Genomic DNA, 57,671 nt, shown 5'->3' with positions numbered 1-57,671 from the left:
TCGACCGTGCGGACAGTAAGAGCGCCATGGCGACGATGGGTGCCATCTCGCCGACTGCGCCGTGAATCATGACGGCGTCGCCGACTTTGGTGCCGGTGAGCCCGGCTTGTTTGAGCATGGGGGTGATGGTGCCCAGGGCGGTGGAGGTGACCGCGATAGCGAGGACGGCGGCGAGACCGAAGTCGAAGCGGTTGAACATGAAGTAGGCGGCGGCGATGCAGATGACTAGGCAGATAGCCCAGGTGGCGAGGGCGTGGCCGGCCTGCGCGCTGCGGAGGGACGAGACGTTGATCTCGAAGCCGGCGAGGAGGAAGAGGGCGCCGACGCCGATCTCGGAGAGCATGGCGACGCCCGGTCCGGCGTGCGCGAGGTCCAGAATCGACGGCCCGAGGATCATGCCGAGGCCGATGAGCAGGGGCACGGCGGGGATGCGCCAACCGGTGAGGTGGGACAGCAGCGGTGCCAACAGGGCGGCGCCCATGATCCAGGCGAACGATACGAGGGCGTCTGCGCCATTCGCGCTTTCCGACGCGAGCACGAGGGTTTCGGTCATTGTTTTCCTTAGTCCGAGGGCGGGGTTGGCGCGCCGGGGGTAGGTGGTGTTGGCGCAGCGGGAGCCTGTGGTGCGGACGGTGGTGTCGGCGCGGCGGGGGCTTGCGGCGCGGCAGGGGCTTGCGGTGCGGCCGGCACTGCGGGGGCGGCCGGCGGAGTTGGCGCTGCAGAGGGGGTCGGAGTAGCAGGCGCGGCCGGCGCCGGCGCGGTGGAGGTGGGCCGGATCGTGGGCTCGGCTAGGAACGCCTTAGTCCGGGGCGCTGGCAGCGTGCCGTCGACAAGCACGGAGTTGCGCAACATCACCGCGACGTCCGTCACCGGGGCCTCGGACCCCAGCGCCTTGGTACCGCCGGTCATCATGACGTTGCAGAACGGGCAGCCCGTCGCGATTTCTTCCGCGCCGGTCTCCAGCGCCTGTTCCGTCCGGAACTCGTTGACGCGGCGCCCAATCTTTTCTTCTTGGAACATCCGCGCGCCGCCCGCGCCACAGCAAAACGCCTCGTCGCGATTCTTATCCATCTCGTTGATCTGGACGCCCGTGGCCTCCAACAGCTCGCGCGGCGGGTCGTAGACCTTGTTGTGGCGGCCCAGGAAGCAGGGGTCGTGGTAGGTGATCGGCTTGCGGTTTTCCGGGCCGCGGGGGACCGGGGTCAAAAGGCCGTCGCGCACCAGGCGGTTGAGCAGCTGTGTGTGGTGGAATACGTCGAAGTGCCCGTCAAAGTCCGGGTATTCGTTGCGGATGGTGTTGAAGCAGTGCGGGCATGTCGTGATGATTTTCCGCTGCCCGTTCGGTACACCATCAAACGCGTCGTTGAGCGTTTCCACGTTTTGGGTGGCCATCATCTGGAACAGGTACTCGTTGCCCGCGCGGCGCGCCGGGTCGCCCGTGCATGTTTCCCCGGTGGAAAGCACGCCAAACTTCACACCTGCCGTATGCAGCAGGTCCACCACCGCGCGGGTGGTGGCGCGTCCTGCGTCGTCGTAGGCGCCGGCGCAGCCGACCCAGAACAGGTACTCGAAGTCGAAGTCGTCTTCGCCGACGATGGGGACCTCGATGCCGTCGGCACGCGCGTCGTCGATCCAGCTGCGGCGCTCCGAGTTGTTGCGGCCCCACGGGTTGCCCTTGGTTTCCAAGTTCTTGAACATGCCACCGAGCTCGGAAGGGAAGTCGGATTCCGCCAGCACCTTGTACCGGCGCAGGTCGGCGATGTGGTCGATGTGCTCAATGTCCACCGGGCACTGGTCGACGCAGGCGCCACAGTTGGTGCAGGACCACAGGACGTCGTCGTCAATGACCCCGGCCATGGACAGCACGTCTAGTCCCTCGTGCGGGTTGTAGTTGTCCACTGCCCCTTGGCGCAGGTCCATGACGAATTTCTTGGGCGAGAGCGGCTTGCCTGTATTCCATGCTGGGCACAGCTCCTGGCAGCGGCCACATTCGGTGCATGCGGTGGTGTCGAGGAGCATTTTCCAGCTGCCCGGCACCGGCTCTTCGTCCAGGTCCGGCGTTGGCACCTTGCCCAGTGCTTTCTCCCCGGACGGGTTGCGTTGGAAGAAAATGTTGAAGAACGCGATGAAGCGGTGCCACATCACGCCCCAGGTGAAGTTGCGAGCGATGAGCACGATGAACACCATGCCGGTCAGCAGCTTGACCAGTGCGAGCGCGCTGACCAGGGCGGGGGATTCCGGCAGCAGTCGCGCTACGTGCACGGAGACGAAGTCCGTGACCGCGCTGCCGCCGCCGTAGGTGGCAATCTTGGCCGCCTTGACCAGCAGCATGCCCAGTCCCTCAACGAATACGATGGCCTCCACCAGCCGTGCCGTGCCAGTCTGTGAGTTGTAGAACCGGCTTCCGCGGTCGGTGTCGCCCAGCCGCAGGCGGACCCCGATGAGGAACATGATGCCTACGACGGTGCCCACCGCCAGGATTTCCTCCACGAAGTGATAGACCGGCCAGTCACGCAGTACCGGCCACCCGGACGCGGGGTTGAACGCCTGGATATAGGACTCGAACCAGACCACCACGCCGAACAGGAAACCCACCATCACCAGCCAGTGCGCCGCGTTCACCAGGGGCTTGCCCTTGAAGTGAGAGTGCCCGAAGACCTCGACCAGCACGCGCCAGAGCCGGGCGCCGATATCGCCAGCGCGGCTGTCCCGGACCGGCCCGCCGGACCGGATGAACCCGACCAGCCGGAATACCCGGTAGAAGAAGTACAGCCACACCGGGATCGAGAGGATGAGGGCGAGGGGGCCGAACATGCACGCTCCTTGTCGTGTTGTTGCGTCGTCGGGTACTTAGCCTAAAGGGTGGGGGCGGAAAGTGGGGAGTTGCCCTGAATGTTAAGGCTGCGCGCGTTCCCCTGCTCCCTTAAAGTGGGAAGACATGACTGAAAGCTTTAGCCTGTTGGGCAAGGGGACGCGGGATGCGTCGCTGAGCCCTGAAGGCACCCACGATACGGAATCTTTGTCCCCGGACATTGCGCAGCGGAACGCGGAGTTGGTGGAGCGCTGGGCCGATGAGCTTTACGACGCCCCCGCGACCGACATCATGGCCTGGGCCGAGGAGCACGCCCCGGGTGCGCTGGCGGTGACCATGTCGATGGAAAACACTGTCCTGGCGGAGCTGGCGCACCGCCACTTGAACAACGCGGACCTGCTGTTTATTGACACCGGTTTCCACTTCCCGGAGACGCTGGAGACCGCGGACAAGGTGGAGGAGCGCTACCCGGACCTGAAGTTGGTGCGGGTCAAGCCGATCTTGTCGCCGGAGGAGCAGGACAAGATTTACGGCCCGCGCATGTATTCCTGGGATCTGGAATCCTATAACCGCATGCGGAAGGTGGAGCCGCTGAACATGGCACTGTCGCCGTACGTGGGTTGGGTGACGGGTTTGCGCCGAGCGGACTCGGGGCACCGCGCCACGGCCCCTGCACTGAGCCTGGACCGCACGGGGCGGTTGAAGATTTCCCCGATGATTACGTGGACGTTGGAAGACACGGATCGGTTTATCGCCGACGAAGCTCTCATCATCCATCCCCTGACTTTGAAAGGTTACCGTTCTATTGGCTGCGCGCCGTTGACGTTCCCGGTGGGTGAGGGCGAGGACGCCCGCGCCGGCCGAGTCTTTGCCAGCGACGCGGCAGAATGCGGGTTGCACTCATGACTCTTTCCCCTCACTTGCGCGATTTAGAAAACGAGTCCATCCATATCTTGCGGGAGGTGGCGGGCCAGTTCGACAAGGTGGCCCTGCTGTTTTCCGGCGGCAAGGACTCGGTGACGGTGTTCGAGCTGGCGCGCCGGGCTTTTGCCCCGGCGGCGGTGCCTTTTGAGCTGGTTCACGTGGACACCGGGCATAACTTCCCGGAGGTTCTCCAGTTCCGTGATGACCTGGTAGCTGAGACCGGCGTGCGTTTGCACGTGGCGAAGGTTCAGGATTGGATTGACCGCGGCGAGTTGCAGGAGCGCCCGGACGGCACCCGTAACCCGTTGCAGACGGTCCCTTTGGTGGAGACCATTGCCGACCGCGGTTACGACGCCGTGCTGGGCGGCGCCCGCCGCGACGAAGAGCGGGCGCGCGCGAAGGAGCGCATCTTCTCCGTCCGTGATTCTTTCGGCGGCTGGGATCCGCGCCGCCAGCGCCCTGAGCTGTGGGATCTGTACAACGGTGGCAAGCTGCCGGGCGAAAACATCCGCGTCTTCCCGATCTCCAACTGGACCGAGGCGGACGTGTGGGAGTACATCGGCGCCCGCGGCCTGAGGCTCCCGGACATCTACTTCGCGCACGAGCGTGAGGTGTTCGCCCGCGACGGCATGTGGCTTACCCCTGGCGAGTGGGGAGGCCCGAAGGACGGTGAGGAGCTGGTGACCAAGCAGGTTCGCTACCGCACCGTGGGTGACATGAGCTGCACGGGTGCTGTGGAGTCCACCGCATCCACTGTGGACGAGGTGCTGGAGGAGATTGCTGTGTCCACGCTGACGGAGCGTGGCGCCACGCGCGTCGACGATCGCCTGAGCGAGTCGGCCATGGAGGATCGTAAGAAGGAAGGCTACTTCTGATGGAACAGATTACTCACCGCGAGACGCTGCGCCTGTGCACCGCGGGCAGCGTGGATGACGGTAAGTCCACCTTCGTGGGCCGCCTGCTGCACGATACGAAGTCGGTGTTGGCGGATCAGCTGGCTTCGGTGGAGCGCACCTCTACTGACCGTGGCTTCGACGGCTTGGATCTTTCTTTGCTTGTCGACGGCCTGCGTGCCGAGCGCGAGCAGGGCATCACCATCGACGTGGCTTACCGCTACTTCGCCACCGACCAGCGCGCCTTTATCCTGGCGGACTGCCCGGGCCACGTCCAGTACACCCGCAACACGGTGACCGGTATGTCCACGTCCCAGGTGGTGGTGCTGCTTATCGACGCCCGCTACGGCGTCGTCGAGCAGACTCGCCGCCACCTCAACGTCGCGGCGCTGCTGGGGATCAACCACGTGGTGTTGGCCGTGAACAAGATTGACCTGGTGGATTTCTCCGAGGATAAGTTCCGGGTGATCGCCGAGGACTTTGAGATTATGGCGCAGCGCCTGGGTGTGGCGAACACGACCGTCGTGCCGATTTCCGCGCTGTTGGGTGACAACGTCGTGGAGCGTTCTGAGAACATGCCGTGGTACGAAGGGCCGACGGTGTTGGAGGTGCTCGAGTCCGTGCCGGTGTCCCGGGGTCGTGCCGACGAGCTCGATTTCCGTTTTCCCATCCAGTACGTCATCCGCGAGCACGCCTCGGATTACCGGGGCTACGCCGGTCGCGTGACGGCGGGCCAGGTGGCCGTGGGGGAGAGGGTGTCGTTGCCGGAGGGGCGCGAGTCGGAGGTCGTCGGCATCGATGGGCCGGACGGGGGCGTCGAGAAGGCGGAGTCCGGCGACTCGGTGACGCTGCGCATCGCCGACGACGTCGACTTGGCGCGCGGCGATCTCATTGCCTCCCTCAAGCGTCCGGCGGCGGTCACGGAGTTCGACGCCACGTTGGTGGGCCTGACGGACAAGGAGATCACTCCTGGCGCGATGGTGCACGTGCGCTACGGCACCTCGTTGGTGAAGGCCCGCGTGCAGGAGGTCTCCCGCACGCTGGACTTGGACGGTGTGGCGGACGACACGGCTCCGACCGGCGTTGGCCTCAACGACATCGCGCACGTCAGCCTGCTCACTCAGTCCCCGCTGCCCGCGGAAAACTACGCGGCGCGGGGCGCGGTGGGCGCGTTCCTAGTCGTCGATAAGGCCTCCGGCAACACCTTAGCTGCGGGGTTTGTGGGCAAGCGTCTACGCTAAGGATTTATGCCGCTCGCTTCCCTCGTGTTGGTCGCCGCCGCCGGCCTGGTGGCGCAGCTCGTGGACGGCGGGCTGGGAATGGGCTTCGGCATTACGTCGACGACCCTGCTCATCATGTTCGCCGGGCTCGGCCCGGCGCAGGCCTCCGCGGCAGTGCATGCGGCGGAGCTGGGCACGACGGTCGTCTCGGGTGTCAGCCACTGGCGCTTTGGCAACGTGGACTGGTCGGTGGTGCTGCCGCTGTCCCTGCCGGGGGCGGTGGCCTCGTTTGTAGGCGCTACGTTCCTCTCTCACCTGCCGCTGGACCGCGCCCGACCGCTGACCGCGCTGGTATTGGCGGCGATCGGGCTGCACTTGATGTGGCGTTTTTCCCGCGGCCAGTTGGAGCGCGTGGTCAAGGACGTGCCGCATACGAAAGTCTTTCTGGGCGGCCTGGGAATTTTCGGCGGATTCGTGGACGCCACGGGCGGCGGCGGGTGGGGCCCGATCACCAGCTCCACGCTGCTGGCCGCCGGACGCATTGAGCCGCGCCGCGTGGTGGGAACGGTGACTACGGCGGAGTTCCTGGTCACGTTGGCCGCGACGGCCGGTTTTGTTATCGGCATGTGGGACGAGCTCATCCCCAACCTGCTCATGATCGCCGCGCTGCTTTCCGGCGGTGTGGTGGCCGCGCCGCTGGCGGCCTGGCTGGTCACGAAGTTTAACCCGGTGGTTCTGGGCGGCATCGTGGGCACGCTCATTGTGTTCTTGAACCTCCCGGTGGCGCTGTACGCCTCGGGCGCGGTGGCGTGGGTGCTGCGCGCCATCATCGCGGTGGCCGGAATAGCATTAGGCTACAAGGGATTTAAGAACTACCGGAAGCGACAGCCCTACTCGAAAACTGTCGCACCTAGCTAGCAAAAAGGGGAGGAACCCATGGAAAGTTTCGCAGGACGCACGCTGTTTGTCGCGGCGGTGGATGCGGAGGCAGCCCACGTGCCCGAGGGCGCGCCGTTGCTGATCACGGGCATCGGCACGGTGCCGGCGGCCATCACCGTCACTAAGACTCTGGCGCAGGCGGCCGCCCGTGACGCGCTGCCCGCGCGCGTGGTCAACATCGGCACCGCTGGCGCGCTCGTGGACGGGCTGGCGGGCGTCTTCGAGGTTGACCGGGTGACCAAACATGACTTCGACCTAGAGACGCTTTCCGACGTCTCCCGCTACTTGTTGCCGGAAACGTACGAACTCGAGGTGTCCGGCCGCCTGCCCACCGCGGCGCTGGCGACGGGCGATAAGTTTGTGGGCGAGGAGGCGCTGCGTCGCACGCTGGCCCAGCACTCCACCTTGGTGGACATGGAGGGCTACGCTATCGTCGCGGCCTGCCGCGAGTTCGGCGTGCCGGTGACTCTGCTCAAGCAGGTCAGTGACAACGCCAACGAGGAGTCCTACGGTACCTGGGCGCAGGTCCTGGAGCGCAGCGCACGCCAGCTCGCGACGTCGATTAGCGACTTAGGGCTGTCCTAATCTCGTCCTTTTCTAAGGACTCCAGCTCCATTTCATCCGCCGTGATCTCACCGGCGCGCAGCGCCACGGTCTCAGCGTGGTAGCGGATGATGACGGCCACGGTGGCGGCCACGGGCACCGCGAGGAACGCGCCCAGGATGCCCGCCATCGCAGAGCCCACGGTGACCGAGAGCAAGACGACGGCCGCGTGCAGACCCATTGCCTTGGACTGCAGCATCGGCTGCAGCACGTTGCCCTCCAACTGCTGCACCAGGATGACCAGGCCGAGCACGAGCAGCGCGTTGGTGAGGCCGTTGGAGACGAGCGCGATGATCACGGCCAGGGCGCCGGCGATGAACGCACCAATGATAGGGATGAACCCGCCGAAGAACGTGATGACCGCCAGCACGAGCGCCAGGGGGACCTTCAGGATCATGAGGCCGCCACCGATGAGGATCGCGTCCACCAACGACACGGTCGCCTGCGCCTGGATAAACCCGGACAGGGTGTTCCAGATTCGGCTGCTGACCTCAGTGAGGTGCGAGCCAATCTTGGTGCCAGTGTAGCGGCGCATCCACGGCAAGAAGCTGTCGCCGTCCTTCAGCAGGAAGAACGTCACGATGAACATGATGACCACGGCCACCACCACGCTGCCGAACGCGGAGACACCTGTCCAGACCCCAGAGGCAATGTTGGAGCTTTGCTCCTTGAGGACCTTGGTGATGTCCTCCGTGTAGGCCTCCATCTGGCTGAGCTGGAGGTTCAGTGGCGGGCCCTGCAGGTAGTCCAGGAGCTTCTGGAGCCCCTCCTCGGTTTGGTTCACCAGAACGGGGACCTGTTTGCTCACTACCGGCGCCATCGCCACGATGACGCCGCCAAAAATGGCGAAGAACCCCAGCAGCGTGGTCAGCGCCGCCAGCGCGCGCGGGAAGCCGTGCTGAAACAGCCATTTGTTCACGGGCCACAGCACGGTGGTGACCAGGATCGCCAAAATGACGGGCAGAACGCCGTCCCAGACATAGGACAGCAGCTTGCCCGCCAAGGCAAGACCCAGCACCGTGAGGATGAACCGGAGTGACCAGGCGGCGACGGACTTGCCGTCGCGTGCCCACACCGCCGATTTATCCACGGGCTGGGTCTCGGTGGGAGTTAAGTCGGGCGTAGCGTCTGTCTCATTCGCTTCAGCTTTATTGTCAGTGCTCACCCGCTCAACTATGCCACAAAATTAACGCTCGATGTGACCCGTCTCGCGGATGATACCGAAGCGATGCATCGTGACGGATACGGCCTGCTCCAGCAGGTAGGGGAGCAGTTCGCGGCGGCCGTCGGCCAGCACCGGCTGGTCCAGGATGACCGAGTTGGACTCCACGGCCGCCTCGTAGACTGTGTCCTCCACCTGGCCAATGGCGCGCACGCGTGCCGACGCCGCCTTAGACAGTTCGGCAGCGAAGTCCTCGGCGCTGGCCTCACGGACGTCGAAGCCGGCCTCGCGCAGTTCCGCGGCGATGTCCGCCGGAGCATTGAGGTCGATCTCTACGCCGGTGGTCTCTGCGGCCAGGACCTGGCGCGCGACGTCGCGAAGCTTAAAGCCCGCACCCACTCGCACGCGGAGGTCTTCCAGTAGCGGCTTGTAGCGGAAGATGTTGGCCTCGGACAGCAGACCGGTGCGGTCGTGCTCGCGGCCGAATTCTTCCTGCCATGCCAGCTGATCCAGCTCGGCGGCGCGCCACAGCCAGCGCGCGTCCTCCTCGGACAGGCCCTCGCCCAGCGTGCGGAGCAGGAACTGGATGTTCGGCGCCAAGTCGACGTCCACGGGACCGAGGTCGCCGTCTGCCCAGGTACCCATCTGTGCCACGTAGTTCGGTCCGCCTGCCTTGGCGCCCGGGCCCATGACGGACTTCTTCCAGCCGCCGAACGGCTGGCGCTGCACGATGGCGCCGGTGATGCCGCGATTGACGTAGGCGTTGCCCACCTCGACGTTGTCCATCCAGTAGGCGACCTCGTCGTCATCCAGGGAGTGGATGCCGCCGGTCAGGCCGAAGCCGGTGGAGTTCTGCCACTCGATGGCCTGCTCTAGGGTCTCGGCGTGCATGATGCCCAGGACCGGGCCAAAGCACTCGTGCAGGTGGTACCAGGAACCCGGCTGCACGTTGTCGCGGATGCCCGGCGACCACAGCTTGCCTTCCTCGTCCAGCTTCTCTGGCTGTAGGAGCCAGGTCTCGCCCGGCTCGAGCTGGGTGAGACCGCGCAGGAGCTTCTCGCTCGGCGGCTCAGCCAGGCCGTTCATCGTGGTGGTGATGTCGTAGCCCGGGCCTACCTTGAGGGTGCGCACGGCGTCGAGAAGCTGGTTGCGCAGACGTGCGGACTCGCCGGCGGCGCCGACGAAGATGACCAGGGAGGCCGCGGAGCACTTCTGGCCGGAGTGGCCGAAGGCGGACAGGTAGAGGTCGTTGATGGCCAGGTCCGGGTCGGCGGCCGGGGTGATGATGAGCGAGTTCTTGCCGGAGGTCTCCGCCATGATGTTCATCTTCGGCTTCCAGCCGCGGAAGAGCTGTCCGGTCTCGGACGCGCCGGTGAGGATGACGGCGTCAACGTCATCGTGGGAGATGAGCGCCTTGCCTGCTTCGCCCTCGTCGGTGAGCACGAGCTGGACCAGGTCGCGGTCCAGGCCGTGGGCGTCGAGCGCCTCGTGGATAGCCTCGACGGCCACCTTGGCGCAGTGCACGACTTGCGGCGCCGGCTTGATGATGACGGCGGAACCTGCGGCCAGGGAGGACACGATGCCGCCGACCGGGATGGCTACCGGGAAGTTCCACGGCGGGGTAATAACGGTGACCTGGTTCGGGGTGAACTGAGAACGCGCGCTGTCGAGCAGTCGTGCGGACTGGCCGTAGAACACGCAGAAGTCGATGGCCTCAGAGACCTCGGGGTCGGACTGGGTGACGGTCTTGTTGGCCTCGTACGCCATGACGTTCATGAGCTTGCCGCGGTTGTCGGCGAGCTTGTCGGCGATGGTGTGCAGGACTTCCTCGCGCTCGGCGCCGGACTTGGCGGACCAGTCGGCGGCCAGGGAACGCGCCTTGGCGACGGCCGCGTCCACGGTTGCGGTGTCCGTGACCTCGGCGATGCCGTGCTCGCCCGGATCGTGGGCCACGATCTCGTTGGCCCAGGCGGAGTTAGCCAGCAGCGACGGATCGGTGTCTGGCTCGTTGAAGAAGCGGCCCAGGCGCGGGGCCTGGCGGCCGGAGCCGACCTCGGCGTTGCGGTCTTGGGTGCGCTTGGCGCCCGAGAAGGTGTCCCAGCGGTTCTCCACGGCCTCGCGGAAACGGCGCTCCTGATCCTGGATCGGGGTCAGCTGGTCCTCGCCCGGCTCGTCCGGGGCGAACAGTGCGTAGAGGAAGTTCTGGGAGGCAGAGTTCTCCTCCAGGCGGCGTACCAGGTAGGACACGGCAACGTCGAAGTCATCCATGTGCACCACCGGGGTGTAGAGGATCTGGCGGCCGAAGACGTCGTGGACTGCCTGCTGCTGCGCCGGGGACATGCCCTGCAGCATCTCGGAATCGAGCTGGCGGGTCACGCCGCGCTCAGCGGCAAGCTCGTAGGCCAGTGCCGCGGTGTAGAGGTTGTGGGAGGCGATGCCCAGGTGCACGCAGTCGGCGTACTCCTCACGGATGATGTAGTCCAGCAGGCGGAAGTAGTTGGCATCCACGTCCGGCTTGGTCTCGTACGGTGCCACGGCCCAGCCGTGGGACTCGCCCTGAACGTGCTCCATGGACAGATTCGCGCCCTTCACCAGGCGGACCTTGATCTTGGCGCCGCCATTCGCCACGCGGTTCTTGGCGTATTCGGCCAGGTGCACGAGGGCGTCGAAGGTGTCCGGCAGGTAGGCCTGCAGCACGATGCCGGCCTCGAGGTCCTTGAACTCCGGCTCATCCAGCAGCTCGGTGAACAGGCGGATGGTCAGGTGGAGGTCGTGGTATTCCTCCATGTCCAGGTTGATGAACACCTGTGGGTTGCGGCGTACGGCCTCCTGGTAGAGGGGGCGCAGGCGGTCCTTAAGGCGGACCAGGGAGCCCTCGAAGTCCCAGTGGTTGAGCTGGGCGCACAGGGAGGAGGCCTTCACGGACACGTAGGTCACGCGCGGGTTGCGGATGAGGCCCAGGGTGCGTTCGGTGCGGGAGCGGGCTTCGTCCTCGCCCAGCACGGCCTCACCCAGCAGGTTGAGGTTGAGCTGCTCGCCCTTTTCTGCGGCCTTGTCCAGCAGCTTGTTCAGCGCGTCGGACTCGGCGTCCAACACGAGGTGGCCCACCATCTGCTTCATGCGCATGCGAGCCAGCGGCATGACGAGGTTCGGCAGGATGGGGCCGAAGAAAGCGCCCAAGCCCACGAGGGTGGCGTTGATGGGGCCCAAGAACTTCGGGTTTTCGGTGATCTGGGACATGGCGTGGGCGGCGACTTTGTCGTCCTCAGGACGCATGACGCGGTCCACGAAGTCCATGGTGAAAGATACGCCGTGTGGGTCGCGCAGCATGTTAGCAAGCTGTTCGGTCGACTTATCGGTCTTACCTTCGGAGGTGGCCAGCCACTGGCGCGCGCGAGTGATGGCCTTGTCTACTACAGCCTCGACGTCGTTGGAGTCTGCGAGGCGCTCAAATGCGGTGGTCATTCTTTTGGATTCCTTATGTGCAACCAAGAGGGATGAAATTGAGGGGGGGATGAAGGTGTGCCGAGTCAGACTGGCGGACGGTCACCGCGGAACCGTCGTTTCCCGAAGTTGGCGTTCAATGACCACCACTTTCTGTTTTGACTGTGATTTTCCTTGCAATGGACACGCTAATGTTAGCCCGAGCAATATCGACTACACAATACGAGCAGGGGATCAATTTTTGGTGAGTTCCCTCAGTGCTTTGACCTGCAGTTTTGAAGCAATTTGAAAAAGTTGAGCAGATTGGGAACAACTTTGGGAGTTGGCCCGTTGTGTAGGTTGAGTGACCGGCACTCAGGTTTGATGCAGTCGGCGAACTTCCTTGCTATAGTCGGCGCGGTAAGTTGAGTCCGGTGCAGTCAACCAGGGTGAGAACCCAGGTGCTGGCACAGCGAACCAACGTAGAAAAAGACCAACAACCTCAAAGGAGCACAATTCATGGGACGCGCAGTAGGCATTGACCTCGGTACCACTAACTCGGTCGTTTCCGTTCTGGAGGGCGGCGAGGCCACAGTTATCACTAACTCTGAGGGTGCCCGCACCACCCCGTCCGTCGTCGCCTTCTCCAAGGATGGCGAGGTCCTCGTGGGTCAGTCCGCGAAGAACCAGGCGGTCACCAACGTTGACCGCACCGTCCGTTCCGTCAAGCGCCACATCGGCACCGACTGGACCATCGACATCGACGGCAAGAAGTACACCCCGCAGGAGATCTCCGCACGCACGCTGATGAAGCTCAAGCGCGACGCTGAGTCCTACCTGGGCGAGGGCGTCACCGACGCCGTCATTACCGTCCCGGCGTACTTCGAGGATGCACAGCGCCAGGCCACCAAGGAGGCTGGCCAGATCGCGGGCCTCAACGTCCTGCGTATCGTCAACGAGCCGACCGCGGCCGCGCTGGCCTACGGCCTGGAGAAGGGCGAGCAGGAGCAGACCATCCTCGTCTTCGACTTGGGTGGCGGCACCTTCGACGTCTCCTTGCTGGAGATCGGCGACGGCGTCGTCGAGGTCATGGCCACCGCCGGCGACAACGAGCTGGGTGGCGACGATTGGGATCAGCGCATCGTGGACTGGCTGGTGGAGAAGTTCAAGGCCGCCAACGGCATCGACCTGACCAAGGACAAGATGGCGATGCCGCGCCTGCAGGAGGCAGCGGAGAAGGCCAAGATTGAGCTCTCCTCTTCCCAGCAGACCAGCATCAACCTGCCTTACATCACCGTCAGCGAGGATAAGACCCCGCTCTTCCTGGACGAGACCCTGACCCGCTCCGAGTTCCAGCGCATCACCCAGGACCTCCTGGACCGCACCAAGGCGCCGTTCAACCAGGTGATCAAGGACGCCGAGCTGTCCGTCTCCGATGTGGACCACGTCGTCCTCGTCGGTGGTTCCACCCGTATGCCGGCTGTGTCCGAGCTGGTCAAGGAGCTCACCGGCAAGGAGCCGAACAAGGGCGTCAACCCGGATGAGGTCGTGGCCGTGGGCGCTGCCCTCCAGGCAGGCGTTCTGCGTGGCGACGTCAAGGACGTCCTGCTTCTCGACGTCACCCCGCTCTCCCTGGGTATCGAGACCAAGGGTGGCGTGATGGACAAGATCATCGAGCGCAACACCACCATCCCGACCAAGAAGACCCGCACCTACACCACGGCTGAGGACAACCAGCCTTCCGTGCAGATTCAGGTCTTCCAGGGTGAGCGCGAGATGGCGCAGGCCAACAAGCTGCTCGGCTCCTTCGAGCTCGGCGGCATTGCTCCGGCGCCGCGCGGCGTGCCGCAGATCGAGGTCACCTTCGACATCGACGCCAACGGCATCGTCTCCGTGTCCGCTAAGGACAAGGGCACCGGCAAGGAAAACACCATCAAGATCCAGGACGGCTCCGGCCTCTCTGACGAAGAGATCGAGCGCATGGTCAAGGACGCCGAGGCTCACGCCGAGGAGGACAAGAAGCGCCGTGAGGAGCAGGAGACCCGCAACAACGCGGAGAACACTGCTTACCAGACCCGCAAGTTCCTGGAGGACAACTCCGACAAGGTTTCCGAGGACGTCAAGACCAAGGTCACCGAGGCGGCCGACGCCGTCGACGAGGCTCTGAAGGGCGATGACCTGGAGGCCATCAAGTCGGCCGTCGAGAAGCTCTCCACCGAGTCCCAGGAAATGGGCAAGGAGATCTACGAGGCGCAGGCCGCTGAGGGTGAGGCCGGCGCTGCTGCTGGCGCGTCCGAGGACCCGAACGTCGTCGACGCAGAGGTCGTCGAGGACGAGGACGGCGACAAGAAGGATGGTGACAAGTAAATGACTGAGCGCGACGATATGCCGGACAACCCCGGGGACCCGGAGAACACGGATCCCGAGGCGACCTCGGCGGAGTCCGCGGAGCAGGCGGCCGAGGAGGCCGCTGCCGCGCAGGAATCCTCCGACGAGCCGGAACTGGATCCGACTCTGGAGGCCGACGTCGACGCCGCTTTGGCGGAGCCGGACCCAGAGGCCGACGCCAAGGTCGATGAGGCTGAGGCTGCTGAGGTAGTCGAAGAAGGCCCCACCGTCGAGGAGCAGCTCGCCGAGCGCACCGAGGACCTGCAGCGCCTTAACGCCGAGTACATCAACTACCGACGCCGCGTGGAGCGCGAGCGCCAGGCAGTGGTGGACGGTGCCAAGGCCAAGGTGCTCACGGAGATGCTGCCCATCCTCGATGACCTGGAGCTGGCCCGCCAGCATGGCGACTTGGACGAGGGGCCGCTGAAAGCCATCTCGGACAAGCTGCAGTCAGTCCTGGACAACCAGGGGTTGCAGCCCTTCGGTGCCGAAGGCGACGCCTTCGACCCCGAGGTTCACGAGGCCGTGCAAGACCTGTCGACCGGCGGAGCCCAGGCCGTAGGAACCGTTCTCCGTCGCGGCTTCAAGGTCGGTGACCGCGTGGTGCGTAACGCCCTGGTCATCATCGCGGATGCATCTACAGACGAAGAAAGCGGCGAAGCAAGCGAATAAATCGCACGCCCACCGCTGCTGCAACACCAACAACCGGAAAGGAGGAGATGCCCAGTGAGTGCACAACCCGAATGGGCAGATAAAGATTATTACGCGGATCTGGGGGTCTCCTCATCCGCGACCCCGGAGGAGATCAAGCGCGCCTACCGCCAGATAGCGCGGGAGAACCACCCGGACAAGAACCCAGACAACCCGGCCGCAGCGGACAAGTTCAAGGCCGCCGCGGAGGCGTACGAGGTGCTCAGCGACAACGCGGAGCGCAAGGAATACGACCAGTTCAAGGCGATGCTAGGCTCCGGCGGCGTCTTCGGACGGAACGGAGGCGCCGGGTTTCCCGGCGGGTTTCGCTCGACGGCGACGCCGGGCGGAGCGGACTTCTCCGACTTCTTCCGATCCGCTGGAGGACAAGCTGCGGACAGCGGTCTGGGCGATATCTTCGGTGGCATTTTCAACCGCGGCGGCGGTGCTGGCCGCACAGCTCGGCCGTCGCGGGGGGCCGACGTCGAAACCGAAGTAACCCTCGATTTCCGCGAGGCTGCCAAGGGCACGACCCTGCCCCTGCAGCTCAGTGGCGAGGCGCCGTGCACCACGTGCCACGGTTCGGGTTCGAAGTCAGCGAACTTGCCGCCGTGCGCCACGTGCGGCGGTACCGGGTTTACCTCGGAAAACCGCGGGGCCTTCGCTTTCTCTGCGCCGTGTACGGACTGCGGCGGCACCGTGAACAAGGTCGTAGATCCCTGCCCGGATTGCTCTGGCTCCGGTACGGTGCACCGCTCCCGCTCGATTCGCGTGCGCATCCCCGCAGGCGTCATTGACGGTCAGAAGGTGCGCCTGGCTGGCCAGGGTGAAGCCGGACCCAACGGCACCCCGGCGGGTGACCTGTTCGTGCTGGTACACGTCAAGGACGATGAGCTCTTCACTCGCGACGGTGATGATCTGCACATCGAGGTCCCTGTCAGCTTCTCTGAACTAACGTTGGGTGACACCATCACGGTGCCCACCCTGGATGCTCCGGTGCGGCTCAAGGTGCCGGCCGGCACCCCGGACGGTCGTACCCTGCGGGTGCGCGGCCGCGGCGTGCCCACCCGGGGCGGCAAGTCCGGCGACCTATTGGTCACGGTGCAGGTGGTGGTGCCGGAGAAGCTGGATCCGGCGGCCATGAGCGCCCTGCGTACGTACGCTCAGGCGGAAAAAGACTCAGGATTTAATCCCCGCGCGGGCTGGGCGGGCAACTAAGCTCGTCCCCGAAGGGGGAGCGTAGCTGTCGGTGAAGGAGGTGGAAGACATGGTTGAGCACTCAGGGCATAGGGACCGCGAGTCCGACACCACCGAGGTGTACGTCATCTCCGTGGCGGCGGAACTCGCCGGCATGCACGCCCAAACGTTGCGCACCTATGATCGCCTCGGGCTGGTTACCCCAGCCCGCACCTCAGGCGGTGGGCGTCGTTACTCTCCGCGGGACATTTCCATGCTGCGTAAGATCCAGGCGCTTTCGCAGGATGAGGGCGTCAACCTTGCTGGCATTAAGGCCATCATCGAGCTGACCGAGGAGCGCGACCGCCTTGAGGCGGAACGCGACGCCTTGGCGGCGGAAGTGGCGGAGCTGCGCAAGGCAGGCCCGCCCCGCCGTGGCGAGTTGGTGCCGGTAGAGCCGACCACCTCGGTGGTCATCTGGAACCCCCGGCGCCGGCGGCGGCGCCACAGCTAAAGCGGTGTTCCAGCCCGCATTCCCTGGGAATCGACCAAGGGAGGCGGGCTTCTTTCTTTTCTTCACAACACTTTTGCAAAAGTGTTGTGAAAAACCCTAGCGGCCTGAGGGGTGGCGCGGTAACTTGTAGGATAGCGAAAGGTGTCAGCCGTCACACCAGGTGCATTATTGTGCTGGCTGTCTCTTTCTGGGGAGATTCCCGCCTGATTACCGCACGTCCCGAAAGGAAAGCCATGACTATCTACGCACACCCCGGCACCGAAGGCGCCGTCGTCGAATTCCGCGAGCGCTACGACAACTACATCGGCGGACAATGGGTGCCGCCTGTTGACGGCGAGTACATGGACAACCTCAGCCCCGTCACCGGCAAGGTGTTCTGCCAGGTCGCCCGCGGCAAGGCCGCGGACATTGAAAAGGCTCTCGACGCCGCGCACGCCGCCGCCCCCGCCTGGGGCGAGACCTCGCCCACTGAGCGTGCCAACACCCTGCTGCGCATCGCCGACCGCATGGAGCAGAATCTCGAAAAGATCGCCGTGGCCGAGACCTGGGACAACGGCAAGGCCGTCCGCGAGACCCTTGCCGCGGATATCCCGCTTGCCGTGGACCACTTCCGCTACTTCGCCAGCGCCATCCGGGCCCAAGAGGGGGCCCTATCCCAACTGGATAAGGACACCGTGGCCTACCACTTCCACGAGCCGCTCGGTGTGGTCGGCCAGATCATCCCCTGGAACTTCCCGCTGCTCATGGCTGCCTGGAAGATTGCCCCTGCCCTGGCCACCGGTAACGCCATCGTCCTGAAGCCCGCCGAGCAGACCCCGGCCTCCATCATGCTGCTCATGGAGATTATCGGCGACCTCATCCCGGACGGCGTGCTCAACATCGTCAACGGTATCGGCGAGGAAGCGGGCGTCGCGCTGTCCAACTCTGAGCGCATCAACAAGATTGCCTTCACCGGGTCCACCCCCGTGGGCAAGATCATCAACAAGTCCGCCGCAGACAAAATTATCCCCGTCACCCTCGAGCTTGGCGGCAAATCGCCGTCGCTGTTCTTCCCGGACGTCATGGACGCCGACGACGCCTACTTCCAGAAGGCCCTCGAAGGTTTCACCTTGTTCGCCCTCAACCAGGGAGAGGTGTGTACCTGCCCGTCCCGCGCGCTCATCCATGAGTCCATCGCGGACGACTTCCTCGCCCAGGCCATCGAGCGCGTGAAGAAGATCAAGATCGGCGACCCGCTGGACACTGAAACCATGATGGGCGCGCAGGCCTCCCAGGAGCAGATGGACAAAATTACCGAGTACCTGTCCATCGGTCCCAACGAAGGCGCGGAAACCCTGACGGGCGGCCATGTGAATACGCTCGATGGACTCGAGGGCGGTTACTACATCGAGCCCACCGTGTTCAAGGGCACCAATGACATGCGCATCTTCCGCGACGAAATCTTCGGCCCTGTCCTTTCCGTGGCGACCTTCTCGGACTTCGACGAGGCCATCCAGATCGCCAATGACACCAACTTCGGGCTCGGCGCCGGCGTATGGTCCCGCGATGCGAACACCTGCTACCGTGCCGGCCGCGCCATCCACGCCGGCCGTGTGTGGGTGAACCAGTACCACAACTACCCGGCTCACGCCGCGTTCGGTGGCTACAAGGAGTCCGGCATCGGCCGCGAGAACCACCTCATGATGCTCGCCCACTACCAGCAGACCAAGAACCTGCTCGTCTCCTACGACCAGAACCCCACCGGCCTGTTCTAACGCGCAGGGTGCAACTGCTCAAAGCCGGCGAGGAACTCCGGATTACGCCAATAGTCGGTGTGGTTGGAGAAGTACTCCGTCGGCCACGGCTGCGCCCCAAAGCCCGGCGAGGTGGGGTCCACCCCGTGCACCCCACCGCCTGGGCCGGTGGCAAAGCGGATGACATCCGCCGGGCCGGAGGTGGCAAACACGCGCGGGTTCTCGCTGCGCAGTTGGTAATCGGCCGCGGACGTCACCCCTGGCCCCGCGCCGGGGCTGCCTACCAGCACCAGGTCGTCGGTGTGCAACCCGCCAGCGGCCGCGTGACCGGCGACCACGGAGCCGTAGGAGAACCCCACCACCGTCTTGTGCGCGTGCGGGTTGCGGCGCGCCAGCTCCGCCTGGAAGCGCGCAAGCGCCTGGCCCCCGTGGCGCGCCGGGCCGGCGTGCGTGGCATGGGGGAGAGACTCCGGGGCGTTGTATCCCAGCCACAGCACCGCCGCGCCGCCGGTGGCCTGCGCGAGCGATCGTGCATTGCTCACCTGCGTAGGCCACGATTCCACGCGCGACGAGCCCACCCCGGCCGCGTAGGTGGCAACCTCGTCCGCGCTTTCGATGTCGCCGATCGCAGCCACCAGGTGCCCGTCGCCGGTCTCCAATAAGACGAGGTCCGGGTTCTCGGCGGCCAGGCGCTGCACCTCCGGCGGTGCCTGCGCCAGCATCACCTCGTGAACCGCTGCGGCCGGCAGTGTTTCCAGCTCGTCGAGGCGCCGCGGTGGCTCCGCCAGCTCCGGTGTGCACAGGGCATCGATGCCCTGCGCGCACGCCCAGTCCAGGCCGTCGCCCAGCGCGCGCAACTGGTGCACCACGGCCTCCGCCGGGTTGTCGTCCCACCCGGCCAGCGCAGCGGCGTAGGCCGCATCCTCCGCGCGCTCGAGGAGCATCTCGACGCCCCGTTGCACCTCCGAGTTAGCGCGCAACAGCCCGGCCACCGCCAGCATTTCCGCGCCCACCGGGTCCAACCCGCCCGTTGTACGGTGCAACATCGCCGTGGCCGCGGTCGCCGCCGCGCCGCCGAGCCCCGTCGGCGCCAGGCCGTCCCACCGCCTGCCGTAACTTGCGGCAACGCGGCGCAGCCCGGTGTCCTCGTCCACCAGGGCGTCAGCCGCCCGCTCCAACAGTGCCGAGTTGGTCACCTGTGTCATGGCATCCTCCGCGTCAATCCCTGCGCCGCGTCGTCGTCGGTGCGGTTGATCGTTCGCAGGAGCGTGGCGACGTCGTCAAGCTCAGTGTCCAGCGAGCGCTCGACGTCGGCGGTGGCGTCCGCCCACCGCCGCAGCGCCCGCTTTAAGGCAGCGGCGGTGTGTGGGGGAGCGGCTAAGGATTGTTGAGAGAGTGCGTGCTTGCCGCGGCGCCGAGCGGCAGTGACGGCGGTTGCAGTGTGCGAGGTCATCGTTAATAGGTTCATGGTCTCATCATCGCGGGGCGCGCCGCTGGGCACCAGGGGTGCGAGGCGAGCCTGTGGATAACTTCGCCCGCGCGGGTGAGATCGCCGTTACACTCAAGGGGTATGAAGGTAGCAGCAGTGCAAATGACCACCGGCGCCGACGTGTCCGAGAACCTCGCCGCCGCCAGCGCCCAGATCCGTGCCGCAGCAGCCGGGGGAGCGCGCCTCATCGTGCTGCCGGAGGCCACGTCACAGGCCTTTTCCGCCGGTCGCTTGGACACCCAGGCACGCGAGCTGGACGGCCCCTTCGCGGCCGGTATTCAGGCCCTCGCCCAGCAGCTGGGAGTGGTGGTTGTGGCGGGCACGTTCCGTCCCGCGGACGTTGTGGATAAAAACGGCAAAAAAATTAACCGGGTCTACAACACCGCCCTCATCACCGGCGGCGGGCAGCACCTGGGCTACGACAAGATCCACACCTACGACGCTTTTGATTACCGCGAGTCCGACACCGTGCGCCCCGGCACGGACCTGGTGACGTTTTCAGTCCGCGACGGCGACGAAGAACTGACCGTGGGCGTAGCCACGTGCTACGACATCCGCTTCCCCGAGCAGTTCAAGGAGCTCGCGCGGCGCGGCGCGCAGGTCATCGTGGTGCCCACCAGCTGGGCGGATGGCCCCGGCAAAGTAGAGCAGTGGCGCATCCTCACCGCCGCCCGCGCGCTGGACTCGGGCTGCTACATCGTCGCGGCCGGCCAGGCCCGCCCCGGCGGCAACGCGAAGGCTGGGGAGCCCTCCGGGCCCACCGGCGCGGGGCACTCGTGCGTGGTCGCGCCCAATGGACGTCGAGAAGCGGAGGCCGGCTACGAACCGGAGATCCTGTACTGGGATCTCGGCCTCGAGATCGTGGAGAAAACTCGCCGCAGCCTGCCCGTGGTCGCGGGCAGCGTGGAGTTCTAGGGTTTAGGGCTCACCCACCACGGTGCGGGAGAACAAGTGGATGCGGTTGAACACGTTCATATTGATGCAGCCCATGAGGAACACCGCGAGCACGTCGGCGCCCAGGGTCTCGCGAAGGCGCTCGTAGTCCTCGTCAGGCAGATTGCCGTCGGCCACCAGCGTGACAGCCTCGGCGATTTCCAGTCCCGCGCGCTCGACATCCGAATACACACCCTCCGCCAACCTGCGTGCAGCGGCTAGAGTGTCGGCCATTGCTCCGGGACAGCCCAGGGATAGGCCTGGATATCCGCGGCTGGGAAGCCGACCTCCCGGAGCTGATCCGCCCCGGCTGTCACGTCCTCCGGAGCGCCCACCAGGACCATGTCGAACTCGAACCACGGGCCGTCGTCCACCACGGTAGCGATGGGGTCATCGCTGACCAAGGGGCGCGCGGTGGCAGACAGCGGCTGGGCCCGGAGCCACCGGTCGTCGTCGGCGCGGCGGACGATGTGCTGCAGGTTGAGCCAAGGCGCGAGCGTATCCAGGTTCGTTTGGAACTCGGTGTCGTAGAGCAGGCCCGGCGAGTCCGCCACCACGTACACGCACGTCGCGGCCGGAGGCTCCTGGTGTCCCTGCGCCGTGGTGGAATTGACCAGATCCAGCAGCCAGGCCTTCGCCGCGGCCCAACCCGTACCGAAGGCGATGATGACGCGGTCGGTGTCCGCGGCGTCGGGAAGGAGGCCGGGGCGCGGGTTGCCCAGGATCCAGCGGTCGCCAACCCGGGTGGTGGACAACAGGTGCGAGTTGTCCCCGCAATTGTGAATATGGAATTCCAGCTGGCCGAAATCGTCGCTGGGCACCGCTGGAGTCAACAGAACCCACTTGCCTGGTAATAGATCGCAGGTCACCGGCAGGGCATCGCCCGCGGCATAGTCTACGGGCATGCCGGTCTCGAGCTTGACCACCGTGGTGAAGCGGTTGGGGTGCTCTACGGCCACAACCTCACCGGAATGCGCCGGGGGAACGCCCTGCTGATCCGCCTCCGTGGCAGCCTGGGCCATGGTGTCGCACACGGCCTTAATCGTCTTGACAGCGGCGGCGTGGACACGAGGAGTGAGATCAAAAATCTCCAGCCCGGCCTCGAGGCTCGCCGCGAACATCGGGTACACGTGCGCCGGAAAGCCGTGGCGCCGGTGGCTGCGGCCGAGCTCCGCCAGGCGGCGTCGAGTAGCGGACTGCAGTGTGCCCGACATCGGGGTGCGTTCGAAAACCCAGGCCAGCGCAGGGGCTAAATCCACGTGCGTGGCATCCATCCGGAAGGGGAAGGACTGCCGAGCCTCCCAGACCTGGGAGTAGAGGTGCTCGTGGGTGATATCCCGCAACCGCGGCCCCTCGGCGCGCAGCAAAGCGGCCAACTCGGGAAGGTTCCGTGGGCTGTTGTTCATAGGCGTCGATCTTACCCAACTGGAGAGGGTGCGCGTTATCCCAGTTCACTGCGCCTGTTGTGGGCAATGCCATAGTGTGCGAGAAGTGATGGGGGTATTAGCTTAGGAGTTGTATGTGATACCTCACCCAGTACCCGCTACAGTATGTGAGGTTTCATTTTCGTCATCATCCTAAGGAGTGGGTCCTTCCGCCGGGACGGTTTCCGGCGACCAAACCGTGGTTGATCCAATTACAAGCAAAGGAATATTGAAGGCATGGAAGAATTTAGCGCCAATACCTTGATGTTGGACGTGGGTTTTATCTCGTTACTGCTGGTCATAGGTAGTATCCTTCGTAACCACGTCCGGATCGTGTTCCAGCAACTCCTGCTGCCTGCCCCCGTCACCGCAGGCCTCCTCGGTCTGCTCCTCGGCCCGGAAGTCCTCGGCATCGTCAACTTCTCTGACAACCTGGGCAGCTACACCACTATCCTCATCGCCATGGTCTTTGCTTCCATGGCGTACTCCATGCAGATGACCGGTAGCGTCAAATCTGGCGCGCGCCGCATGTGGGCCTATTCCACGGTGATGTTCCTAGGTCAGTGGGGCCTGTTCATCCTCATCGGCCTGTACTTCCTCCAGCCGGTCTTTGACACCCCGAACTGGTTCGGCATGATGCTGCCGGTGGGCTTCACTGGCGGCTTCGGCACCGCCGCCGCTGTGGGCGGCGCGCTGGAAGACGCCGGCGCTGAGGCAGCACAGTCTCTGGGCTTCACCTCCGCCACGGTGGGTACCGTGGCCGCCATCGTGGGCGGCATCATCGCGGGTAACTGGGGCATCCGTCGCGGCAAGGTCAGCCACGTCCCAAGCGAGCTCCCGGAGGAGCTGCGCCGCGGCTACATCAAGAACCTTGGCGACCGCCCATCGCTGGGCAAGGCCACTACCAACCCGTCCTCCATCGAACCGCTGGCGCTGCACCTGGGTTTCATCGTCTTGACGGTGGCCACCGCGTACCTCATTAATGAGGCGATCTCCAACCAGTTCCCGGACGTCTCCGTCCCGCTCTTCGCAATGTCCCTCATCGTTGGCCTGGTATTCCGCGCCGTCATGAACGCCGTCGGCGCCGAGGACTTCCTAGACAAGGACACCATGTCCGCCGTCTCGGGCGCCTCCACGGATTACCTCATCGCCTTCGGTATTGCCGCCATCACGCCGTCCGCCATCGCGTCCTACTGGGTGCCACTGCTCATCCTGTTCGTGTTGGGCACCATCTACTGCACGTTCTTCCTCATGTACTTCCCGGCCGTGTTCTTCGGCGAGCGCTGGATCGAGCGCGGCATCTTCGGCTGGGGCTGGGCTACGGCCACCGTGGCCACCGGCATCGCCATCCTTAAGATCGTGGACCCGAAGCTGGAGTCCGGAACGCTGTCCGAGTACGGCGTGGCCTACGTTGGTTTCGGCCCGTTCGAGGTGGGCATGACTGTCCTTGCCCCGATTGCGGTGCTGGCAGGCTTCATGGTCGGCCTGGGCTGGGCCGCGACGCTCCTGGCTATTGTCATCTTCTTTATGGCCAAGTTTGGCGGCTGGCTTCCGGCCCGCGGCACGATCTTCAAGCGAGGCATCGGCCACGTCTAATCTCCTAAGGCATGGACTATTCCAGCCTCACCGCTTTGACTCGTGAGACCTGCGCGCAGCTCCCCGCTGCCCAGGTCTCGCAGCCGTTTTCGCCCGAGTACCACGTGTGGAAGGTGCGCGGCAAGATGTTCGCCATGCTTGTCGACGCCCCCGCGCACCGCGAGCTCGTCTTAAAAGTCGCCCCCGAGGACGCGGCGCTGCTGCGCAAGAAGTTTGTAGGCATCACGGAGGGCTATCACATGAACAAGCGGCACTGGTCCAGCGTGCTCCCCGACACGGACGTGGAGCCGCAGCTCGTGCGCGGCTTGCTCGTGGATGCTTACTGCGCCGTGGTCGCGGGCCTCCCGCGCGCCCGGCGACCGGTGGACCCGGCCACCTTCGGGCTCTAGGAGCCATTATTAGCGCAGTTCGCTACTAATGATCCGTTTTGTCTACACGAAAACGGTAAGCAAATCTCGGCATTACTAGCGAAAAGGAACATTAGGCATTTCCGGTGGCGTCACCCACAGCCTCGTCCGACTCAGGAACCAGCGTCGGCGCGGGTTGCAGGCGGGACTGCTCGGCGGCAATGACGTCATCGATGAGTTGCTGCTCGGACACGTCCACCGCCTCCGGCGCCTCGGCGGCCACGGACTCGCGGGCGTAGTGGTCAAACAGCTCCCGCTTGGCCTCCAAGCGCTTGACCAGCTGCTCGTCCACCGCATCCGGGGTGAACAGCCGGTGCACCTCCACCGTCCGGATCTGCCCCATCCGGTACGCCCGCGCGATGGCCTGCGCCTCCTTCGCCGGGTTGAGCTGCGGCTCCATGAACACCACGCGGTTGGCCGCCTGAATGTTCAGACCTTCGCCCGCCGCGATGACCTGGCAGACCAGCACGGCGCCGCCAGCTGCCGTGCTGAAGTTGTCCACCAGCTTCTGCCGCTCCTCGGGGCTCACCCCGCCGGCCACCGGGCCGAATACCTCCAGCCCTTGCTGCGCGGCCTGGGCCATGACTGCCTCTAGCACGCTGCGGAAGAAGGTGAACACGATGGTCTTGCCGCCGTCCGCCGCGGCATCGTCAAGAATCTCCGCCAGGCGCTCCAGCTTTGCCGATCCCGGCTGCGCGTAGGCGCACCGCATGTCCATGAAGTGTCCGCGCTGCACCGCGTCGCGGTAGCGATCGTGTTCGCCCGCCGCGGGCTCGACCCACTCCTGCGTCTCCACCAGCGCGGGCAACTCCGCCAGCACTTGCGATTGGTTGCGCCGCAGGTACACCGGCGCGATGCGCTTCTTAAATTCCGAGACCCGCTGTGTATCCGTAGCAATCTCCGGCGCGAGATATTTAATCAGCGTCTGGAATTCCGCCACTTTGTTCTCCAGCGGGGTGCCGGTCAAGTAGATGACGTTTCCAGCGATCTCCGTCATGACTTTCACGGCGCGGGATTGTTGGGAGACCTCGTTCTTCACGCGGTGTGCCTCGTCCACCACCAGGATCTCCACGTATTCCTCCGGGGAGGTAAACAGGGGGTTCTTGCGTACCTCGGGGTAGCCCACGATCGCCACGCCGCCACGTTCGACCCAGGCCGCGTATTCTGCATCTTTGGCCGCGCCGTGGATGACAAAGACCTCGAAGTCGGTGAATTTTTCCACTTCGCGCCGCCAGTTCAGCCGCAGGCTCGGCGGGCACACCACTAAGGCGTGGCAGAGGCTTTCCGACGCCGCCTGTTCCTCAGCAACGTGCACCATCGCGGCGAGTGCCTGCATGGTTTTGCCCAGGCCCATCTCATCGCCGATGAGCACCTTCTTTTGTGCGATAGCGAACTTCGCGCCGAAGGCCTGGTAGCCACGCAAGCTCGCCTTGACCTGCCCACGCAACCGCAGTTGGGCAATGCGCTCCACGACGTCCTCGGGGAGGTCGCCGGTGTGGGACTCGCGGTCGTCGGCAAGCGCGTGGAAATCCGCGGCGCGCACCGCGTACATGCTCCACGCTTCGTCGGCGCTAATGGTTTTGACCTCCGGCAGGAACGGCAGATCCTCCACGCGCAGGAACTCAAAAGCCCCCTCGCTGGCCAGCGCGACCGGGACATGCGCGGCCACGGGCGGCAGCGCCGCCGCGGGCACCTCGGGCAGGGCGCCCAGTTCGTCGCGGTAGGCCAGCAGCGTCGCCAGCGCCACCACGTACGGGGTGCAGCGCGTCTTGTCGGTGTAGTCGATGCGTGGCGTTTGCTCGTCCACCAGGTCGTTCCAGTAGGCACGCGCGGCCGCGATGGCTTGGGTGGCGGTCTTCTCGCCCACGCCGTCGCGTCGCATGAGCTGCGCCGGGGTGGCGGTGGCGATGTCCGGCAGGCTCATGCCTTCGAGGGCGCCCAGGCGTATCCGCGCGGAGGTGATCGTCTCCAGCACTGACACGGAGGTTGTGGCGTACTGCCCGGCGGCCTGGCGCTCGCAGAGCGTGAGCCTCTCCGCTGCGATGCGGCCGCGGAGAGTTTCTTCCGTCGCCCGCGCGCGTTGCACCAGGTCCACGGCGCGGCGGTGCCCTTCCAGGGCGGCGCCTGTGGTCCATGTGACGGCGCGCCCGGTGCGGCGTTGCAGGTCCGTGGAGATCTCCGCGGTGGGTAATGGGGTTCCGGTGAGCGTGTCGACGATCCCGTCACACAGCAGCATGACTCCCTCCGGATTCAGGCCCCGGGCCCAGTCCACCACCTGTTCGCCCTCGACCGGACGGGAGCGAAACAGCTTGCCCAGCCCCGAATACTTGGGCACTTTGCGGGCCTGGGCCCACATCTGTTCTAGCTGGACGGGGGAGGGGAACGACACGAGTGCGAGGTCGCTGCGCATCGCGTCGGTGACCACCGGCTGCAGCGAGTGGACGTAGGCGGCCGTGTCCGTGCCGGGGGTGAACGCATAGGCCGTGGTGTCGTCGGTACTGAACAGCACCGGCGGGGTGCCGCCCGCCTCGACGCGCTGTAGCAGTTCTACCGTCGCGGCGTAGCGCGCCGCCGCCGCGTTAATCCGCGTGATGAGCTGCTCAAGCTCAAAGGGGGTGATAGTCACGCCTCTACTGTAGAGCAGGGCCCGCACCCGCGAACCCAAGTTGAGCGTGCTCGACTCAAAAATTTTTCGAGAATTTTTGCCTTGAGTGGAACACACTCAACTTCTCGTGCGTTATGAAGAGTGAAGCGCCTACAATGCGAGGCAGCGACAATTTATAACTCCTACCTCTGTAGTACGAAAGGCATAACGACAACATGAGTTCCTTCAACCCCACCACCAAGACGCAGGAAGCTCTGCAGCAGGCGCTGCAGATGGCGTCGTCGAATGGCAATCCGGATATCCGCCCGGCGCACTTGCTCGTAGCCATCTTGTCCCAGGAGGACGGCATCGCTGCCCCGGTGCTCAAGGCCACCGGCGTGGCGCCGGAGACCGTGCTCAAGGAGGCCCGCGAACTCGTGGACTCCTACCCCAAGGCCGAGGGGCAGAATATGGCCAATCCCAACTTCAACCGCGACGGCCTGAACGTTCTTACTAACGCCCAGGAGCTCGCGGGCAAGCTGGGCGATGATTACGTGTCCACCGAGGTGCTGCTCGCCGCGATTGCCGGTTCCAAGACCGATGCCGCGGAGCTGTTGACCGGACGCGGCGCCTCCGCTGACGTTATCGAGGGCGCTTTCCCGTCCGTGCGCGGCGCTGCAAAGGTCACCTCGGAGAACCCGGAGGAGCAGTTCCAGGCATTAGAAAAGTACGCCACCGATCTCACTGCCCGAGCCCGCGAGGGCAAGATTGACCCGGTTATCGGCCGCGATCAGGAGATTCGCCGCGTCGTCCAGGTGCTCTCGCGCCGGACCAAGAACAACCCGGTGCTCATCGGTGAGCCCGGCGTGGGTAAGACCGCCATCGTGGAGGGCTTGGCCCGCCGCATCGTTGCCGGCGACGTTCCGGAGTCGCTCAAGGGTAAGACTTTGCTGAGCCTGGACCTGGGTTCCCTGGTCGCGGGTGCGAAGTACCGCGGCGAGTTCGAGGAGCGCCTCAAGTCCGTGCTGGATGAGATCAAGGCCTCCGACGGGCAGATCATCACCTTTATCGACGAGCTGCACACCATCGTCGGCGCCGGTGCCTCCGGTGAGGGCTCCATGGACGCGGGCAACATGATTAAGCCCATGCTCGCCCGCGGTGAACTGCGCCTGGTCGGTGCCACCACGCTGGACGAGTACCGCAAGTACATCGAGAAGGACGCTGCCCTGGAGCGCCGCTTCCAGCAGGTCTACGCCGCCGAGCCGTCTGTGGAAGACACCATCGGCATCCTGCGTGGCCTGAAGGAGCGCTACGAGGTGCACCACGGCGTGCGCATCCAAGACTCCGCGCTGGTGTCCGCGGCGGAGCTGTCGCACCGCTACATCACCAACCGCTTCCTCCCAGACAAGGCCATCGACCTGGTGGACGAGGCCGGTTCGCGCCTGCGCATGGAGATTGACTCCTCGCCGCAGGAGATCGACGAGCTGGAGCGCGCCGTGCGCCGCATGGAGATCGAGGAACTGGCCCTGAAGAAGGAGTCGGACGCGGCGTCCCACGATCGCCTGAGCCGCCTTCAGCAGGAGCTGGCGGATGAACGCGAGAAGCTCGGCGAGCTCAAGGCGCGCTGGATGAACGAGAAGAAAGTCATCGACGACGTCCAGAACGCCAAGGAGGAGCTGGAGAACCTGCGCCGCGACGCCGAGATTGCTGAGCGTGACGGCGACTACGAGAAGGCCTCCGAGCTGCGCTATGGTCGCATCCCGGAGCTGGAGAAGCAGGTGGAAGAGGCCGAGGCCAGGGCCAACGAGCAGCAGGGAGCGATGCTGAGCGAGGAGGTCACCCCGGACACCATCGCCGAGGTCGTCTCCGCGTGGACTGGTATCCCGGCCGGCAAGATGCTGCAGGGCGAGACTGAGAAGCTGCTCAACATGGAGTCCATCCTGGGCCAGCGCGTCATCGGTCAAAAAGACGCGGTCACGGCCGTCTCGGACGCGGTGCGCCGCTCGCGAGCGGGCATCGCGGATCCGAACCGCCCGACCGGCTCCTTCCTGTTCCTCGGCCCGACCGGCGTGGGCAAGACGGAGCTGGCCAAGGCCACCGCGGAGTTCCTGTTTGACGATGAGACGGCCATGGTGCGCATTGACATGTCCGAGTACGGCGAGAAGCATTCCGTTTCCCGCCTGGTCGGTGCCCCTCCGGGCTACGTGGGCCACGAGGCCGGCGGCCAGCTCACGGAGGCGGTCCGCCGCCGCCCGTACACCCTGGTGCTCTTCGACGAGGTGGAGAAGGCCCACCCGGACGTCTTCGACGTCCTGCTCCAGGTGTTGGACGAGGGCAGGCTGACCGACGGCCAAGGCCGCACGGTGGACTTCCGCAATACGGTCATCATCTTGACCTCCAACCTGGGCGCTGGCGGCACCCGCGAGGAAATGATGGCGGCGGTGAAGTCCGCGTTCAAGCCGGAGTTCATTAACCGCTTGGACGACGTGGTCATCTTTGACCCGCTGTCCCAGGAGCTGCTGGAGGGCATCGTCGACGTCCAGTTGGAGAGCCTCCGCGAGCGCCTCGCAGCCAAGCGTCTCACACTGGACGTGGATGCGGACGCCAAGGCCTGGCTAGCCGAGCGCGGTTACGACCCGGCCTACGGCGCCCGCCCGCTGCGCCGACTGATCCAGCAGGCCATCGGTGACAAGCTGGCTAAGAAGGTACTTGCCGGCGACGTCCGCGAGGGCCAGAACGTCTCCGTGCACGTGGATGAGTCCGGCGAGGAGCTGGAGATCCTCTCGGCTTAGTCTCGCTCCCGATATTTCCCCGCGTCGATGACCAGCGCGGGGAAATGTTGTTGTCTCACGCGTCACAGCGTACCGGGCACGGCGTCGCGGTCCCGCCTATTATCGGGAGGCATGAGCATCCTCATCTCTCCTCAGCAACTTCACGATGACATTCATACTGGTCAACCGTTCACTCTGCTGGCATCGCACTGGGAACCACACGAAGGTGCGGGCGAGGGACAGTTCCGTTCGCTCCATATCCCGACCGCGCGCTTCTGCGACGCCGCCGCGGCGCTCGCTGGCATCCCGGGTTCGACCGTGGGACGTAACCCCCTCCCGGATCCGGAACAGCTCCAGAAGTGGTTCGAGCTGTGGGGCCTGAAGAAGGGCCGCGACATCGTGGTCTACGACGAAGGCCGTGGCCTGCTCGCTGCCCGCGCGTGGTGGATTCTGAAGTGGGCGGGCGTGGACAACGTCCGCATCGTGGACGGCGGCCTGGCGCGCTACCGCGCGGAGGGCTTTCCGACGCTCGTGGGCCCCGGCAACATCGCCGTGGGGTGCGACGTGGAGGTCAACGCTGGCAGTGCCCGGGTGGCCACCATCGAGGACGTCAAGGCGCACGATGGCTTGCTCGTGGACACCCGCGAACCCAACCGCTTTGCCGGGCTGCGCGAGATCTTGGACCTCAAGGCCGGCCACATCCCGGGCGCCATCAACGTCCCCGAGCGTGAGCTGCTCAACCCGGATCGCACGTTCAAGACCCCGGAGGAGATCCGCGACATCTTCGCACACGCCGGTGTCACCACTGGTGAGGGCGTTATTGTCTATTCCGGTTCGGGTAACCACTCCGCGCAAGCACTCGCCGCGATGGAGATGGTGGGTCTCACCGGCGCCGCGCACTTTGTGGGTGGTTGGTCCCAGTGGTCGGCGAACCCGGACAATCCGGTAGAGCGGGCGTAAGTAGCGTCTCACCGTCGGGCGACTAAAGTCTATTCTCGATGGCTCTTACACTTCTCATTATTTCGTTGGTTGCGGCGGCACTCGCCGTGGTCTTGTTGATCCTCGCCGCGCGCCAAGACAAGCGCGCCGTGGAAGCCGCAGACTCCGCGACGTCCACGGAGAGCACAAACTCCGCAGAATCTGAGCGCTACAGCCAGCCGGTCCTCGAGGACCCGGAGGACAAGACGGACTACGACGTCGCGCCCGCCACCGACCCGGAGGCAGCTCCGGCGGCTTCCTTGACGGCCGAGCCCACGCCGGACGACGCGCCTACGTCCCCCTCGGACTCGACTGTGAGCCAGGCGCAGCGCGGCCCGGAACCGACCTGGGAGACGTTCCCCGCACAAGAGTCTGGAGAAACAGAGGAGCACGCGGAGCCATCGCGTAGCGACGCTTCCCAACCGGTCCAGCCGGCCCAGGCAACGCCGCGCCGGGCTGCGCGTTCGCGCAACCCGCTGTCGAGCCTGCACTTGCCGGGAACGATGAAGCGCTTGCGCCGCGAGTGGGCTGAGGAGCAGGGCTTTGATTTCGCGCCGACCGATTCCTACCTGGAGGACGAATGGTTCCGCGGCGCCGCCTCCACGGGCGCGACGCCCAAGGACATTGTGTCCGGTTCCGCGTACGGCCACGAGATGCTGGTGATGGATCTCGGCGGCGTCAACGTCATGGCCATGCGTACCGGCGCCGCTACGGACGAGGTGGTGGATTTCCGCCGCGCCGAGCTGGAGGCCGAGCTCCCCTCTGAGGATCTCCTTCAGGCGGTGGAGGTGGCCGGGTTCACGGCTTTCGCCACCGATGTGGCGGTGGCGCAGCGCATGGTGGACGTGCGCGTCGAGACCGCGTTGGAGGACATGCCCGCCGAGGTCACCGCGGTGTGGATTGAGTCCGACTGGGTGCTGGCGCAGTACGAACAGCACTCCCGCCCGCACCACTGGGAGGCCACCCGGGCACCGTTGGCCATGCTTGCCGACGCCTCGCGTGTGTTACCGCCGCGGTCTTCCGCGGCGCAGGCCTTGCGGTTTGAGGACGCCGACCCCTCCCGCGACATGCCCGCCAAGGCCCCGGCGGCAGCGGTCGGCCTGCGTGTCGTGGGTGGCACCGAGTCCCGTGCCGCCGATAGCGCTACCGGCACAGCCGGCGCCGACAGTGCCGACAGTACTGACGGCGCGGACACCCCGCCGGTTAAACGACCGGATGAGCCCTCGGTGCTGCCGAGCCGCAAGGTTCCCGTGGCCCACGGTGAGATGGAGCAGCGTCCGCTGGGCGGCGACGAGGTGGACGCCATCGCGGACGGCAACGAGCGCCCGCAAGTGGATGACTCCACCCCGCGTGTGCCGCGCAACCTGACTAAGAGGTCCACCATCTTCGACGACCTCATCGAGCGCTACGGTGACATCATGAGCTTCGATTTCGACGACGAAGCCGGGGACTCCACGCCCCACCAGTCCTCACAGAAGAACCCGAACGAAGGGAATAAGCAGTAATGAGCACTCACGCACACCTCAATGAAGAGATGCTGGCGCGCTTGGCGGAACTGGTCAAGGAGCTGGCCGTCGTCCACGGCAAGGTGACCTTGTCCTCGGGCAAAGAGGCGGACTACTACGTGGATCTGCGCCGCGCCACGCTGCATCACGAGGCCAGCCCGCTGATTGGCCAGCTCCTGCGCGAGCTGACAGCGGACTGGGACTTCGCGGCCGTGGGTGGCCTGACCCTGGGCGCGGACCCGGTGGCCACCTCCGTCATGCATTCCGACGGCCGCGCTATCGACGCCTTCGTCGTGCGCAAGGAGGCCAAGAAGCACGGCATGCAGCGCCGCATCGAGGGCGCCGATGTGGTGGGCAAGCGCGTGTTGGTGGTTGAGGACACCACCACCACGGGCAACTCGCCGCTCACCGCGGTGGCCGCGTTGCGCGAGGCCGGGGCTGAGGTCGTGGGTGTGGCTACCGTCGTGGACCGCGCCACCGGCGCCGCCGACGTGATCGCCGCCGAGGGTCTCGAGTACCGCTACCTGCTGGGCCTGGAGGATCTTGGACTTGCCTAAGCAACCGAGCTCACCCGATCCCGCTGCGGCCGTGCCCGGCCCCACAGAGTGGGGAGAGGGGCGCCACGGCGTGGGTCCGTGGGCAGAAGAACACCCCGGCGAGCCGCTGCCGGCCGATGAACGCTTGGACCCGGTCCTGCTTGCCGAGGGCGACCGCCGCAACGTGGTCGATGCCTACCGCTATTGGAAGCGCGAGGCCATCGTCGCGGACATCGACTCCCGCCGCCACCAGCTACACATCGCGATCGAGAACTTCGACAACGACGCGAACATCGGCACCGTCGTGCGCACCGCTAACGCTTTTGCTGTGGACACCGTGCACATCGTGGGCCGGCGCCGGTGGAACCGCCGCGGCGCCATGGTGACCGATAGGTATCAGCACCTGCGCCACCATGAGGACGTCGGCAAGCTCCTCGCCTGGGCTACGGAGAACGACCTGACGGTGGTGGCCATCGACAACACCCCGGGGTCTGTGCCCCTGGAGACCGCAAAGCTGCCGCGGCGTTGCCTGTTGTTGTTCGGCCAGGAAGGCCCCGGCGTCACCGCCGCGGCCCAGGAGGCGGCGACGATGACATGTTCCATCGCCCAATTCGGCTCCACCCGGTCGATCAACGCCGGGGTGGCAGCGGGCATCGCCATGCACGCCTGGATCAGACAGCACGCCGATTTTACGTACGCGTGGTAGGCAACTTCAGTAGGATCGCACAGGTGCAAGGTACAACGAGCCAGTATTGGTGGTGATCGATCGTGGAAGAGATGTGGGCGCATCGCGCCGAACTCGCTGAGACTGCGATTAATGATCGGCATGCCTCCCGCCTGTGGGGCATCCCCGGCACGAATATTGCCGTGGTGAGCTGGCCTCCCACCACCAAGGAGCGCCTGTTGGTGCACTGGCACTACTGGTGGCAGGCGCATTACCTGGACTGCCTCGTGGACGCTGCGTTGCGCAAGTCCACCAAATACCGCCGCCAGATGATCGCGCGCACGCAGCGCGGCATTGCCATCCGCCAGCTGGGCAAGCTGAAGAACAACAAGTACTACGACGACAAGGCCTGGTTGGCGCTCGCCATGGATCGCGCCGCGAAGCTGAAGAAGGTGCCGCGCGCCAAACAGCTGGCCACACTCCAAGCCAACATCGCGGAGGGGGCCGACGAGGTCACGGGCGTTTTTCCGTGGCGCGTGGGGGAGACGTTCTTCAACGTCCCCTCCAACGGTCCGGTGGCCATCATGCAGGCCCGCCGCGGCGAGCTGGAGAGCGCGATTCACATCGTGGACTGGATCTATGATCATCTCGTCAACGACGAAGGCCTCATCATGGACGGCCAGCGCATGCGGATGCACGGCCCGGAGATTGTGCGGGACATTCACCCGTATTGCCAGGGCGTGGTCTTAGGCGCTTGCCTGGAGATCGCGCTCGAGCTGCGCCGCCGCGCGGGCATGGGTGCGGACGAGAAGATCGAGTCGGTGCAGGACGCGGAACGCCTGGATGAGTCGATGCGCTACATCACGCGCATCCGCGGACTGGTGCACGCGGTGGCCACGCACTTGGCCACGCCCGCGGGCGTTATTGACTGGGACACCGGTGACGGTGATGGCGGCTTGTTCAAGGGCATCCTGGCTCGCTACCTTGCTGACGTGGCGGTGCACCTGCCTGATGATTCCCCGGCCAACCGCGCCACCCGAAAGCTGGCCGCGCGTATGGTTCTGGCTAGCGCGGAGTCGGTGTGGAGCCACCGCTTGGAGGTGGATGGCCTACCAGTCTTCGCCACGGACTGGACCAGTGACGCCTGCTTGCCGCACTCCTACGGCCTCGGCCCGGCAACGCTGGGGGAGAAGGTCGGTATCATCCGCATCGCCGAGCGTGATCTTTCGGTGCAGCTGTCTGGGTGGATGCTCATTGAGTCGGCAGCGCGAGTTGCCCGCGACAAGTAGTCCTAGAAATAAAGCAGCCACTCTTCCTGAGGATCCGCGCCTTAGCGCGGGTCCTTTTTGTTGTTTAAAATGCCTCTACCTGTGGTGATGGGGATAAGTGGCCTGAAAGTCTTGAGTTATTCTTAGGATGAATCCTTCGCGAAAGCTGAGAGTTGGCCTTAAGTGCACTGCGGAAATCGGGCGCCGAAAGCAATTTGGGGGACGCGTCAACAAGGCTGCCAGCACTTTCGGCGCTTGGGTTCGGGGGAAAACTCTTTAAGGAAAAGTTGTGGGGGTGAGTCATTTCGCGATCCAAACATCCGAATTTCCGCTGTTCGCTAAGATTTCCTTATGAATTAACCCTGTCTGGGGGTGGTTTGGGCTAGTAAATTTATGCAAAATAATGGAAGTTATGCAACTCGGGGCTATTTCTAAAGGCTGGCTCAGAGTCCTTAGCTTTCAGACTCTATTGCCGGGCAAGGAAAACTTATTTGCCCACTTAGAAAGGTTCCTATCTGCGGTTTTTCAAGGTTGTTGACGTGACACATATCTGAGAATGGATAAGGTGTTGCTTAGCTGAAAACCGGTGAAATATGGTGAATATGCATCAAGCGAGCAGGTAAAACGCCTCCGTCCTCACGTGACGCAAACACGAAAACGAGGCACCAAACACCCCATCGAATCACTCCACTCTCACCCCAAGGCCGGTCACCATGCGCTCCATCTCCTTCACGTCAATCGTCTCTGCGGCACTCGCAGTGGCTGCCACCATCTCGCTCGGCAGTGTTAACGCCGCTGCATTCTCTTCCTCCGGCGGTGCTCGCCCAGTTTTTGACCCGTCCGAGTACGACACCGTGTCCACAACGACCACCACCAAGGCCACCTCCCCGGTCTCCGTCGCCATCGCTGACGCGACCAAGAGCCTGTCGGTGGCAGCCGATTCCATGCCGCTGTATTCCTCCCTTCCCGTAGATAAGCTGAGCAAGCTCTCTGGCGAAGACAACTACTCCGACTCCGCGTCCTGGTCCTTCCTGTCCTCCCCGGGCAAGGTTGTCCCGGGCGGCAAGATTGTGACGCAGGCAGGCAAGACGTGCTCCGTTGGCTACATTGTTGAGCAGGCCGGTGTGGACCACGTCCTTACTGCGGGGCATTGCGGCGAGGTGGGCACCACTTTCGGTTACCGTAACTCCGCGGGTACGTGGACCAAGCTGGGCAACATTGTGAAGTCTGTGAACACCGCCGACGAGGACTGGGCGCTCATCAAGCTGGAGACCACCAAGAACGTGCAGTCTGACCTGCCTGTAGATAACGTTTCTTTCTCCTCCCGCGTCATGGACGCCGATGAGGCTGCCAACGCCGATGCCATCTGCAAGCTTGGTCAGGTCTCTGGCCTGTCCTGCGGCAAGTTCAGCCACGTCGCCCCGTCGGGCCGCGTTGTCTTCTACGGCAAGGCCACCAACGGTGACTCCGGCGGAACCGTGTTCGCTGTGAAGGACGGCCAGCTGCACCCACTGGGTATCTTGGAAGGCGGCTACAGCAGCTCCGCCACCCTGGCCGTGCAGCCTCTGGACCGTATCCAGAACCAGACCGGCGCCAGCATTTAGAGCTAGGTCGCGGCCCGCCACTGGCGGGCAACGTCCCCCATTGACCAAGTCCCCACACTCACCGTCCTTGACCGGCCGCGGCGGGAGTGGGGGCTTTCCTATTTCGCTTGTCGACGTGGTGCGAAACTCCGCACCACGAGTCCCCCCCATGTGGTAAATTCCACGCCCCGCGTTGTCCATTTCCAGGCATACTAGGGGGTGCGAATACCGCGCCCTACTTACTTGAGCATCGGAAGGATTCACATGCCTATTGCAACCCCTGAGGTCTACAACGCCATGCTGGATACCGCGAAGAAGAACGGCTTCGCGTTCCCGGCCATCAACTGCACCTCCTCTGAAACCATCAACGCCGCACTGAAAGGCTTTGCTGAGGCTGAGTCCGATGGCATCATCCAGTTCTCCACGGGCGGTGCGGAGTTCGGTTCCGGCCTGGCTGTGAAGAATAAGGTGGCCGGCGCGCAGGCTCTGGCGGCCTTCGCGCACGAGGCTGCGAAGCACTACGGCATTAACGTTGCGCTGCACACCGACCACTGCCAGAAGGAAGTCCTGGATGACTACGTGCGCCCGTTGATGGCTATCTCCCAGGAGCGCGTGGACCGCGGAGAGCTGCCGCTGTTCCAGTCCCACATGTGGGATGGCTCGGCCATCGAGATTGACGAGAACTTGGAGATCGCTCAGGAGTTGCTGGCCAAGGCGAAGGCCGCGAACATCATCCTCGAGGTCGAGATCGGCGTCGTCGGCGGCGAGGAGGACGGCGTGGAGGCCAAGGCCGGCGCCAACCTTTACACCACCCCTGCTGACTTCGAGAAGACCATCGACGCCCTGGGTACTGGTGAGCACGGCCGTTACCTGCTGGCCGCTACCTTCGGTAACGTGCACGGCGTATACAAGCCGGGCAATGTGAAGCTGCGTCCGGAGGTTCTCCTGGAGGGCCAGAAGGTTGCTCGTGAGAAGCTGGGGCTTGCCGACGACGCGCTGGCCTTCGACTTCGTCTTCCACGGCGGCTCCGGCTCCGAGAAGGAGAAGATTGAGGAGGCCCTGCGTTACGGCGTCATCAAGATGAACGTGGACACCGATACCCAGTACGCCTTCACCCGCCCGGTGGTTTCCCACATGTTTGAAAACTACAACGGCGTCCTCAAGGTCGACGGCGAGGTGGGCAACAAGAAGGTCTATGACCCACGCTCCTACATGAAGAAGGCGGAGCAGTCCATGTCCGAGCGCGTCATCGAGGCATGCCAGGATCTGCACTCCGTGGGCAAGTCTGTATCTAAGTAACCCACCACCCACGCCGCGCCCCACCGCGCGGCGAACGAACCCAAGGGGCCTTCGGGCCCCCTTTTTTGATCCCGTTACAGGGGCACGAATTTTGGGAACAACACCACAGTCAAGAAATAATGGAAATCAAGGCAGATGCCTAGGAACAAAACTCGGGGCACTTCATGGTGAGAAGCCGGCTGGTGATACCTACATTGAGCACCAGGGTGACAACAACATTCAGGTGACTGAGGGTGCTGCTGGTGCAGATGCTGGTGTGTTGGCTAATAATGTTGCGTCGGTGCTGGGTCTGGTTGGGTTGGCGTTTGCGCTGATGTTGCTGGGTGCGGTGTTGGTGTTGCGTCGCCGCGGCGCCTAGTTGCTGATGGTTGGTGTGTGATGTCTGCAGGTTGCAGCTGGTAGGTACGCAATGACCAGACAGTGAAAGGGGGGCTGCTTTCCCTGAGAGGGGAGGCAGGCCCCTCTTTTGTTGTGTTGTGGCTGTGGCGGTGGCCATGTCCGGGTTGGGACTATTGTTGGGGGCATGGCAAAGGAAAAGCTCACGACGCGGCAGCGGTTGGTGGGGATTGATCGCTCGTTGCATGCGCGGTGGGAAAGATTGAGTAGCCGGTTTGTCTACATTGCACAGGCAACGGTGGGCGCTGGCTTCGCGTACTGGTTCGCCCGCGAGGTGGTTGGGCACCACCAGCCGTTCTTTGCGCCCATGTCTGTGGTCATCGTATTGGGCATGTCCGGCGGTGACCGCATGCGGCGCGCCATGGAGATGGCCATCGGTGGAGTGCTGGGAGTCGGCTTCGGCGAGTCGCTGGTGATGCTGCTCGGCAGCGGATCGTGGCAGATACCGGTGCTCATTGGGCTGGGGTTGATTATTAGCTCGCTGCTCACGCCGTCGGTGTTAGTGGCCAACCAGGTGGTGATCGGCGCAGTGCTCATCGCCACCATCCTGCCGCCGGGCGCCGAGGTCGGCGGCCCGGACCGCATGATTGATGCGCTTATCGGTTCCACCGTGGCGTTACTCGCGATCGCGCTCATTCCCTCGTCGCCACTGAAGGAGGCGCGCCGCGAAGTGCACAAGGTCTTAGGTGTTGCGTCGTCTGTTCTTCAGGACGTCGCCGAGGGCATGCGGAAGGGCGACGCAGCGGGCATCGCCGATGCCCGCAAGGCGGTGTCCGGAACGCAGTCGGACATCAACGCGATGTTGGCCGCCACCAAGTCCGGGCGGGAGGCCGCAGAGATCTCGCCGTTGATGTGGACGTCGCAACGCAACGTGCGCTCCTTGGAGCGCATCCTATTGCCGGTGGACAATTGCACCCGCAACGTACGCGTCATGGCGCGCAGAGCCCTAGTCCTTGTTGAGGACGGGGATTCGGTGTCCGAGGAACAGATTGCGATCATCGAGGAGCTGTCGGACATCGCGCACCGATTGGCAGATGTCTACGAAGTGAAAACCAAGCTCAACGAGGCGGAAGAAATTCCGGAGCTTGTACACGCGCTGCGGGAGCTGGGAGCGCGGGCCGGTACGGACGTGGTCGAGGGCCACGAGATTTTGTCGGCATATTCCATCTTGGCGCAGTCGCGGTCCATCATTGTTGACTTGTTAATGGTGTGCGGCATGTCCCGCGAATCTGCGGTGGCCACGCTGCGGCCGACATCCACCACGCCGGCCTATCCGCCGGAAGTGTGGGAAGAAGAGGCTTAGTCGTGTGTGAGGCGCTCGCGTTAGGCGGGGCGCACGGCCTGTAGGTCGCGCAGGTGGCGGTAGAACGTCACGCGGTTGACGGGGCGCTTGGCGGGAACACCGTCGACGTTGACGAGGATGCTGTCGCCGCCGGCCTGGACTGCGCGGCCGGTGAGCAGCGTGTCCGGGTTGGGTCGGTGCTTTGGCTTGCTCTTTAAGAAGGGGCGCAGGATCTGCTTCAGCAGGGTTGGGCGGTATTCCTCGAGGGTGACCGCGGCGACGCCGGGGGCGTCTAGCATGGGGGCGAGGCGGGCGCCAAAGGTGCAGTCACCACGGCTGAGGACGGCGTCGTCGACGATGATCTCGCCGTAGAAGTGGCGCTCCTCGGCGTCCTCGATGGTGGCGGAACCGGCGACAGCAATGCCCGCATCCGTGCGCAGGGTAGGGGTGGGTTGTGCGGCTCCCCGAATGGCTAGATCCCACGCAGCGTCGGGTTCTTCCGGGATGCCCCAGCTGCGGGCCGCGTGGGAACGCGGTTCGGTCGGAAGGTAAGCGAGTTCGGCCCACAGGTAATCGCCACGCATCATGCGCGTCATCACGGCGGAGAGGGCAGCGTCGTCGCCGACGACGATAAATCGCAAGGGCTCCTGCGGCTTTTGCGGGGCGGGGGCGGGCGAACCCATGTGCTCCACGTCGGGCCGGGCAGCGATCTCGTCGAGAGATGGGGTGGTGTCCACCGGGAGGATGTACTTCGCGGCATCGTCAAGCACCGCGAGGTCCTTTCGCTTCGGGAGCGCGGGGAGTTCGTGGTAGGCGACGTTGAAGTCGGAAGTGTCCAAGCGTTGACGAGTGCCGGCATCGAGTGCCGTTACGGCATCGTCGCCGCACAGGAGGACCAAGATGTGCATCGTGTCGCTGTCTTTCGGCTTAATAAGCTGCTGGGTACAGGGGCCAGATATTGATTATCGCAGCGTTCTCTGAGGAAAACTAATCGGAACAAAGAATTTCTTATAGATTGCATGAACTGCAGTTTTCTGAAAAATTAACCTCTTGACAGGTTGTTTCACGTTTTAATGTAGTGCACGTCAACTAAATTTCGCAATAGGTGAACATAAACTTAGTTTTCTATGCCATTCATTCCGTTTTTCCTAGTCAGTGGGGGTTTCCGCACCTAGATTAACTCTTGTTGCTCCTGGTGTTTGGATGCAAGGGGCGAACGTGTCGATTTCCACCGGCCGAACTCGCGCGAACCATGCCGCGCAGACGGGGCAGGGCGTGCGCGGGAGGATCGGGGCAGTCGGGGTAGTAGTATGGGTGCGTAAACATGCCCAGTGGCAGGCCCGGATGTTTAAGGGGCCAGGAAGAGAACTGCAACCGTGACCGCAATCGTGATCGTTGGCGCCCAGTGGGGCGATGAAGGCAAAGGCAAAGCAACAGACATCCTGGGCGGCCAGGTGGACTACGTGGTGAAGCCTAACGGCGGCAACAACGCCGGCCATACCGTCGTCGTCGGCGGCGAGAAGTACGAGCTCAAGTTGCTGCCCGCCGGCGTGCTCTCGGAGACCGCCACGCCCATCCTGGGCAACGGTGCAGTGATCAACCTCGAGGCTCTCTTCGAGGAAGTCGACGGCCTCGTCGCCCGCGGCGCGGACGCCTCACGCCTGAAAATTTCCGCCAACGCGCACCTGGTGGCGCCGTACCACCAGACCCTGGACCGCGTGCAGGAGCGTTTCCTGGGCAAGCGCGCCATCGGCACTACCGGTCGCGGCATCGGCCCGACCTACGCGGACAAGGTGGCGCGCGTGGGCCTGCGTGTGCAAGACATCTTCGATGAGTCCATCCTGCGCCAGAAGATCGAGTCCGCGCTGGACGTGAAGAACCAGATGCTGGTCAAGATGTACAACCGCAAAGCCATCGTCGCTGACGAGATGGTGGACTACTTCCTGTCCTATCGGGATCGCCTGGAGCCCATGGTGATTAATGCGGAGTACGAGCTCAACAAGGCACTCGATGAGGGCAAGCGCGTCCTCATGGAGGGCGGCCAGGCCACCATGCTCGACGTCGACCACGGCACCTACCCCTTCGTGACGTCGTCTAACCCGACCGCGGGCGGCGCCTGCGTGGGCTCCGGCATTGGGCCGACGCGTATCGACGTCTCGTTGGGCATCATCAAGGCCTACACCACCCGCGTGGGCGCGGGCCCGTTCCCCACGGAGCTCTTTGACAAATGGGGTGAGTACCTGCAGACCACCGGCGGCGAGATCGGCGTGAACACCGGGCGCAAACGCCGCTGCGGCTGGTACGACTCCGTTATCGCGCGGTACGCCACCCGCGTCAACGGTTTCACCGATTACTTCCTCACCAAGCTCGACGTGCTCACCGGCATTGGGGAGATCCCCATCTGTGTGGCCTACGACGTGGACGGCAAGCGATGTGATGAGATGCCGATGACCCAGTCCGATTTCCACCACGCCGAGCCCATCTTCGAGACCATGCCCGCGTGGGAAGAAGACATCTCCGGCTGCCGCACCTTTGAGGAACTCCCGCAGAAGGCCCAGGACTACGTGCTGCGCTTGGAGGAACTGTCCGGTTGCCGCATGTCGTACATCGGTGTGGGCCCGGGCCGCGACCAGACTATCGTGCGACACGACGTCCTGGCGGGCTAACCGCCTCCAGCAACGAGAGAGAGTAACGCTTTGACTGACATCTCCACCGTGAAGTCCACAGTGCCCACCATCGGCACCCCGCTGACCCCGAACGCAACTAAGGTGTTGTTACTGGGAGCGGGCGAGTTGGGCCGCGACCTCGCCGTGGCGTTCCAGAATCTCGGCCTTGAGGTGCACGCGGTGGACCGCTACGAGGGTGCCCCGGCGTTGCAGATCGCGCACCGCGCCTACATCGCGGACATCAATGATGACGCGGCGGTACTCAAGCTGGCGGAAGAGATTCGGCCACACTTCGTCGTACCCGAAGTGGAGACAGTCGCGGTGGGGGCATTGCGGACCCTAGAGGAACAGACGTCCGCCGTGGTTGTGCCCACCGCGCACGCGTGCGAGACCACGAAGGATCGCGAGTCCACCCGCGCCGTAGCGTCGGACAAGTTGGGCTTGCCGACGACCGCGTACAAGTTTGCCCATTCCGTCGACGAGCTGCGCGAGGCGGTTGCTGAGCTGGGCTACCCGTGCGTGATTAAGCCTGATCAGTCCACCTCCGGCAAGGGGCACATGATCGTGCGCGACGAGTCTGACATCGAACTGGCATGGAACCGAGTACGCCGCATCGGCTCCGACGCGGAGCGGGTGACGGCGGAACGCTTCGTGGACTTCGACTTCGAGGTCACCATGCTGGTGGTGCGCTCCATCGACCCGGCCACCGGGGAGTTGGCGACGTGGTTCTCCGAGCCCATCGGCCACCGCCACGACAACGGCGACCTCGTGGAGAGCTGGCAGCCGTTGGCCATGAATGAGCGTGCTCTGGATAACGCGCGCTCGGTCGCCGCGCGCATCACCAACGAGCTGGGCGGCCGCGGAGTCTACGGTGTCGAGCTCTTCGTGGCGGGGGAGGATGTGTACTTCTCGTCAGTGTCCCCGCGCCCGTCGGATGCCGGCATGTTGACCCACCATACACAGCGCTTCTCCGAGTTCGATCTGCACGCGCGCGCTATCTTGGGCTACCCCATCGACGTCACTCTGACCTCCCCGGGCGCGGCCGTGGTGCTGCATGCGGACGAGGAGATTGAGCAGGTGGGCTACACCGGCGTCGCCGAGGCGATGCGCTACGCGGAGACGGATGTCCGCCTATTCGGCAAGCCCGGCGCCTACGCCGGTCGTCGCATGGGCCTCGTGGTGGCCACGGCGGAGAACGTCGAGGAAGCCCGGGACCGCGCGGCGCTGGCCGCCTCGAGCATCGCGGTCGTCGACACGCAGTCTGCGGATCGAGCTACAGATCAAACCCCTGCGCGCGGGCAAGGCTAATGGTCTGATCGCGGCGGTCTTGTTCCCCGGCGAACTTGCCTAGGATTTGCCTCGTAAAGCTGTCCACGCGGCGGTTGGCGTCGCGCAGGTCGTAGTACGTGGTCATCTCGGCGTCGTAGTTCGCCAAGGCTGCCGTCCAGTTCTCCGGCTCGGCGTAGCCGTTTTCAAACACGCGCAGCTCCCGCGGCATCCGGGGTTTGAGCTGGGGTTCCTGGTTCGGGTATCCCAGGGTCATACCGACGACGGGGAACGTCAACGATGGAAGGTTCAAGGCGTCGATGAAAGCCTGGGCATCGTTATGCACATTGCCCAGGTAGTTCACGCCGAGCCCCAGAGACTCCGCGGCCACGCAGATGTTCTGCGCCATGAGGCAGGCATCCGTAAACCCGGCGATGAAGTTGCGGGGGTAGCCGGCCGGTTCTGTGGGGCGGCCCGCCTCCTCCAGAACCTTGGCCGCGCGATGTAGGTCCACGATGTAGAGCAGGTAGACGGGCGCGCGGCCCACGTATTCCTGATTTCCCACCTCGGCGAAGCGGCGCTGCAGCTCCCGATCGGTGACGTGGATGATGGACGCGCCCTGCATGCCGAGTGAGGAGGGGGTGCGCATCACGACGTCGAAAAGCTGCTCCAGGACCTCGTGCGGTACCGCCTCGTCGGTAAATTCCCGGATGGTGCGGTGGTTGAGTTGGGTGGAGATGGTGTCGTTCATGGTCATTTCTTTCGCTACTTCGCACGTTGTGGGCGCAGGAACATGGGCTGGTGGGGCTGGTTCTCTTCCTCGAACATCGCGCCGCTGGGAATGAAGCCGAACTTCTTGTAATAGGGCACGAGCGGGGCCTGCGCGGTGAGATAGAGGGCGCGGTCCGGGTGCTGCTCGCGGCAGCGTTCAATGGCGTGCTCGAGGAGGTAGGCCGCCGCCCCGGTGCCGCGGTAATCGGGCGCGAAGCAGTAGCGGCCGAGCTGCGAGACGACCTCCGAGGCACTCACCGTGGTCGTGCCGGAGACCACCGGCGGCAGCGCCAGCGAGGAGGGGAATAGGCGCAGCGTGCCCGCCAGGCGGGTGGCGGCTTTGCCGTCGGCGTTGTCGGCCGCGGGGGAGTCCTCCCACAACAGGAACTGGGTGGTGGACGAGGCGGCGTCGACGTCATCGATTTCGGCGTAGGGGACTTGCTGCTCATGCACGAAGACGTCCACGCGCAGCTTGTACAGCGCGTGGACGTCGAGTGGAGAAAGGTCCGCCAGGGTGGCTTCCTGAATGCGATAGGTCATGCCACCACTGTAATCACGAGGCGGCGGGTTAGTCCTGTGGGCCGGCGTGACGGACCATGTCGTCCCACTCCACGATCTTGACGCGCTCGCGCTCGTGCGGTTCGCCCGCGGCGCGCTCCGCGGCATCCAGACGGTGCCAGCCTTCCCAGGTGGTCACCTTGATGTCGCGGGAGGCCAGCAGATCCAGGATGTCCTGCGGATCGCGCTTGGTGGCCTCGGCGAGCTTGCCCGCCTTGAAGTCCTCCAGCAGCATGCCGGTGGTGTCCTTGGCATCGGACTTGGTGTTGCCGATAAGCCCCACCGGGCCGCGCTTGATCCAGCCGGTGGCGTACAGGCCCTGGATGGGTTCGCCCTCGCCGGTGGCGTCGGAGTCGAGCACACGGCCGCCGTCGTTGGGGATGACCGCCGCGCGGTCGTCGTAAGGCACGCCGTCCACGGACTGCGGGTGGTAGCCCACCGCGCGGTAGACCGCCTGCACGTCCCAGTCGGTGAACTTGCCGGTACCCGTCACGCCGCCGTTGCCGTCCAGCTCGGTGCGCTCGGTGCGGATGCCGGTGACCTTGCCGTCCTCGCCGAGGATCTCGGTGGGGGACTCGAAGAAATGGATGTAGAGCTTGTGCGGGGCATCCTGCGGCTCGCGCATGGCGTAACCCTCCAGGGTCTGGCACACCAAGTCGGTGGCCTTGGCATCGCGACGCGCCTGCTCGCTGGCGGCGTCATAGTCGATGTCCTCCGGGTTGACGATGACCTCAATGGTCGGGGACTCGTCCAGCTCCTTGAGCTCCTTCGGAGTGTACTTCGCCTGCGCCGGGCCGCGGCGGCCGAAGACGTGAATCTCCTTCGCGCGGTTGCCCTTGAGGGTCTGGTACACGTTGTCCGGGATCTCGGTGACCAGCAGCTCGTCCGCGGTCTTGGCCAGGATGCGGGAGACGTCCAAGGACACGTTGCCCACGCCGATGACCGCGACCTTCTCCGCGGACAGGTCCCAGTCGCGCTTGAAGTTCGGGTTGCCGTCGTAAAAGCCCACGAACTCTGCGGCGCCGAAGTTGCCGTACAGATCCGACCCCGGCAGGTCCAGTACCTTATCCGCGGTGGAGCCGGTGGCGAAGATAATGGCGTCGTAGTACTCCTTCATCTCTTCCACGGTGATGTCGCGGCCGATCTCGATGTTGCCCAGGAAGCGGATCTCTTCCTTCTCCATCACGTTATGCAGGGACTGCACGATACCCTTGATGCGTGGGTGATCCGGTGCGACGCCGTAGCGGATGAGGCCGAAGGGGGTCGGCATCTTCTCAAACAGGTCAATCTGAACATCGACGTCAGACTTGACCAGGAGATCGGAGGCATAAATACCGGCCGGACCGGATCCAACAACTGCAACGCGCAACGGTGCATTCATAGAAGAATAAGTCCTTTACAACTTGAAGATCGGGGGCAGTGTCAAAAATTAAAAGGCAATTAAGCCCGTAAATATAGTGGGAAAATGTAGACAGTGTCGATTTTCATTCTACGCAGGGACAAAAACCCTCAGCGAATAGCATGAAAGTCGCGCTAAAGTGGAGGTGTTTCCATCGGCCACAACAGGAAGGTCTACCCGCCATGACCGATACTCCGTCCATCGTCCTCACCGTAGCCAATCGTAGCTTCGAAGGCGTCGACGTAGAGGCCCTCGCCTCCGCCCTCAACCTGGGTGTTCGTCGCCTGGACTCCACCGACATCGCCGCCATTCTTAACAGCTCCGCAGATGCTTCTGCGGAGCTGTTTGTGGGTTCGGGCAATCTCCACCGCGACGCTGAGATTGCCGCCGCGCTCGGCGCGGGGCTCATTATCGTCACCCCGGAGGACACCGTCGGCGATGCCGTCGCTCTCGCCGTCGAAGAGTCTGAGGCGCTGCAGGCGACCGTGCTGGGCACTGCCACCGGCTCCGGGCTGGTGGACAAGGCACCAGAGTTTAAGGCGGCGCTCGAATCCGCTGCTGCCGAGCTGGCGCCCGTGATGTCCGCGCCGGTCTTCGAGCACCAGCTGCTGGCGCAGGCCAAGGCCGCCGGCTCCCATATCGTTTTGCCGGAAGGCGATGACGATCGCATCCTGCAGGCCGCACACCAGCTGTTGGCAGACGACGTCGTCAAGCTCACCATCCTGGGCGAGCCGGAATCCATCAACGCCCGCGCCGCCGAGCTCGGCTTGGATCTGTCCAAGGCCACGATCATCAACCATCTGGACTCGAAGTACACCGAGGAATTCGCCGCGGACTTCGCTGAACTGCGCAAGAAGAAGGGCGTGACCATCGAGCAGGCCCGCGAGACCATGCAGGACATCTCCTACTTCGGCACCATGATGGTGCACAAGGGCATCGCCGACGGCATGGTGTCTGGCGCCGCGCACACCACCGCACACACCATCAAGCCCTCCTTCCAGATCATCAAAACCGCGCCGGGTTCGTCGGTCGTGTCCTCCATCTTCCTCATGGTCATGCCGGGGCGCCTGTGGGCTTTCGGCGACTGCGCGGTGAACCCGAACCCGACCGCTGAGCAGCTCGGCGAAATCGCCGCCGTTTCCGCCAAGACCGCGTCCCAGTTCGGCATCGACCCGCGTGTGGCCATGCTGTCCTATTCCACCGGCACCTCCGGAACCGGCCCGGACGTGGACCGCGCGGTGGCCGCCCTGGCCAAGGCCCGCGAGCTGGACCCGGAGCTCAAGGTCGACGGCCCGCTGCAGTTCGACGCCGCCGTGGACGCGGGCGTCGCTGCGAAGAAGATGCCGGAATCCGAGGTCGCGGGCCAGGCTACCGTGTTCATTTTCCCGGATCTGGAGGCAGGCAACATCGGCTACAAGACCGCGCAGCGCACCGGCGGCGCCCTGGCCGTGGGCCCTATCCTGCAGGGACTGAACAAGCCGGTCAACGACCTCTCCCGCGGCGCCACCATTGCAGACATCGTCAACACTGTGGCCATTACCGCTATCCAGGCTGGCGGTGTTTCATAAATGGCTTTCGTTCTCGTCCTCAATTCCGGATCGTCTTCCATCAAATTCCAACTGGTAGACCCGAATCAAAGCGCCACTGACAAGCCGGAGGTCTCCGGCCTGGTGGAGCAGGTAGGGGAACCGCTAGGCGCCATCACCGTGAAGGTGCGCGGCGAGGAAATCCGCGAGGAGCTCCCCATTCCCACGCACGCGGACGGCTTAGAGCGCGCGTTCGGCATCATGCACGACCATGGCGTGGGCCCCACCGACGTGGAGGTCACCGCGGTGGGTCACCGCGTCGTGCACGGTGGCCGCCTGTTCAGCGAACCGCAGCTCATCATGGACCAAATCGAGTCCATGATTGAGGACCTCATCCCGCTGGCCCCGCTGCACAATCCGGCGAACCTGGACGGTATCCGCGTGGCCCGCGCTCTGTTGCCGGACATCCCGCACGTCGCGGTGTTCGACACTGCGTTCTTTAACCAGATGCCGCCGGCGGCTGCGCTATATGCCATCAATAGGGAAGTGGCCTCGGAATACGACATCCGACGCTATGGCTTCCACGGCACCTCCCACGAGTTCGTGTCGCAACAGGTCCCCGGCCTGCTAGGCCGCGACCCGAACCATACCCGGCAGATCACACTGCACCTGGGCAACGGTGCGTCGGCAGCGGCGATTGCCAACGGCCGCGCCATCGACACTTCGATGGGCCTGACCCCGCTGGCAGGCCTGGCCATGGGCACCCGTTCCGGTGACATTGACCCGGGCATCATCTTCCATCTCGTCCGCGAGGCAGGCATGTCCATCGATGAGATCGACAACCTGCTCAACCGTGAGTCCGGTGTGAAGGGCCTCTCCGGGGTCAACGACTTCCGTGAGTTGCGCCGCATGATTGATGAGGAAGACCAGGACGCGTGGCTGGCGTACAACATCTACATTCACCAATTGCGTCGCTTCATCGGTTCCTACATGATCGCTCTGGGGCGCGTGGACGCCATCACGTTCACCGCCGGCGTTGGTGAAAACGACACCGAGGTGCGCCAGGACTCCCTGTACAACCTGGACATGTACGGCATCCACTTCGACAAGGAAGCTAACCTAGTGCGCTCCAAGGAGCCCCGCATGATCTCCACTGCGGACTCCCCGGTCAAGGTATTTGTGGTCCCCACCAACGAGGAGCTCGCCATCGCCCAGAAGGCCACCGTTATTGGCGACATGGCCCGCGAAGCAGGGTTGTTTAACTAAATTTAAACAACTACCCGTAAGGAAAAACAACCACCCGTAAGGAAAAACAGCCAGCTGGAAGGAAAACCGCCTAGTAGAGCGTAACTGGGCGGACCTTGTTGGCTAGGTCCACCAGCTCGTAGCGGTGACGGCTGAAGGGGGCCTGACGGGCGAGATCGCGCAGCGTGTCCGCCAGGCCGTAACGGATCCCGTCCTGGGTGAACGCGTACTCAAACAGATCGTTGGGGCTCGCCGCCGCGTCCACGCTGGCGTCGCGCAGGAAGTTCAGCCCCGCGGACAGCACCGCGATCTTGATCTGCAGGAAGCGCGGCTCGTTCGTAGGAATCTCCTCCAAGCGGCGGGCCGCGCGGCGAATCCGGGACTCCGTGAGGTCCTGACTAATCAGCTGCAGGATGCTGGTCAGACGCGCCATGCGGTAATGCCGCGAAGCATTGGGAACCTTATCCAACGTCATCACCGCCAGCTCCAGTTGCTGCTCCGCGCGCAGCTGCCGCGCCAAGCCGAAGGCCGAGGACACCGTGCTTGGATTGGCCAACCACACCAGGCCGTAAAGCCGCATCGAGTTAAAACGCAAACGCTCCGGGTCCGTCGTGACGTGGTTCCAGAAGGACTCATCGTCATCGAAGTCCGAGTTATCCAGATCCGCCAGGTTCTCCGCCAGACCGGAGGTGGCGCGCGCCAACCGCAGGGAGATCAACTCAGCCTCGTTGAGGGAAAGTTGCTGCAGCAGCAGTTCGTTCACCGCCGCAAGCGCCAACTTTGGGGCAGGCTCGCCCGGGAGCAGTGACAGTGTCACCGCGAAATCCTTCTGCGCCTGCGCGTAGTTATCGCGCATGAGCTCGGCGAGTCCGGAATACCAATGGTATCGCCAATCATTGCCCAGCTTGGTGGTCAACGAGTCCAACCATTCCCGGGCCTGTCCCGTATAACCGAGATCCAGCATCGTGCGCACCACGCCGAAGGGGATTTCGGCGCTTTCGGCGTACTTCGGCGTGGTCATCGCCTGGCGGAAGGTTTCCAGGGCTTCCTGCGGCTCGGCGTAGGAGGCGCCCTGCATGAGTGGGGCGCCCACGTCGTCGTGATCGAGCAGTGGGATGGGCAGCGCGGAGACCACCTCCGGCGCGGTGATGCGCACCGTGCGGTGGATGCCGTCGATTAGCTGGTCCGTGCGGAACACCAGGTGCTTGGTGCCAAAGGTGGTGCGCTGCGGGGAAAATAGTGAGTGCTGCGCCGGGAACTGCCGCCCGTCGCGTTCCGCAATGACCTCACGGAGCACTCCGTACAACTGGGTGCGCAGCTCCGCCACTGACTTAAAGCGCTTGTCTCTGTCCGGGTGGGTGCAGCGCAGCAGCAGCCGGTAAAACGACAGGTGACGGCGCAGGTCTGGTTCTTGCGAAGGGTTGGGGAGGCCGGGGGCGTACGCGCCATCGACGGTGGGCAGCCGCAGTGTCAGCGCCGCCAACGTGCGGCCGACCGTGTAGATATCACTGGCCACTGAAGGCCCGTCGGAGGAAACCTCGGGGGCCTGGTAGCCGCGGGTGCCGTAAATGAAACCGAAGGCATCGATGCCCGAGACCGCGCCCAGGTCAATGAGCTTGACCTGGTCCTCGGTCACGATGATGTTGTCCGGCTTGAGGTCGTTGTAGACCACCCCGCGCGAGTGCAGATAGTCCAGGGCCGGGAGGATCTCCAGGACGTAGCCGATGGCGATGTCGATCGGAAGCAAACGGTTGGCTTCCTCGTTGCGGCGGTGGCGTAGCGACGGCCCGCCAACGTACTCCATCACAATGAACCCGCCGGGCACCCGGGGGTCGTCGATGAAGTTGAAAATCTTGACGATACCCGGGTGCGTGATGTCCGCCAGAAACTCCCGCTCCGCCTCCGCGGCGGCTTGTTCGTCCTTGTTGGTTTGGGCCTGCATTCCCTTGAGTACCACCACGCGGTTGGACACAAACTTGTCCTCGGCCAGGTAGATCCAGCCCATGCCGCCGTGGGCGAGTACGCCCATGATCTCGTATTGGCCCGCCACCACGTCGCCCTGCGTCAATTGCGGTGGCGAGATGTGTTTGTCCTGCGCCACCTTCGCGGCGTCGATAAGCGCATCCTCGGGCTCTTTGGGCACGAGGTAGGGGAGGTTGACCATGCCGTCGGCCACGAAGCGACCCTGGCGGCGGTGGCGGCGCCGCTTGCGGAACGTATCCAGCGCGGCGCGGCGCGCCCGGGTGGAGGTGTCTTCCTGCCCGGCCAGGTCGTTCTGCGACGTCTCCTGCAGCGACTGATCGCGCAGCTTGCCCAGATCCTCCAGCAGCGCCGCAAGGTTGTCCGGGTCCTTAGTCTGGATGCCCGTGGGCGCGGTCACCGGGTCATCGTCATCGGCGAAAGGGTCGAATAACACCGCCTCGGTGCCCGTGCTGGAGTCCTCGGCCGCCGGTTCGCTTGGCGACGTCGCTGCAGTGCGGTCGGCAGGATCCGCCGGGTTGCCGTCGTGGGGCGTGCTCACTTTTCCTCCTTCGCGTCTGTGTCCTTGTAGTGCGCCGCGGGCATCGCCTCGGCGGGTAGGAACTCGCCGAACCACTTGGTGTAAAGCTCGTTCCACGTGCCGTCGCGCCGCAGGCGCTCGAGCGTCGAGTTGACCTGGCGGACTGTTCCCCGAGCGTGGTTGGCGCCGTTAGGTTTGGCCACGCCCACGCCGTAGTCGTCGGTGGCCAGGGACTGGCCCACGATACGGGCGTAGGGGTCTTGCTGCGCCATGCCGGAAAGAATCGTGTCATCGCTGAGCACGGCATCCGTCTGCCCGAGTTGCAGGGCCATGAGGCAATCACTCCAGGAGTCGGTGAGCAGGATATTGGCGTGTTTGGCGTGCTTGCGCGCTAGCTGTTGCGCGGTGGAGGCATCCGTGACACACACCCGGCGGCCGGCCACGTGGCGAGGCTCGGTGATGTGCGAGTTGTTGAGGACCAACAGGCGCGTCCGCGTGGTCAAGTACGGCGTAGAGAACAGCACATTCTTTTGGCGGTCCTCCGTGATGGTCATGGTGCGAATAATGATGTCCACCTTGCCCGAACTCAGCGCTTCTTCGCGTTCGGCGGATTGGATGAAACGGAAGTCCACCTTGTTGCGGTCGCCGAAGATATCCGCGGCGATCTCATGGGCCAAATCCACCTCGAAGCCCTTGAGCTGACCGGAGACGGAGTCGCGATAAGACAAGAGGTTCTGGGACTGGTCTACGCCGACCACCAGGCGCCCACGCTCGACGATGTGCGGGACACGTTCTTTGGGCTTCTTGTTGTCCGGGCGGAGTGAACCGGTGACGCTCTGGGTCTTAATCTCTTCCGGAGCCTCCACCCCGGCCGCCTCCAGACGAGTACCCGCGGGCAGCTGATTGTGCGGCCGGTAAGGGCGGGCGACGCTATCCAGCGGCACCTCTTTCTCCGTGCGTTCCTCTTGCGCCGCGTCGTCCTGCCATGGCGCCGCACACGACCCCAGCGTCAGGCTCGTGGCAACCAGGAGGGAGCCCACTGCGAGTGGGGCGCGGGGCGTCGTGAAGCGCAAGTGCCTAAACATCAGAGGTACTCCTGGAGTCGGGGACGGATGCCCAACCACACCGCGAGGATGGCGAGCACGGACAGCACCATCACTGCGACTGACACCAGCGACATGGCTTGGATGCCGCGGCCAATGAAATCACGCATTGTTGTGCGCGAATCGCCGATGAGATCAGCCATCGCGGAGTCCAGTTTGGCAAAGGACGCGGCGGCAGTGGGATCCGTGCCCGGGGGCTGCGCAGTGGTGGAGGTAATCCGCGTCGCTTCCTTGTAATCACCGCGCTCCAACGCCGCGAGGAAGTTTTGGTGCGCGGTGTCCCAATCATCGATCGCGTGATGCGCCTTGGTAATAGGAACCTGCTTCTCTGGGTGTGCGGCGACGTCAATGGCGGAGGAAGACTCGTACGCCTCCAAGGCCGCGCGCACATTCTCCGACACCTCGGAGAAAGAGTCCGCAGACTGGTTCGCGGACTCGCGGTTGACGAGCGCCAGGGTCTCGGAAGTACGGGCCTGCTGCGCCTCAATGCGGGAATTGGTGAGCATGTCCCAGGGCTGCGCCGCGGAATCAAAACCGCGCGACGAGCTGACCCAGGCCACCACGTTGGACAAACCCACCCACGATAGTGCGACGAGCAGCAGGCACGTGGCGGTGACGAATCCGCGGTTGAGCTTGCGGCGGGTCAGTCGCCACAGCCACCACTGCGCGCCAAGCAGCAAGGCGAGTGCGGCCAGCAAGCCCGACAGCGGCACCCATTGCGGATCCGTGAGGCGATCTTGTTGGTACGCCACCTTGGCGCCGGTCAGGCCGAACAGCTCCGCAGCGGCAGGGAGGATGTCCGTGCGCATGGTCATGGAGGCATTAGACATATACGCCGCGGCCACCGCGTGGCCCTGCCGGTTGTTAGTGCGCGCGGACTCCACCAGGCCGGTATAGGTGGGGAGCTTGCGGGAGATTTCGATGGTCAGCTCCCGGATCCGCTCGTCTTCCCGCGAGCTGCCCAACAACGCCTCGGAATTGGCCACGGCCGCCGTGTCCATGGCCTTGGTGTATTTCTCCCGCGTCTGGCGGGACTCCACGCCGCCCTGCACAAAGCCTGTCGACGCCACCGTATCCGCCAACGACAGCGACGTGTATAGGTTGTGCGACGCATTCGACATCGGCTCCGTGGTGGACAACAGCACGTCCAAGTCCGCCTTGCGGTCCGCCGAGGACTGCGACAGGGAGAACCCGGCCGCGCCGATGGCCAGGGTTAGCAGCACCGTGACGCTGAACAGCTTGCCCGGGGTGGTGAGCGCGAAGGAAAGGATGCGGCGGATGGCGCGCGCCGGGGGAGCGAGCGTGCCCAACAGCAGGCGGGTGGTGCGCCCGTAGACCGGGGTGGTGGGTGTCAGGGCGTCGTCAAGCCAACGATCGTCAAGTTCCGCGGTGGTCTCCCGGCCGGGATCCTCGTCACCGCGGATTCGCTGGGGCGCATCGGCTGGCGCGTCGGCTGACCGCTTCATTCCCCACAGTTTAGCGCACGCCACACCCCGATTTGTGGAGTGCGCCACTCCCTGGGTTGGCAGTTCGCATTAGGGTGGAAAGAGGTAGAAAAAGAAAGGTCTTGTGATGACTGAGATGCCCGACATGTCCGCGATACCTGAGTCCGGCAGCGGCGACGTCCACGGCGTCGGTGCGCCCCGCGTCATCCCGGGGTCCGGCGACGGCTGGTCCGCCGGGCCGAACGGCTCTACGGTGTGGGGCCGCTGCGGCGCCGCCGGCCTCTTCCTCATTGCCACCGAGCACGACGAGGTGCTCCTGCAGCACCGCGCCGCGTGGACGAGCGCAGGCAACACCTGGGGCATCCCGGGCGGCGCGCGCGACATGGGGGAGACCGCGGCGGAGGCCGCCATCCGCGAAAGCATCGAGGAATGCAGCATCGATCCGGAACTCGTGGAGGTCCTCGATGTGGTGGTCACGGCCGGGCCATTCGCGGCGGACCCCGCGCGCCCGGAGCTTCCCGGCGACTGGACCTACACCACCGTCATCGCGCGCACTACCAGCGGCAACCGCATCCCCACTGTGGCGAACGAGGAGTCCTACGAGTTGCGCTGGGTGGGATTCGACGCGGTGGAGGCTCTTGATTTACTGCCCGCTTTCCGCAGCGCATTCCCGGAATTGCGCAGGCACGCCGGGGAACTGCACGGGAGAAATTAGAAGGTTTGTGGCAACCTGGTAGCCATGATTCAAGTAGAAGGCCTGACTAAGCAGTACAAAGCTGTCCGCGCCGTTGACCACCTGGACTTCACCGTGGAACCCGGTCACGTTACCGGTTTCCTGGGGCCGAACGGCGCGGGTAAGTCCACGACCATGCGGATGATCCTGGGCCTAGACAAGCCCACGGCGGGAACCGCCACCATCAATGGCAAGCGCTACCGGGAGCTCAAGAACCCCCTGCGTGAGGTCGGCGGTCTTCTCGACGCCAAGGCTGTGCACCCCAACCGCACGGCGGCGAATCACCTCAAGTGGATGGCGCAGGCCAACGGCATCCCCACCAAGCGCGTGGACGAGGTCTTGGGCCTGGTGGGCTTGAGCAACGTCGCGGGCAAGAAGGCCGGCGGCTTCTCCTTGGGCATGGGCCAGCGCCTGGGCCTGGCGGCGGCGCTGCTGGGTGATCCGGGCACCCTGCTTCTCGACGAGCCCGTCAACGGCCTCGATCCCGAAGGCATCCGGTGGGTGCGTTCCCTGGTCCGCGGCCTGGCCGCGGAGGGGCGTTCCGTGCTGGTGTCCTCCCACCTGCTCTCGGAGATGGCGCTGACTGCCGATCACCTCATCGTGATTGGTAAGGGCAAGCTGGTGGCCAACATGCCAACCTATGATTTCATCAAAGCGCACTCCGCGGCCAACGTCATTGTCCGTGCAGAGAATCTGCGTGAGCTGGCGAACGCGCTGCGGTCGCGCAACGTGGCCTTCCAACCGGAGAAGGACCAGGAAGGCCGGGACACCCTGGTGATCCCGGAGCGCTCCACCGATGAGATCGGCCACCTGGCTCACGAGCTCGGCGTGCCGCTGCAGGAGTTGAGCCTGCACCGCGCCTCCCTGGAGGACGCGTTCATGAAGATGACCGAGGACGCCGTGGAATACCGCGCGGATGCCCCCGCCACCGCTCGAGCTGACGTCCCGCAGGCAGGCAACCAGCCCGCCTCCGCGCAGGCCGCGAACCCACAGGCGCAGCCTGCACAAGCTTCCCAGTCAGGTCAACCGGCACAGCCAGCGACGGACGCGCCCGCTGAGTCGCGCGGCCAGCACCGCGGTCGCAACGGTGCCGAAGGTGGCGGCGAGACCTATACGGTGGAACAGCTGCTCGCACAGCACAAGGCGTCCAAGGGAAAGGGGAACTAAGCCATGAATCTACTACTTTCGGAGTGGACCAAGCTCCGCACCACCAAGACCTTCTGGTGGACCACGGCACTGTTCTTCATCTTCGCGATCGCATGGGCGGTCCTCATGGCGAAGACCGCCACGATCCCCGAGCCGGACCCGAACCTCCCGCCGGAGTTCCAGCAGACCGGCCCGCCGCTCACCTCGGATACCTTCACGGCCATCATTTGGATGATGGGTTTGCCCGTCTTGCTTATTCAGGCCATCATGATGGTGACCACGGAATACCGCCACAAGACGCACACCATCACTATGACTGCCACCCCGGTGCGTTGGAAAGTAGCGTTGGTTAAGCTGCTGCTGTACGTGGTTCTCGCCGTGATTTTCGTGGAGTTGGCTTTGCTCATCTCCTTTGGCTTGGGCGAGCTATTGGCCAAGCCTGAAGTCGCGGACCTCTACGACCCCTTTGATGAGATGGCCAAGCGCGCCCTGTGGACCTTCCCCCTGGCCACCGCCCTCATCGTCGTATTCGCCCAGGGCATGGGCTGGCTGCTGCGCCAGACCGCCGGAGCCATCGCGCTGTCGCTCATCCTCTACATGGGCATTGACGGTCTGCTGCAGATGATTCCCAAGGTGGGCGAGAAGATCGTGAACTTTGCGCCGTTTACCTCCCTGAACAACTTCATCATGGAGGTCGACGTAGAAAGCGCGCCGTGGGGCGTGACCGGCAACCTGGTGGTCTTTGCCGTCTGGGCCGTGGCCCTGTGGCTGCTGGGCCTGTTCATGCTCGAGCGCCGCGACGTCTAAGACCACGAGTACTCACACCGCGGCGCCCCACGCGGGCGTCGGAAAGCGCCCGGCCCAGCGGCCAACTCAGTGGCCGGGCAGACCGTGCCTTGTACAAAACCGCCAGAAGTCGAAAAAGATCGCCAGAAATGTCGAAATCTCGCAGTTTTATACAAGCGGCCCCGTCATCGTTGTCTACTGCAACGCCGAGGTCAGGCGCATGGCGTTGTCCACGTAGCGGCGGATAAAACCGCGCTGGTTCCATTCCTCCAAGGTGAGCTCGTGGCTGACGCGGCGGTAGTTCTCCGCCAGATCGTCGAGGCCATCGATGATGTCGCCCTTGGCGACCAGCAGCGTGGTCTCATAGTTGAGGCCAAAAGAACGCATGTCCATGTTCGAGGAGCCGAACATGCCCAGCGGGACGTCTTCACCGGGGTCCGCCAGCGCGAACTTCGAGTGCAGCACGAAAGGTTCCGGGAACTGGAAGATACGGATGCCCGCCTCCAGAAGCGCCTGGTAGTACGAGGACTGCGCGTGGTGGACCATGAATTGGTCCGCCTTCTGTGAAACGTAGAGCTCCACTTCCACGCCGCGGTAGCTCGCGGAGGTGACCGCGTCCAGCAGTGACTCATCGGGCACGAAGTACGGCGAGCACAGCACCAGGCGCTTCTTCGCGTGGTGCACCAGCGAGTTGTAGGCGCGCAACACCGGCTCCGTGTTGTAGCCCGGGCCGGACGGGACCATCTGCAGGTAGTTGACGTCGTCTTCGTCCTCCGGGTCGTCCACGTGGGCGGTGACGTCTAGTTGCTCGTCGGACTCGATGTACCAGTCCACCGCGAACACCGCCTCCACCGACGAGACGATGGGGCCTGTCAGCTCCACCATGTAGTCGATCCACTGCAGTGCTGAGGTGCTCTTCCACGCCTTGCGGTAGCCGCGCTCGACGAGGTTGATGGAGCCGACGAAGGCGGTCTCGCCGTCCACGCTGACCAGCTTGCGGTGGTTGCGCAGGTCCGGGCGGCGGAAGCGGTAGTTCCACGGCTGGATGGGCAGCATGAGTCGCCAGTCCACGTCGATCTCCGTCAGGCGTGTGCCCAGCTTGCGGTACAGCGGGTACTTGTACGAGCCGATCTGGTCCAGCAGCACCTTGACCGCCACGCCGCGCTGGCGGGCGCGGGCCAGGGCCTGGAACAACACGTCGGTCGTCTCGTCCCAGGCTACGATGTAGATCTCCACGTACACATACTCTTCCGCGGTGTCGATGACCTCGGCCATGCGCCGGATGGTCTCGTCATAGTCGGCGTGGATGCCGCGGTTATGCCCCACCACTGCGGG

The 57,671-nt window shown here is 64.5% G+C and carries 47 protein-coding genes (2 of these 47 cut by a window edge); 30 read left to right on the top strand and 17 right to left on the bottom strand.

The window, feature by feature from the left end; translation table 11 throughout:
- Together H0194_RS04465 and H0194_RS04460 are read right to left on the bottom strand one after the other, a co-directional pair.
- Positions 1 to 553: the 5' end (the start) of a cation:proton antiporter gene (locus tag H0194_RS04465; protein ID WP_185176612.1), read on the bottom strand. 665 nt of this gene lie to the left of the window's left edge; the window shows 553 of its 1,218 coding nt (coding positions 1–553); it begins with the start codon at positions 551 to 553; its stop codon lies off the left edge, out of view.
- Positions 554 to 561: 8 nt separating this feature from the next.
- Positions 562 to 2,814 (bottom strand): (Fe-S)-binding protein, encoded by a 2,253-nt coding sequence (locus H0194_RS04460; protein ID WP_185176611.1) that lies wholly within the window; start codon positions 2,812 to 2,814, stop codon positions 562 to 564.
- Positions 2,815 to 2,938: 124 nt separating this feature from the next.
- Here H0194_RS04460 and H0194_RS04455 point away from each other — a divergent pair, with 124 nt between their 5' ends.
- The 5 genes from H0194_RS04455 to H0194_RS04435 are packed head-to-tail and all read left to right on the top strand — an operon-like array spanning position 2,939 to position 7,373.
- Positions 2,939 to 3,718 carry a phosphoadenylyl-sulfate reductase gene (locus tag H0194_RS04455; RefSeq protein WP_185176610.1) on the top strand — a complete coding sequence of 260 codons (780 nt, stop codon included), beginning with the start codon at positions 2,939 to 2,941 and terminating at the stop codon, positions 3,716 to 3,718.
- Positions 3,715 to 4,611: a sulfate adenylyltransferase subunit CysD gene (cysD, locus tag H0194_RS04450; protein ID WP_185176609.1), complete on the top strand. Its 897-nt coding sequence runs from the start codon at positions 3,715 to 3,717 to the stop codon at positions 4,609 to 4,611. Before H0194_RS04455 ends, cysD begins: the two co-directional genes overlap by 4 nt.
- A complete protein-coding gene (locus H0194_RS04445; RefSeq protein WP_185176608.1) occupies positions 4,611 to 5,870 on the top strand; it encodes a sulfate adenylyltransferase subunit 1 in 1,260 nt (419 codons plus the stop codon). The genes cysD and H0194_RS04445 overlap by 1 nt, the downstream gene beginning before the upstream one ends.
- 6 nt (positions 5,871 to 5,876) lie before the next feature.
- Positions 5,877 to 6,767, top strand: coding sequence for a sulfite exporter TauE/SafE family protein (locus H0194_RS04440; protein ID WP_185176607.1), 891 nt, complete (start codon positions 5,877 to 5,879; stop codon positions 6,765 to 6,767).
- An 18-nt stretch (positions 6,768 to 6,785) separates the two neighbouring features.
- Positions 6,786 to 7,373 carry a nucleosidase gene (locus H0194_RS04435; protein ID WP_185176606.1) on the top strand — a complete coding sequence of 196 codons (588 nt, stop codon included), beginning with the start codon at positions 6,786 to 6,788 and terminating at the stop codon, positions 7,371 to 7,373.
- Here the strand turns inward: H0194_RS04435 and H0194_RS04430 are convergent.
- On the bottom strand, positions 7,351 to 8,556 hold the full coding sequence (locus tag H0194_RS04430; RefSeq protein ID WP_246389069.1) for an AI-2E family transporter: 1,206 nt from the start codon (positions 8,554 to 8,556) through the stop codon (positions 7,351 to 7,353). The genes H0194_RS04435 and H0194_RS04430 overlap by 23 nt on opposite strands.
- Before the next feature lie 21 nt (positions 8,557 to 8,577).
- A complete protein-coding gene (locus H0194_RS04425; RefSeq protein ID WP_185176605.1) occupies positions 8,578 to 12,018 on the bottom strand; it encodes a bifunctional proline dehydrogenase/L-glutamate gamma-semialdehyde dehydrogenase in 3,441 nt (1,146 codons plus the stop codon).
- Between the two features lie 477 nt (positions 12,019 to 12,495).
- Here H0194_RS04425 and dnaK point away from each other — a divergent pair, with 477 nt between their 5' ends.
- The 5 genes from dnaK (at position 12,496) to exaC (ending at position 18,498) form a co-directional block, all read left to right on the top strand.
- Positions 12,496 to 14,343: a molecular chaperone DnaK gene (gene dnaK, locus H0194_RS04420; RefSeq protein WP_185176604.1), complete on the top strand. Its 1,848-nt coding sequence runs from the start codon at positions 12,496 to 12,498 to the stop codon at positions 14,341 to 14,343.
- Entirely contained in the window at positions 14,344 to 15,036 is a 693-nt protein-coding gene (grpE, locus tag H0194_RS04415; protein ID WP_185176603.1) for a nucleotide exchange factor GrpE, read from the top strand.
- A 54-nt stretch (positions 15,037 to 15,090) separates the two neighbouring features.
- The gene (dnaJ, locus tag H0194_RS04410) at positions 15,091 to 16,272 is read left to right on the top strand and encodes a molecular chaperone DnaJ (protein ID WP_185176602.1); all 1,182 of its coding nucleotides are present in this window, start codon (positions 15,091 to 15,093) and stop codon (positions 16,270 to 16,272) included.
- A gap of 49 nt (positions 16,273 to 16,321) precedes the next feature.
- The gene (locus tag H0194_RS04405) at positions 16,322 to 16,744 is read left to right on the top strand and encodes a heat shock protein transcriptional repressor HspR (RefSeq protein ID WP_185176601.1); all 423 of its coding nucleotides are present in this window, start codon (positions 16,322 to 16,324) and stop codon (positions 16,742 to 16,744) included.
- A gap of 233 nt (positions 16,745 to 16,977) precedes the next feature.
- Positions 16,978 to 18,498 (top strand): acetaldehyde dehydrogenase ExaC, encoded by a 1,521-nt coding sequence (gene exaC, locus H0194_RS04400; RefSeq protein ID WP_185176600.1) that lies wholly within the window; start codon positions 16,978 to 16,980, stop codon positions 18,496 to 18,498.
- Here exaC and H0194_RS04395 read toward each other — a convergent pair.
- Both H0194_RS04395 and H0194_RS04390 read right to left on the bottom strand, forming a co-directional pair.
- Positions 18,495 to 19,682 carry an alpha/beta hydrolase gene (locus H0194_RS04395; protein WP_185176599.1) on the bottom strand — a complete coding sequence of 396 codons (1,188 nt, stop codon included), beginning with the start codon at positions 19,680 to 19,682 and terminating at the stop codon, positions 18,495 to 18,497. The two genes, exaC and H0194_RS04395, sit on opposite strands and share 4 nt — an antisense overlap.
- Complete coding sequence (locus H0194_RS04390; protein ID WP_185176598.1) at positions 19,679 to 19,945, bottom strand: hypothetical protein; 267 nt, start codon at positions 19,943 to 19,945, stop codon at positions 19,679 to 19,681. The genes H0194_RS04395 and H0194_RS04390 overlap by 4 nt, the downstream gene beginning before the upstream one ends.
- Before the next feature lie 102 nt (positions 19,946 to 20,047).
- On the opposite strand from H0194_RS04390, the gene H0194_RS04385 reads away from it, so the two are divergent.
- Complete coding sequence (locus tag H0194_RS04385; RefSeq protein ID WP_185176597.1) at positions 20,048 to 20,881, top strand: nitrilase-related carbon-nitrogen hydrolase; 834 nt, start codon at positions 20,048 to 20,050, stop codon at positions 20,879 to 20,881.
- Positions 20,882 to 20,884: 3 nt separating this feature from the next.
- Here the strand turns inward: H0194_RS04385 and H0194_RS04380 are convergent, their stop codons facing one another.
- Both H0194_RS04380 and H0194_RS04375 read right to left on the bottom strand, forming a co-directional pair.
- Complete coding sequence (locus H0194_RS04380; protein WP_185176596.1) at positions 20,885 to 21,133, bottom strand: carboxymuconolactone decarboxylase family protein; 249 nt, start codon at positions 21,131 to 21,133, stop codon at positions 20,885 to 20,887.
- Positions 21,118 to 22,305, bottom strand: coding sequence for a 2-polyprenylphenol hydroxylase (locus H0194_RS04375; RefSeq protein WP_185176595.1), 1,188 nt, complete (start codon positions 22,303 to 22,305; stop codon positions 21,118 to 21,120). The genes H0194_RS04380 and H0194_RS04375 overlap by 16 nt, the downstream gene beginning before the upstream one ends.
- Before the next feature lie 255 nt (positions 22,306 to 22,560).
- On the opposite strand from H0194_RS04375, the gene H0194_RS04370 reads away from it, so the two are divergent.
- Positions 22,561 to 23,919: a sodium/glutamate symporter gene (locus H0194_RS04370; protein ID WP_185176594.1), complete on the top strand. Its 1,359-nt coding sequence runs from the start codon at positions 22,561 to 22,563 to the stop codon at positions 23,917 to 23,919.
- A gap of 11 nt (positions 23,920 to 23,930) precedes the next feature.
- Positions 23,931 to 24,308: an MmcQ/YjbR family DNA-binding protein gene (locus tag H0194_RS04365; RefSeq protein ID WP_185176593.1), complete on the top strand. Its 378-nt coding sequence runs from the start codon at positions 23,931 to 23,933 to the stop codon at positions 24,306 to 24,308.
- Between the two features lie 91 nt (positions 24,309 to 24,399).
- On the opposite strand, the gene H0194_RS04360 is transcribed toward H0194_RS04365, so the two are convergent.
- Positions 24,400 to 26,952: a DEAD/DEAH box helicase gene (locus H0194_RS04360; RefSeq protein ID WP_246389068.1), complete on the bottom strand. Its 2,553-nt coding sequence runs from the start codon at positions 26,950 to 26,952 to the stop codon at positions 24,400 to 24,402.
- Positions 26,953 to 27,146: 194 nt separating this feature from the next.
- Between H0194_RS04360 and clpB the strand changes: the two genes are divergently transcribed.
- The 10 genes from clpB to H0194_RS04315 all read left to right on the top strand — a co-directional run bounded on the left by clpB (position 27,147) and on the right by H0194_RS04315 (position 39,213).
- On the top strand, positions 27,147 to 29,702 hold the full coding sequence (gene clpB / locus H0194_RS04355; protein WP_185176592.1) for an ATP-dependent chaperone ClpB: 2,556 nt from the start codon (positions 27,147 to 27,149) through the stop codon (positions 29,700 to 29,702).
- Positions 29,703 to 29,813: 111 nt separating this feature from the next.
- A complete protein-coding gene (locus tag H0194_RS04350; protein ID WP_185176591.1) occupies positions 29,814 to 30,641 on the top strand; it encodes a sulfurtransferase in 828 nt (275 codons plus the stop codon).
- A gap of 38 nt (positions 30,642 to 30,679) precedes the next feature.
- A complete protein-coding gene (locus H0194_RS04345) occupies positions 30,680 to 32,164 on the top strand; it encodes a hypothetical protein (RefSeq protein WP_185176590.1) in 1,485 nt (494 codons plus the stop codon).
- A complete protein-coding gene (gene pyrE, locus H0194_RS04340; protein ID WP_185176589.1) occupies positions 32,164 to 32,721 on the top strand; it encodes an orotate phosphoribosyltransferase in 558 nt (185 codons plus the stop codon). Before H0194_RS04345 ends, pyrE begins: the two co-directional genes overlap by 1 nt.
- On the top strand, positions 32,714 to 33,406 hold the full coding sequence (locus tag H0194_RS04335) for a TrmH family RNA methyltransferase (protein WP_185176588.1): 693 nt from the start codon (positions 32,714 to 32,716) through the stop codon (positions 33,404 to 33,406). The genes pyrE and H0194_RS04335 overlap by 8 nt, the downstream gene beginning before the upstream one ends.
- 62 nt (positions 33,407 to 33,468) lie before the next feature.
- A complete protein-coding gene (locus H0194_RS04330; protein WP_185176587.1) occupies positions 33,469 to 34,653 on the top strand; it encodes a glycoside hydrolase family 76 protein in 1,185 nt (394 codons plus the stop codon).
- A gap of 692 nt (positions 34,654 to 35,345) precedes the next feature.
- Positions 35,346 to 36,236 carry a chymotrypsin family serine protease gene (locus H0194_RS04325; RefSeq protein WP_185176586.1) on the top strand — a complete coding sequence of 297 codons (891 nt, stop codon included), beginning with the start codon at positions 35,346 to 35,348 and terminating at the stop codon, positions 36,234 to 36,236.
- 243 nt (positions 36,237 to 36,479) lie between these two features.
- Positions 36,480 to 37,514: a class II fructose-bisphosphate aldolase gene (gene fbaA, locus H0194_RS04320; protein WP_185176585.1), complete on the top strand. Its 1,035-nt coding sequence runs from the start codon at positions 36,480 to 36,482 to the stop codon at positions 37,512 to 37,514.
- 223 nt (positions 37,515 to 37,737) lie between these two features.
- Positions 37,738 to 37,872 (top strand): hypothetical protein, encoded by a 135-nt coding sequence (locus tag H0194_RS11060; protein ID WP_281382573.1) that lies wholly within the window; start codon positions 37,738 to 37,740, stop codon positions 37,870 to 37,872.
- Positions 37,873 to 38,037: 165 nt separating this feature from the next.
- Positions 38,038 to 39,213: an FUSC family protein gene (locus H0194_RS04315; RefSeq protein ID WP_185176584.1), complete on the top strand. Its 1,176-nt coding sequence runs from the start codon at positions 38,038 to 38,040 to the stop codon at positions 39,211 to 39,213.
- Positions 39,214 to 39,233: 20 nt separating this feature from the next.
- Here the strand turns inward: H0194_RS04315 and H0194_RS04310 are convergent, their stop codons facing one another.
- The gene (locus H0194_RS04310; protein WP_185176583.1) at positions 39,234 to 40,100 is read right to left on the bottom strand and encodes a hypothetical protein; all 867 of its coding nucleotides are present in this window, start codon (positions 40,098 to 40,100) and stop codon (positions 39,234 to 39,236) included.
- 468 nt (positions 40,101 to 40,568) lie between these two features.
- Here H0194_RS04310 and H0194_RS04305 point away from each other — a divergent pair, with 468 nt between their 5' ends.
- Both H0194_RS04305 and purT read left to right on the top strand, forming a co-directional pair.
- Entirely contained in the window at positions 40,569 to 41,858 is a 1,290-nt protein-coding gene (locus H0194_RS04305) for an adenylosuccinate synthase (RefSeq protein ID WP_185176582.1), read from the top strand.
- 39 nt (positions 41,859 to 41,897) lie between these two features.
- Positions 41,898 to 43,166: a formate-dependent phosphoribosylglycinamide formyltransferase gene (gene purT / locus H0194_RS04300; RefSeq protein ID WP_425486460.1), complete on the top strand. Its 1,269-nt coding sequence runs from the start codon at positions 41,898 to 41,900 to the stop codon at positions 43,164 to 43,166.
- Here purT and H0194_RS04295 read toward each other — a convergent pair.
- Genes H0194_RS04295 through H0194_RS04285 form a run of 3 tightly spaced genes read right to left on the bottom strand, consistent with a single transcriptional unit; the run spans position 43,132 to position 45,834 of the window.
- A complete protein-coding gene (locus tag H0194_RS04295) occupies positions 43,132 to 43,875 on the bottom strand; it encodes an NADPH-dependent oxidoreductase (protein ID WP_185176884.1) in 744 nt (247 codons plus the stop codon). The two genes, purT and H0194_RS04295, sit on opposite strands and share 35 nt — an antisense overlap.
- 14 nt (positions 43,876 to 43,889) lie before the next feature.
- Complete coding sequence (locus H0194_RS04290; RefSeq protein ID WP_185176581.1) at positions 43,890 to 44,435, bottom strand: GNAT family N-acetyltransferase; 546 nt, start codon at positions 44,433 to 44,435, stop codon at positions 43,890 to 43,892.
- A gap of 28 nt (positions 44,436 to 44,463) precedes the next feature.
- The gene (locus tag H0194_RS04285) at positions 44,464 to 45,834 is read right to left on the bottom strand and encodes an FAD-dependent oxidoreductase (protein ID WP_185176580.1); all 1,371 of its coding nucleotides are present in this window, start codon (positions 45,832 to 45,834) and stop codon (positions 44,464 to 44,466) included.
- Positions 45,835 to 46,034: 200 nt separating this feature from the next.
- On the opposite strand from H0194_RS04285, the gene pta reads away from it, so the two are divergent.
- Together pta and H0194_RS04275 are read left to right on the top strand one after the other, a co-directional pair.
- Entirely contained in the window at positions 46,035 to 47,420 is a 1,386-nt protein-coding gene (gene pta / locus H0194_RS04280; protein ID WP_185176579.1) for a phosphate acetyltransferase, read from the top strand.
- Complete coding sequence (locus tag H0194_RS04275; RefSeq protein ID WP_185176578.1) at positions 47,421 to 48,644, top strand: acetate kinase; 1,224 nt, start codon at positions 47,421 to 47,423, stop codon at positions 48,642 to 48,644.
- A gap of 70 nt (positions 48,645 to 48,714) precedes the next feature.
- On the opposite strand, the gene H0194_RS04270 is transcribed toward H0194_RS04275, so the two are convergent.
- From H0194_RS04270 to H0194_RS04260, 3 genes are read right to left on the bottom strand one after another with little or no spacing between them, the layout of a single operon-like run.
- A complete protein-coding gene (locus H0194_RS04270) occupies positions 48,715 to 51,144 on the bottom strand; it encodes a serine/threonine protein kinase (protein ID WP_246389066.1) in 2,430 nt (809 codons plus the stop codon).
- A complete protein-coding gene (locus tag H0194_RS04265; RefSeq protein ID WP_185176576.1) occupies positions 51,141 to 52,208 on the bottom strand; it encodes a glutamate ABC transporter substrate-binding protein in 1,068 nt (355 codons plus the stop codon). Before H0194_RS04265 ends, H0194_RS04270 begins: the two co-directional genes overlap by 4 nt.
- The gene (locus H0194_RS04260) at positions 52,208 to 53,692 is read right to left on the bottom strand and encodes a hypothetical protein (protein WP_246389065.1); all 1,485 of its coding nucleotides are present in this window, start codon (positions 53,690 to 53,692) and stop codon (positions 52,208 to 52,210) included. Before H0194_RS04260 ends, H0194_RS04265 begins: the two co-directional genes overlap by 1 nt.
- Before the next feature lie 184 nt (positions 53,693 to 53,876).
- On the opposite strand from H0194_RS04260, the gene H0194_RS04255 reads away from it, so the two are divergent.
- Genes H0194_RS04255 through H0194_RS04245 form a run of 3 tightly spaced genes read left to right on the top strand, consistent with a single transcriptional unit; the run spans position 53,877 to position 56,357 of the window.
- Positions 53,877 to 54,386 carry an NUDIX domain-containing protein gene (locus tag H0194_RS04255; protein WP_185176882.1) on the top strand — a complete coding sequence of 170 codons (510 nt, stop codon included), beginning with the start codon at positions 53,877 to 53,879 and terminating at the stop codon, positions 54,384 to 54,386.
- 24 nt (positions 54,387 to 54,410) lie between these two features.
- Complete coding sequence (locus tag H0194_RS04250) at positions 54,411 to 55,571, top strand: ABC transporter ATP-binding protein (RefSeq protein WP_185176575.1); 1,161 nt, start codon at positions 54,411 to 54,413, stop codon at positions 55,569 to 55,571.
- 3 nt (positions 55,572 to 55,574) lie between these two features.
- Positions 55,575 to 56,357, top strand: a complete 783-nt coding sequence (locus tag H0194_RS04245; protein WP_185176574.1) for an ABC transporter permease — start codon at positions 55,575 to 55,577, stop codon at positions 56,355 to 56,357.
- A gap of 174 nt (positions 56,358 to 56,531) precedes the next feature.
- Here the strand turns inward: H0194_RS04245 and H0194_RS04240 are convergent, their stop codons facing one another.
- Positions 56,532 to 57,671, bottom strand: the 3' portion of a protein-coding gene (locus H0194_RS04240) for a phospholipase D-like domain-containing protein (protein WP_185176573.1). The gene runs 333 nt beyond the window's last position; the window shows 1,140 of its 1,473 coding nt (coding positions 334–1,473); the start codon falls outside the window, past its right edge — the gene reads right to left on this strand; it ends in the stop codon at positions 56,532 to 56,534.

Origin of the sequence: Corynebacterium incognita, assembly GCF_014217255.1 — a bacterium.
Lineage (GTDB): Bacteria > Actinomycetota > Actinomycetes > Mycobacteriales > Mycobacteriaceae > Corynebacterium > Corynebacterium incognitum.
Note: the sequence above shows the minus strand (reverse complement) of the source record. Positions and strands in the feature narration are given on the sequence as shown.

Coding starts and splice junctions, on each gene's coding strand:
- H0194_RS04315 (WP_185176584.1), top strand. CDS start 38,038: ATGGCAAAGGAAAAGCTCACGACGCGGCAGCGGTTGGTGGGGATTGAT.
- pyrE (WP_185176589.1), top strand. CDS start 32,164: ATGAGCACTCACGCACACCTCAATGAAGAGATGCTGGCGCGCTTGGCG.
- H0194_RS04345 (WP_185176590.1), top strand. CDS start 30,680: ATGGCTCTTACACTTCTCATTATTTCGTTGGTTGCGGCGGCACTCGCC.
- H0194_RS04435 (WP_185176606.1), top strand. CDS start 6,786: ATGGAAAGTTTCGCAGGACGCACGCTGTTTGTCGCGGCGGTGGATGCG.
- H0194_RS04440 (WP_185176607.1), top strand. CDS start 5,877: ATGCCGCTCGCTTCCCTCGTGTTGGTCGCCGCCGCCGGCCTGGTGGCG.
- H0194_RS04365 (WP_185176593.1), top strand. CDS start 23,931: ATGGACTATTCCAGCCTCACCGCTTTGACTCGTGAGACCTGCGCGCAG.
- H0194_RS04290 (WP_185176581.1), bottom strand. CDS start 44,435: ATGACCTATCGCATTCAGGAAGCCACCCTGGCGGACCTTTCTCCACTC.
- H0194_RS04385 (WP_185176597.1), top strand. CDS start 20,048: ATGAAGGTAGCAGCAGTGCAAATGACCACCGGCGCCGACGTGTCCGAG.
- dnaK (WP_185176604.1), top strand. CDS start 12,496: ATGGGACGCGCAGTAGGCATTGACCTCGGTACCACTAACTCGGTCGTT.
- cysD (WP_185176609.1), top strand. CDS start 3,715: ATGACTCTTTCCCCTCACTTGCGCGATTTAGAAAACGAGTCCATCCAT.
- H0194_RS04455 (WP_185176610.1), top strand. CDS start 2,939: ATGACTGAAAGCTTTAGCCTGTTGGGCAAGGGGACGCGGGATGCGTCG.
- H0194_RS04325 (WP_185176586.1), top strand. CDS start 35,346: ATGCGCTCCATCTCCTTCACGTCAATCGTCTCTGCGGCACTCGCAGTG.
- H0194_RS04245 (WP_185176574.1), top strand. CDS start 55,575: ATGAATCTACTACTTTCGGAGTGGACCAAGCTCCGCACCACCAAGACC.
- H0194_RS04285 (WP_185176580.1), bottom strand. CDS start 45,834: ATGAATGCACCGTTGCGCGTTGCAGTTGTTGGATCCGGTCCGGCCGGT.
- H0194_RS04250 (WP_185176575.1), top strand. CDS start 54,411: ATGATTCAAGTAGAAGGCCTGACTAAGCAGTACAAAGCTGTCCGCGCC.
- clpB (WP_185176592.1), top strand. CDS start 27,147: ATGAGTTCCTTCAACCCCACCACCAAGACGCAGGAAGCTCTGCAGCAG.
- H0194_RS04295 (WP_185176884.1), bottom strand. CDS start 43,875: ATGAACGACACCATCTCCACCCAACTCAACCACCGCACCATCCGGGAA.
- H0194_RS04275 (WP_185176578.1), top strand. CDS start 47,421: ATGGCTTTCGTTCTCGTCCTCAATTCCGGATCGTCTTCCATCAAATTC.
- fbaA (WP_185176585.1), top strand. CDS start 36,480: ATGCCTATTGCAACCCCTGAGGTCTACAACGCCATGCTGGATACCGCG.
- H0194_RS04425 (WP_185176605.1), bottom strand. CDS start 12,018: ATGACCACCGCATTTGAGCGCCTCGCAGACTCCAACGACGTCGAGGCT.
- H0194_RS04390 (WP_185176598.1), bottom strand. CDS start 19,945: ATGAACCTATTAACGATGACCTCGCACACTGCAACCGCCGTCACTGCC.
- H0194_RS04265 (WP_185176576.1), bottom strand. CDS start 52,208: ATGTTTAGGCACTTGCGCTTCACGACGCCCCGCGCCCCACTCGCAGTG.
- H0194_RS04350 (WP_185176591.1), top strand. CDS start 29,814: ATGAGCATCCTCATCTCTCCTCAGCAACTTCACGATGACATTCATACT.
- exaC (WP_185176600.1), top strand. CDS start 16,978: ATGACTATCTACGCACACCCCGGCACCGAAGGCGCCGTCGTCGAATTC.
- H0194_RS04445 (WP_185176608.1), top strand. CDS start 4,611: ATGGAACAGATTACTCACCGCGAGACGCTGCGCCTGTGCACCGCGGGC.
- H0194_RS04460 (WP_185176611.1), bottom strand. CDS start 2,814: ATGTTCGGCCCCCTCGCCCTCATCCTCTCGATCCCGGTGTGGCTGTAC.
- H0194_RS04260 (WP_246389065.1), bottom strand. CDS start 53,692: ATGAAGCGGTCAGCCGACGCGCCAGCCGATGCGCCCCAGCGAATCCGC.
- H0194_RS04310 (WP_185176583.1), bottom strand. CDS start 40,100: ATGCACATCTTGGTCCTCCTGTGCGGCGACGATGCCGTAACGGCACTC.
- H0194_RS04370 (WP_185176594.1), top strand. CDS start 22,561: ATGGAAGAATTTAGCGCCAATACCTTGATGTTGGACGTGGGTTTTATC.
- grpE (WP_185176603.1), top strand. CDS start 14,344: ATGACTGAGCGCGACGATATGCCGGACAACCCCGGGGACCCGGAGAAC.
- H0194_RS04375 (WP_185176595.1), bottom strand. CDS start 22,305: ATGAACAACAGCCCACGGAACCTTCCCGAGTTGGCCGCTTTGCTGCGC.
- pta (WP_185176579.1), top strand. CDS start 46,035: ATGACCGATACTCCGTCCATCGTCCTCACCGTAGCCAATCGTAGCTTC.
- H0194_RS04395 (WP_185176599.1), bottom strand. CDS start 19,682: ATGACACAGGTGACCAACTCGGCACTGTTGGAGCGGGCGGCTGACGCC.
- H0194_RS04405 (WP_185176601.1), top strand. CDS start 16,322: ATGGTTGAGCACTCAGGGCATAGGGACCGCGAGTCCGACACCACCGAG.
- H0194_RS04380 (WP_185176596.1), bottom strand. CDS start 21,133: ATGGCCGACACTCTAGCCGCTGCACGCAGGTTGGCGGAGGGTGTGTAT.